At 71.6% G+C, this 54,945-nt stretch carries 53 protein-coding genes (2 of these 53 only partly in view); 20 read left to right on the forward strand and 33 right to left on the reverse strand.

Annotated elements, in window-relative coordinates; all coding sequences use genetic code 11:
• Both ACZ6C6_RS22030 and ACZ6C6_RS22035 read right to left on the reverse strand, forming a co-directional pair.
• A protein-coding gene (locus tag ACZ6C6_RS22030) for an AMP-dependent synthetase/ligase (protein WP_469204966.1) crosses the window boundary here: on the reverse strand, positions 1 to 1,076 show its 5' portion. It extends 832 nt beyond the left edge of the window; the window shows 1,076 of its 1,908 coding nt (coding positions 1–1,076); its start codon is at positions 1,074 to 1,076; its stop codon lies off the left edge, out of view.
• A gap of 283 nt (positions 1,077 to 1,359) precedes the next feature.
• Positions 1,360 to 2,658, reverse strand: a complete 1,299-nt coding sequence (locus ACZ6C6_RS22035) for an acetyl-CoA C-acetyltransferase (RefSeq protein ID WP_469204967.1) — start codon at positions 2,656 to 2,658, stop codon at positions 1,360 to 1,362.
• A 76-nt stretch (positions 2,659 to 2,734) separates the two neighbouring features.
• On the opposite strand from ACZ6C6_RS22035, the gene ACZ6C6_RS22040 reads away from it, so the two are divergent.
• A complete protein-coding gene (locus tag ACZ6C6_RS22040) occupies positions 2,735 to 4,054 on the forward strand; it encodes a 3-oxoacyl-ACP reductase (protein WP_469204968.1) in 1,320 nt (439 codons plus the stop codon).
• Positions 4,055 to 4,058: 4 nt separating this feature from the next.
• Complete coding sequence (locus ACZ6C6_RS22045; RefSeq protein ID WP_469204969.1) at positions 4,059 to 4,871, forward strand: MaoC/PaaZ C-terminal domain-containing protein; 813 nt, start codon at positions 4,059 to 4,061, stop codon at positions 4,869 to 4,871.
• On the opposite strand, the gene ACZ6C6_RS22050 is transcribed toward ACZ6C6_RS22045, so the two are convergent.
• The 6 genes from ACZ6C6_RS22050 to ACZ6C6_RS22075 form a co-directional block, all read right to left on the reverse strand.
• Positions 4,861 to 5,481, reverse strand: a complete 621-nt coding sequence (locus tag ACZ6C6_RS22050) for a TetR/AcrR family transcriptional regulator (RefSeq protein ID WP_469205032.1) — start codon at positions 5,479 to 5,481, stop codon at positions 4,861 to 4,863. The genes ACZ6C6_RS22045 and ACZ6C6_RS22050 overlap by 11 nt on opposite strands.
• A gap of 156 nt (positions 5,482 to 5,637) precedes the next feature.
• Complete coding sequence (locus tag ACZ6C6_RS22055; RefSeq protein ID WP_469204970.1) at positions 5,638 to 6,981, reverse strand: dicarboxylate/amino acid:cation symporter; 1,344 nt, start codon at positions 6,979 to 6,981, stop codon at positions 5,638 to 5,640.
• Positions 6,982 to 7,389: 408 nt separating this feature from the next.
• Positions 7,390 to 7,644 (reverse strand): DUF4229 domain-containing protein, encoded by a 255-nt coding sequence (locus ACZ6C6_RS22060; RefSeq protein WP_469205033.1) that lies wholly within the window; start codon positions 7,642 to 7,644, stop codon positions 7,390 to 7,392.
• A gap of 132 nt (positions 7,645 to 7,776) precedes the next feature.
• Complete coding sequence (locus ACZ6C6_RS22065) at positions 7,777 to 8,301, reverse strand: GNAT family N-acetyltransferase (RefSeq protein ID WP_469204971.1); 525 nt, start codon at positions 8,299 to 8,301, stop codon at positions 7,777 to 7,779.
• 123 nt (positions 8,302 to 8,424) lie between these two features.
• Positions 8,425 to 9,588 (reverse strand): aminofutalosine synthase MqnE, encoded by a 1,164-nt coding sequence (mqnE, locus tag ACZ6C6_RS22070; RefSeq protein ID WP_018104321.1) that lies wholly within the window; start codon positions 9,586 to 9,588, stop codon positions 8,425 to 8,427.
• A 242-nt stretch (positions 9,589 to 9,830) separates the two neighbouring features.
• Positions 9,831 to 10,286 carry an Lrp/AsnC family transcriptional regulator gene (locus tag ACZ6C6_RS22075; protein ID WP_361033830.1) on the reverse strand — a complete coding sequence of 152 codons (456 nt, stop codon included), beginning with the start codon at positions 10,284 to 10,286 and terminating at the stop codon, positions 9,831 to 9,833.
• 132 nt (positions 10,287 to 10,418) lie between these two features.
• Here ACZ6C6_RS22075 and ACZ6C6_RS22080 point away from each other — a divergent pair, with 132 nt between their 5' ends.
• Complete coding sequence (locus ACZ6C6_RS22080; RefSeq protein WP_469204972.1) at positions 10,419 to 10,556, forward strand: hypothetical protein; 138 nt, start codon at positions 10,419 to 10,421, stop codon at positions 10,554 to 10,556.
• A gap of 25 nt (positions 10,557 to 10,581) precedes the next feature.
• Here ACZ6C6_RS22080 and ACZ6C6_RS22085 read toward each other — a convergent pair whose 3' ends face one another.
• Genes ACZ6C6_RS22085 through ACZ6C6_RS22095 form a run of 3 tightly spaced genes read right to left on the reverse strand, consistent with a single transcriptional unit; the run spans position 10,582 to position 13,661 of the window.
• On the reverse strand, positions 10,582 to 11,247 hold the full coding sequence (locus ACZ6C6_RS22085) for a UbiX family flavin prenyltransferase (RefSeq protein WP_265543643.1): 666 nt from the start codon (positions 11,245 to 11,247) through the stop codon (positions 10,582 to 10,584).
• A 42-nt stretch (positions 11,248 to 11,289) separates the two neighbouring features.
• Complete coding sequence (gene mqnP, locus ACZ6C6_RS22090; RefSeq protein WP_469204973.1) at positions 11,290 to 12,207, reverse strand: menaquinone biosynthesis prenyltransferase MqnP; 918 nt, start codon at positions 12,205 to 12,207, stop codon at positions 11,290 to 11,292.
• Positions 12,204 to 13,661, reverse strand: a complete 1,458-nt coding sequence (locus ACZ6C6_RS22095) for a menaquinone biosynthesis decarboxylase (RefSeq protein WP_469204974.1) — start codon at positions 13,659 to 13,661, stop codon at positions 12,204 to 12,206. The genes mqnP and ACZ6C6_RS22095 overlap by 4 nt, the downstream gene beginning before the upstream one ends.
• A gap of 90 nt (positions 13,662 to 13,751) precedes the next feature.
• Between ACZ6C6_RS22095 and ACZ6C6_RS22100 the strand changes: the two genes are divergently transcribed.
• Entirely contained in the window at positions 13,752 to 14,138 is a 387-nt protein-coding gene (locus ACZ6C6_RS22100; protein WP_265543636.1) for a PLD nuclease N-terminal domain-containing protein, read from the forward strand.
• On the opposite strand, the gene ACZ6C6_RS22105 is transcribed toward ACZ6C6_RS22100, so the two are convergent.
• The 8 genes from ACZ6C6_RS22105 to hemL all read right to left on the reverse strand — a co-directional run bounded on the left by ACZ6C6_RS22105 (position 14,135) and on the right by hemL (position 22,864).
• The gene (locus tag ACZ6C6_RS22105; RefSeq protein WP_469204975.1) at positions 14,135 to 15,037 is read right to left on the reverse strand and encodes an aminoglycoside phosphotransferase family protein; all 903 of its coding nucleotides are present in this window, start codon (positions 15,035 to 15,037) and stop codon (positions 14,135 to 14,137) included. The genes ACZ6C6_RS22100 and ACZ6C6_RS22105 overlap by 4 nt on opposite strands.
• Before the next feature lie 77 nt (positions 15,038 to 15,114).
• A complete protein-coding gene (ccsB, locus tag ACZ6C6_RS22110; RefSeq protein WP_469204976.1) occupies positions 15,115 to 16,203 on the reverse strand; it encodes a c-type cytochrome biogenesis protein CcsB in 1,089 nt (362 codons plus the stop codon).
• Positions 16,200 to 17,921, reverse strand: coding sequence for a cytochrome c biogenesis protein ResB (gene resB, locus ACZ6C6_RS22115; protein ID WP_469204977.1), 1,722 nt, complete (start codon positions 17,919 to 17,921; stop codon positions 16,200 to 16,202). The genes ccsB and resB overlap by 4 nt, the downstream gene beginning before the upstream one ends.
• A gap of 6 nt (positions 17,922 to 17,927) precedes the next feature.
• Entirely contained in the window at positions 17,928 to 18,668 is a 741-nt protein-coding gene (locus ACZ6C6_RS22120; RefSeq protein WP_469205034.1) for a cytochrome c biogenesis CcdA family protein, read from the reverse strand.
• Between the two features lie 25 nt (positions 18,669 to 18,693).
• The gene (locus ACZ6C6_RS22125) at positions 18,694 to 19,302 is read right to left on the reverse strand and encodes a TlpA family protein disulfide reductase (RefSeq protein ID WP_469204978.1); all 609 of its coding nucleotides are present in this window, start codon (positions 19,300 to 19,302) and stop codon (positions 18,694 to 18,696) included.
• A 67-nt stretch (positions 19,303 to 19,369) separates the two neighbouring features.
• Complete coding sequence (locus tag ACZ6C6_RS22130) at positions 19,370 to 20,641, reverse strand: polysaccharide deacetylase family protein (protein WP_469204979.1); 1,272 nt, start codon at positions 20,639 to 20,641, stop codon at positions 19,370 to 19,372.
• A 220-nt stretch (positions 20,642 to 20,861) separates the two neighbouring features.
• Positions 20,862 to 21,551 (reverse strand): histidine phosphatase family protein, encoded by a 690-nt coding sequence (locus ACZ6C6_RS22135; RefSeq protein WP_161211123.1) that lies wholly within the window; start codon positions 21,549 to 21,551, stop codon positions 20,862 to 20,864.
• Positions 21,548 to 22,864: a glutamate-1-semialdehyde 2,1-aminomutase gene (gene hemL, locus ACZ6C6_RS22140; protein ID WP_469205035.1), complete on the reverse strand. Its 1,317-nt coding sequence runs from the start codon at positions 22,862 to 22,864 to the stop codon at positions 21,548 to 21,550. The genes ACZ6C6_RS22135 and hemL overlap by 4 nt, the downstream gene beginning before the upstream one ends.
• Positions 22,865 to 22,994: 130 nt before the next feature.
• Between hemL and ACZ6C6_RS22145 the strand changes: the two genes are divergently transcribed.
• Together ACZ6C6_RS22145 and ACZ6C6_RS22150 are read left to right on the forward strand one after the other, a co-directional pair.
• On the forward strand, positions 22,995 to 23,591 hold the full coding sequence (locus tag ACZ6C6_RS22145; protein WP_405937373.1) for a hypothetical protein: 597 nt from the start codon (positions 22,995 to 22,997) through the stop codon (positions 23,589 to 23,591).
• An 81-nt stretch (positions 23,592 to 23,672) separates the two neighbouring features.
• Positions 23,673 to 24,620 carry a helix-turn-helix domain-containing protein gene (locus ACZ6C6_RS22150; protein ID WP_469204980.1) on the forward strand — a complete coding sequence of 316 codons (948 nt, stop codon included), beginning with the start codon at positions 23,673 to 23,675 and terminating at the stop codon, positions 24,618 to 24,620.
• Between the two features lie 57 nt (positions 24,621 to 24,677).
• On the opposite strand, the gene ACZ6C6_RS22155 is transcribed toward ACZ6C6_RS22150, so the two are convergent.
• Entirely contained in the window at positions 24,678 to 28,352 is a 3,675-nt protein-coding gene (locus ACZ6C6_RS22155; RefSeq protein ID WP_469204981.1) for a S8 family peptidase, read from the reverse strand.
• 249 nt (positions 28,353 to 28,601) lie between these two features.
• Here ACZ6C6_RS22155 and ACZ6C6_RS22160 point away from each other — a divergent pair, with 249 nt between their 5' ends.
• The 5 genes from ACZ6C6_RS22160 to ACZ6C6_RS22180 all read left to right on the forward strand — a co-directional run bounded on the left by ACZ6C6_RS22160 (position 28,602) and on the right by ACZ6C6_RS22180 (position 31,889).
• Positions 28,602 to 28,760, forward strand: coding sequence for a hypothetical protein (locus ACZ6C6_RS22160; protein WP_469204982.1), 159 nt, complete (start codon positions 28,602 to 28,604; stop codon positions 28,758 to 28,760).
• Positions 28,761 to 28,771: 11 nt separating this feature from the next.
• A complete protein-coding gene (locus ACZ6C6_RS22165; RefSeq protein WP_469204983.1) occupies positions 28,772 to 29,602 on the forward strand; it encodes an AraC family transcriptional regulator in 831 nt (276 codons plus the stop codon).
• 29 nt (positions 29,603 to 29,631) lie between these two features.
• Positions 29,632 to 30,171: a GNAT family N-acetyltransferase gene (locus tag ACZ6C6_RS22170; RefSeq protein WP_469204984.1), complete on the forward strand. Its 540-nt coding sequence runs from the start codon at positions 29,632 to 29,634 to the stop codon at positions 30,169 to 30,171.
• 100 nt (positions 30,172 to 30,271) lie between these two features.
• Positions 30,272 to 31,111, forward strand: coding sequence for an NAD(P)H-binding protein (locus ACZ6C6_RS22175; RefSeq protein ID WP_469204985.1), 840 nt, complete (start codon positions 30,272 to 30,274; stop codon positions 31,109 to 31,111).
• Between the two features lie 43 nt (positions 31,112 to 31,154).
• On the forward strand, positions 31,155 to 31,889 hold the full coding sequence (locus tag ACZ6C6_RS22180) for a Mut7-C RNAse domain-containing protein (RefSeq protein ID WP_469204986.1): 735 nt from the start codon (positions 31,155 to 31,157) through the stop codon (positions 31,887 to 31,889).
• 10 nt (positions 31,890 to 31,899) lie between these two features.
• Here ACZ6C6_RS22180 and ACZ6C6_RS22185 read toward each other — a convergent pair whose 3' ends face one another.
• Positions 31,900 to 32,382, reverse strand: a complete 483-nt coding sequence (locus ACZ6C6_RS22185; RefSeq protein WP_469204987.1) for a MarR family winged helix-turn-helix transcriptional regulator — start codon at positions 32,380 to 32,382, stop codon at positions 31,900 to 31,902.
• A 63-nt stretch (positions 32,383 to 32,445) separates the two neighbouring features.
• Between ACZ6C6_RS22185 and ACZ6C6_RS22190 the strand changes: the two genes are divergently transcribed.
• Positions 32,446 to 32,781, forward strand: coding sequence for a YnfA family protein (locus ACZ6C6_RS22190; protein WP_365682059.1), 336 nt, complete (start codon positions 32,446 to 32,448; stop codon positions 32,779 to 32,781).
• A 69-nt stretch (positions 32,782 to 32,850) separates the two neighbouring features.
• Positions 32,851 to 33,609 (forward strand): SDR family NAD(P)-dependent oxidoreductase, encoded by a 759-nt coding sequence (locus ACZ6C6_RS22195; RefSeq protein ID WP_469204988.1) that lies wholly within the window; start codon positions 32,851 to 32,853, stop codon positions 33,607 to 33,609.
• Positions 33,610 to 33,642: 33 nt separating this feature from the next.
• Here ACZ6C6_RS22195 and ACZ6C6_RS22200 read toward each other — a convergent pair whose 3' ends face one another.
• Entirely contained in the window at positions 33,643 to 34,836 is a 1,194-nt protein-coding gene (locus ACZ6C6_RS22200) for an RtcB family protein (RefSeq protein ID WP_469204989.1), read from the reverse strand.
• A gap of 171 nt (positions 34,837 to 35,007) precedes the next feature.
• On the opposite strand from ACZ6C6_RS22200, the gene ACZ6C6_RS22205 reads away from it, so the two are divergent.
• The 3 genes from ACZ6C6_RS22205 to ACZ6C6_RS22215 all read left to right on the forward strand — a co-directional run bounded on the left by ACZ6C6_RS22205 (position 35,008) and on the right by ACZ6C6_RS22215 (position 38,280).
• The gene (locus ACZ6C6_RS22205) at positions 35,008 to 35,838 is read left to right on the forward strand and encodes a DUF3558 domain-containing protein (RefSeq protein WP_469204990.1); all 831 of its coding nucleotides are present in this window, start codon (positions 35,008 to 35,010) and stop codon (positions 35,836 to 35,838) included.
• 191 nt (positions 35,839 to 36,029) lie between these two features.
• Positions 36,030 to 36,845, forward strand: a complete 816-nt coding sequence (locus tag ACZ6C6_RS22210) for a DUF3558 domain-containing protein (RefSeq protein ID WP_469204991.1) — start codon at positions 36,030 to 36,032, stop codon at positions 36,843 to 36,845.
• Positions 36,846 to 36,972: 127 nt separating this feature from the next.
• Positions 36,973 to 38,280, forward strand: a complete 1,308-nt coding sequence (locus ACZ6C6_RS22215) for a DUF2637 domain-containing protein (RefSeq protein WP_469205036.1) — start codon at positions 36,973 to 36,975, stop codon at positions 38,278 to 38,280.
• A gap of 60 nt (positions 38,281 to 38,340) precedes the next feature.
• Here the strand turns inward: ACZ6C6_RS22215 and lysS are convergent, their stop codons facing one another.
• Positions 38,341 to 40,101 carry a lysine--tRNA ligase gene (lysS, locus tag ACZ6C6_RS22220; protein ID WP_469204992.1) on the reverse strand — a complete coding sequence of 587 codons (1,761 nt, stop codon included), beginning with the start codon at positions 40,099 to 40,101 and terminating at the stop codon, positions 38,341 to 38,343.
• Between the two features lie 133 nt (positions 40,102 to 40,234).
• Between lysS and argS the strand changes: the two genes are divergently transcribed.
• The gene (argS, locus tag ACZ6C6_RS22225; protein WP_469204993.1) at positions 40,235 to 42,004 is read left to right on the forward strand and encodes an arginine--tRNA ligase; all 1,770 of its coding nucleotides are present in this window, start codon (positions 40,235 to 40,237) and stop codon (positions 42,002 to 42,004) included.
• 40 nt (positions 42,005 to 42,044) lie between these two features.
• Here the strand turns inward: argS and ACZ6C6_RS22230 are convergent, their stop codons facing one another.
• Entirely contained in the window at positions 42,045 to 42,470 is a 426-nt protein-coding gene (locus ACZ6C6_RS22230; RefSeq protein WP_469204994.1) for a hypothetical protein, read from the reverse strand.
• Positions 42,471 to 42,699: 229 nt separating this feature from the next.
• On the opposite strand from ACZ6C6_RS22230, the gene ACZ6C6_RS22235 reads away from it, so the two are divergent.
• On the forward strand, positions 42,700 to 43,071 hold the full coding sequence (locus ACZ6C6_RS22235) for an ATP-binding protein (RefSeq protein ID WP_469205037.1): 372 nt from the start codon (positions 42,700 to 42,702) through the stop codon (positions 43,069 to 43,071).
• Between the two features lies 1 nt (position 43,072).
• On the opposite strand, the gene ACZ6C6_RS22240 is transcribed toward ACZ6C6_RS22235, so the two are convergent.
• Positions 43,073 to 44,293: a phospholipase D-like domain-containing protein gene (locus ACZ6C6_RS22240; RefSeq protein ID WP_469204995.1), complete on the reverse strand. Its 1,221-nt coding sequence runs from the start codon at positions 44,291 to 44,293 to the stop codon at positions 43,073 to 43,075.
• Positions 44,294 to 44,548: 255 nt separating this feature from the next.
• Here ACZ6C6_RS22240 and ACZ6C6_RS22245 point away from each other — a divergent pair, with 255 nt between their 5' ends.
• Positions 44,549 to 45,805 (forward strand): choice-of-anchor A family protein, encoded by a 1,257-nt coding sequence (locus ACZ6C6_RS22245; RefSeq protein ID WP_469204996.1) that lies wholly within the window; start codon positions 44,549 to 44,551, stop codon positions 45,803 to 45,805.
• Between the two features lie 42 nt (positions 45,806 to 45,847).
• Here the strand turns inward: ACZ6C6_RS22245 and ACZ6C6_RS22250 are convergent, their stop codons facing one another.
• The gene (locus ACZ6C6_RS22250; protein ID WP_469204997.1) at positions 45,848 to 47,263 is read right to left on the reverse strand and encodes a helix-turn-helix domain-containing protein; all 1,416 of its coding nucleotides are present in this window, start codon (positions 47,261 to 47,263) and stop codon (positions 45,848 to 45,850) included.
• A 329-nt stretch (positions 47,264 to 47,592) separates the two neighbouring features.
• On the opposite strand from ACZ6C6_RS22250, the gene ACZ6C6_RS22255 reads away from it, so the two are divergent.
• The gene (locus tag ACZ6C6_RS22255; RefSeq protein WP_469204998.1) at positions 47,593 to 48,306 is read left to right on the forward strand and encodes a DUF4232 domain-containing protein; all 714 of its coding nucleotides are present in this window, start codon (positions 47,593 to 47,595) and stop codon (positions 48,304 to 48,306) included.
• On the opposite strand, the gene ACZ6C6_RS22260 is transcribed toward ACZ6C6_RS22255, so the two are convergent.
• The 7 genes from ACZ6C6_RS22260 to ACZ6C6_RS22290 form a co-directional block, all read right to left on the reverse strand.
• Complete coding sequence (locus ACZ6C6_RS22260) at positions 48,300 to 48,713, reverse strand: DUF3224 domain-containing protein (RefSeq protein WP_469204999.1); 414 nt, start codon at positions 48,711 to 48,713, stop codon at positions 48,300 to 48,302. The two genes, ACZ6C6_RS22255 and ACZ6C6_RS22260, sit on opposite strands and share 7 nt — an antisense overlap.
• A 44-nt stretch (positions 48,714 to 48,757) precedes the next feature.
• On the reverse strand, positions 48,758 to 49,753 hold the full coding sequence (hemB, locus tag ACZ6C6_RS22265) for a porphobilinogen synthase (RefSeq protein WP_469205000.1): 996 nt from the start codon (positions 49,751 to 49,753) through the stop codon (positions 48,758 to 48,760).
• Positions 49,754 to 49,876: 123 nt separating this feature from the next.
• Positions 49,877 to 51,544 (reverse strand): bifunctional uroporphyrinogen-III C-methyltransferase/uroporphyrinogen-III synthase, encoded by a 1,668-nt coding sequence (locus ACZ6C6_RS22270; RefSeq protein WP_469205001.1) that lies wholly within the window; start codon positions 51,542 to 51,544, stop codon positions 49,877 to 49,879.
• Positions 51,541 to 52,503, reverse strand: coding sequence for a hydroxymethylbilane synthase (hemC, locus tag ACZ6C6_RS22275; RefSeq protein WP_469205002.1), 963 nt, complete (start codon positions 52,501 to 52,503; stop codon positions 51,541 to 51,543). The genes ACZ6C6_RS22270 and hemC overlap by 4 nt, the downstream gene beginning before the upstream one ends.
• A complete protein-coding gene (locus tag ACZ6C6_RS22280; RefSeq protein ID WP_469205003.1) occupies positions 52,500 to 53,894 on the reverse strand; it encodes a glutamyl-tRNA reductase in 1,395 nt (464 codons plus the stop codon). The genes hemC and ACZ6C6_RS22280 overlap by 4 nt, the downstream gene beginning before the upstream one ends.
• On the reverse strand, positions 53,891 to 54,658 hold the full coding sequence (locus ACZ6C6_RS22285; RefSeq protein WP_073968765.1) for a redox-sensing transcriptional repressor Rex: 768 nt from the start codon (positions 54,656 to 54,658) through the stop codon (positions 53,891 to 53,893). Before ACZ6C6_RS22285 ends, ACZ6C6_RS22280 begins: the two co-directional genes overlap by 4 nt.
• Positions 54,659 to 54,930: 272 nt before the next feature.
• Positions 54,931 to 54,945 carry the end of a glutaredoxin family protein gene (locus tag ACZ6C6_RS22290; protein ID WP_469205004.1) on the reverse strand. The gene runs 261 nt beyond the window's last position, so only the last 15 of its 276 coding nucleotides appear in the window; its start codon lies beyond the right edge, outside the window; the stop codon is at positions 54,931 to 54,933.

The following is a 54,945-nucleotide window of genomic DNA, read 5'->3' on the forward strand; positions in this document are numbered from 1 at the left end:
AGCCCGAGGCCCGGGCCGGGGCCCGTGCCGTGTTCGGCGGCCTCGACGGCCTGGCCGTAGCGCTCGGCGATCCGGGCGGCCCGGTCGAAGGAGGAGGCGCGGCCCATCTTCTCGGCCGTGGCCCGGCCCGTGTTGTAGACCTTCTCCAGGACGTACGGGATCGCCAGCAGGAACGACGGCTTGAAACCGGCCAGGTCCGCGAGCAGGTCCTCCGTCCTGATCGACGGCGCGTGCCCGAGGCGGACCCGGGCGCGCAGGCAGCCGATCGCGACCATCCGGCCGAAGACGTGCGACAGCGGCAGGAACAGCAGCGTCGAAGCGGGGTACTTGCTCACCGACTTGAAGACCGGGTGCAGCAGCTCGATGGCGTTGTCGACCTCGGCGAAGAAGTTGCCGTGGGTCAGCACGCACCCCTTCGGGCGGCCCGTGGTCCCCGAGGTGTAGATCAGGGTCGCCGGAGTCTCCGGCTCCAGGGTCGCGCGGCGCTCGGCGACGGCGTCGTCCGGGAGGTGCCGCCCGAGCTTCTTCAGCCGCCCGAGGGCGCCCGTGTCGAACTGCCAGAGGTGCGCGAGCCCGTGCAGCTGCTTGCGTTCCTGGCTGATGACGCGGCCCTGCTCGGCGGTCTCGACCGCGCAGGCCACGGCCCCGGAGTCCTGGAGGATCCAGCGGGCCTGGAAGGCGGACGAGGTCGGGTAGACGGGCACGGTGACCAGGCCCGCCGCCCAGGCCGCGAAGTCGAGCAGCGTCCACTCGTACGTCGTACGCGCCATGATCGCGATCCGGTCGCCGCCGCGCAGCCCCTCCGCGATCAGGCCCTTGGCGACGGCCAGCACCTCGGCGGCGAAGTCGGCGGCGGACACGTCCTGCCAGCTGCCGTCCGGCTGCTTGCGGCTGAGGACGGCGTCGGCGGGGGCCTCGCGGGCGTTGTCGAACGGGATCTCGGCGAGCGACCCGCGCCGGACGGGCGGCGCGAACGCCGGTACGGAGACCTGCCGGACGGCGCCGTCGGCATCCCGCTCAAGCGTCGGCTCGACCAGGGCGGGGACGGCGGGGGAAGGGGCGGGTGGCGTGGACACGTGCGGCTCCTCGGCAAGGGGGACGGGCGGTTCACTGGGGGGGACGACCGGTCGTGCGAGGCGGGGGGGGGCGGCGCCCCCCCCCGCCCCCCCCGGGGGGGGGGGGGGGGGGGCCGGGGGGGGGCCCCGGGGCGGGGTGGGGGGGGGGGGGGGGGAGGGCCCCCGCCGGGGGCCCCCACGCCCCCGCGGGCGGCCGGGGGGGGGGGGGGGGGGGGGGGGGGGGGGGGGCCCCCCCGGTTCCGGGATGGGGCAGGGAGGGGAGAAGGCCCCGCGCAGTGGCCCCCTACGCCCCGTCGGACGACGAGGCGCCGCGTTCGAGGATCGCCGTGACGCCCTGGCCGCCCGCCGCGCAGATCGAGATCAGCCCGCGGCCCGGGGCGTCCCGCTCCGCGAGGAGCTTCGCGAGGGTGGCGACGATGCGGGCGCCCGTCGCGGCGAAGGGGTGGCCGGTGGCGAGCGACGAACCCGCGACGTTCAGCCGGTCCCGGTCGACGGGCGCGAGCCCCTGCTTCTCCCAGGCGGCCAGCGTGGCCAGCACCTGGGAGGCGAACGCCTCGTGGATCTCGAAGAGGTCGAAGTCCTCGGTCCCGAGCCCGGCCCGTTCCAGCAGCCGGGGCACGGCGTACGCGGGCGCCATCAGCAGCCCGTCCTCACCGTTCACGTAGTCCACCGCGGCGGTCTCGTACAGCGAGAGGTACGCCTGCGGTTCGAGTCCGTGCGCCTCGGCCCACTCCTCGCTCGCCAGGAGCACCGTCGCGGCGCCGTCCGTGAGCGGCGTCGAATTGCCCGCGGTCATCGTGGCGCCGGGGTGGTCCGTGCCGAACACGGGCTTCAGCGTGGCGAGTTTCTCCACCGTGGAGCCCGGGCGCAGGTTCTGGTCGCGCTCCAGGCCCTGGTACGGGACGACGAGGTCGTCCAGGAAGCCCCGTTCGTACGCGGCGGCGAGCCGCTGGTGGCTGGTGGCGGCGAGGCGGTCCTGCTCGGCGCGGCCGATGTCCCACTGCCGGGCGGTGAGCGCCGCGTGGTCACCCATCGAGAGCCCGGTGCGGGGTTCGGCGTTGCGCGGGATGTCCGGGACGAGGTGCCGGGGGCGTACGCCCGTGAGGGCCTTCGCGCGGGCGCCCGCCGACTTCGCGCGCCGGACGGAGAGCAGCAGCCGGCGCAGTTCGTCGTTGACGCCGAGCGGGGCGTCGCTGGTGGTGTCCGTGCCGCCCGCGATGGCCGAGTCGATCGCCCCGAGCATGATCTTGTTCGCGGCGCCGATCACCGCCTGGAGCCCCGTGCCGCACGCCTGCTGGACGTCGTACGCGGGGGTGCGCGGGTCGAGCCGCGAGCCGAGCACCGTCTCGCGGGCCAGGTTGAAGTCGCGGCTGTGCTTGAGGACCGCGCCCGCCGCGAACTCGCCGACGCGCTCCCCCTGGAGCCCGAACCGCTCGACCAGGCCGTCGAGCGCGGCGGTCAGCATCTGCTGGTTGGAGACCTGGGCGTAGGGCCCGTCGGAGCGGGCGAACGGGATGCGGCTGCCGCCGATGACCGCGACGCGGCGGGGCTGCGGGAGTGCGAGGGGAATCAACTCGACCAACTCATCTCGACCAGCTCCTGACTCTTGAGTAACCTTACTCCAGAGTAAATCTACGACCGAGCAGGGAGTCTGGACAATGGCCGACCGCTATCTGCACCTGACCGGCACGGCACCCGGCAAGTTCCTCACCCGGAAACTCGGTCTCCCGCAGCCCGCCCGGCTGCGCCGCTGGACCCTGGAGACGCCGACGCTCACCGGCCCCGTCCTCCACCTCACCGCGGGCGGGTCCGCGATCACCGAGGAGGTGGCCGCGCTCCTCACCGCCACCGGCCTTGAGGTCGTCGCCCGCGCCGACCGGCCCGCCGCGCTCGTCCTCGACGCGACGGCCGTGGACACCGCCGCCGGGCTGGGCGCGGTGCACGCCGCCCTGCACCCGGTCGTCCGCTCACTGGCCCCGGGCGGCCGGGTCGTCGTCCTCGGGGTGCGGCCCTCACCGGAGGACCACCACCAGGCCGCCGCCCAGCAGGCCCTGGAAGGCTTCACGCGCTCGCTCGGCAAGGAGATCGGCAGGGGCGCCACCGTGCAGCTGGTCCGGATCGCCCCGTCCGCCGTCGCCTCCGCCGAGTCCACCCTGCGCTTCCTGCTCTCGCCCCGGTCCGCGTACGTCAGCGGCCAGGTCATCGAGGTCACCGACGCCACCCCCGGCCAGGTCCGCGACTGGGCCGCCCCCCTCACCGGGAGGACCGCCCTGGTCACCGGCGCCGCCCGGGGCATCGGGGCCTCCGTCGCCTCGGTCCTGGCCCGCGACGGCGCCCAGGTGGTCTGCCTGGACGTGCCCTCCGCCCAGGAGGACCTGGTGCGCACCGCCGACCGCCTCGGCGCCACCGCGCTCCCCCTCGACATCACGGCCGAGGACGCCGCCGAACGCATCGCCGCCGCCGCGCCGGACGGGCTCGACGTCCTCGTCCACAACGCCGGCATCACCCGCGACCGGCGGCTCGCCAACATGGCCGCCGACCGCTGGGCCCAGGTCGTCGACGTCAACCTCGACAGCGTCCTGCGCACCACCGACGCGCTGCTGAAGGCGGGCGCGGTCAACCGGGGCGGCCGGATCGTCGCCACCGCCTCCATCGCGGGCATCGCCGGCAACAACGGCCAGACCAACTACGCGGCCAGCAAGGCCGGCGTCATCGGCCTGGTCCGCTCCCTGGCCCCGCGCGCCGCCGCCGACCACGACGTCACGGTCAACGCGGTCGCCCCCGGCTTCATCGAGACGAAGATGACCGCGGCCGTCCCGCTCTTCATCCGCGAGGCGGGCCGCCGGATGAACTCCCTCGCACAGGGCGGCCTCCCGGTCGACGTCGCCGAGACCATCGCCTGGTTCGCCCAGCCCGCGTCCGCCGCCGTCAACGGCCAGGTCGTCAGGGTCTGCGGCCAGAGCCTGCTGGGGGCGTGACCCGATGAGCCTGACCCTCTCACTGGCGCGGGGCGCCCTCACCTCGCCCTTCAAGCGCGCCGGACGCCCCGGCGCCACCCTCCCCGCCGACCGCCTCCGGCTGCCAGCCGCGCCCCTCGCACCCGGACGCCTGGCCGCGTACCGCGCGATCTGCGGCTTCCCGGCGACCGGGCCGCTGCCGGTGACGTACCCGCACGTGATGGCGTTCCCGCAGGCCATGCGGCTGATGACCCGCCGCGACTTCCCGCTCCCGGTCACCGGCCTCGTCCACACCTGGATCGAGATCGCCGCCCACCGCACCCTCCAGCCGGAGGACCAGCTGGAACTCACCGTGTACGCACAGGAGTTGAGCCCGCACCGGCGCGGTACCGAGGTCACCGTGGTGACCGAGGCGCGGCTCGCGGGCGCGCTGGTGTGGGAGTCCCGCAGCGGCTACCTGTCCCGGCACGCGACGCGTACGGAAGCGGCCCCGAAGGGCGAACCCTCCACACCGCTCCCCGAGGTCGCCGAATGGCGGCTCCCCGGCAACCTCGGACGGCGGTACGCGGCGGCCTCCGGCGACCGCAACCCGATCCACCTCCACCCGCTGACCGCCCGGCTCTTCGGCTTCCCCCGGGCCATCGCCCACGGCATGTGGACCGTCGCCCGCTGCCTGGCCGAGATCCCGGACCCGGCCACCCTCCGCACCGTACGGGCCGACTTCCGCGCCCCGGTCCTGCTGCCCGGCACCGTCACGTACGCCACCGACGGCACGGCGTTCGAGCTGCGCGGCGGCGAGGACGGGGCGCGGGTGCACCTCACGGGGACTACGGGCTAGGCGCCTGCCACGGGCGGCCGTTCATCAGGTTCTCCAGGCCCGCCCAGGAGAAGTTCATCATCGTCGCCGCCGCCTCCCGGGCCGAGACGCCCGGGGTCTCGTTGGCCCACCCGGCCAGCGCCTCCGCGGCGCCCACCAGGGCCTGCGCGAGGCCCGCCACGTCCCGGTCCGGGAGCGCCGGGTCGTGGTGCGCCTCGCGGGCGGCGGCGCCGATCAGACCGGTCACGAACGCGACGATCTCCTCGCGCATCACGTTGACCTCGGTGGCGAACGGCTCCCCGTGCGTCCGCGCCTGCCGGTAGAGCACCGCCCAGCCGTCCGGGTTCTCCGCGGTGTGCGTGAAGAACGCCCGCAGCCCCTCCCAGAGTTGCCGGTCGGCCGGAAGTCCGGGCTCGACACCCCCCTGCACGGCGGCCAGCAGCGCCTGCGCCTCGCGCCGGATGCACGCGGTGAACAGCTCGTCCTTTGAATTCAGATACAGGTAGACCAGGGGCTTCGACACCCCGGCCAGCTCGGCGATCTCGTCCATCGAGGCGGCCCGGTATCCCCGCTGCCCGAACGTCTGCACCGCGGCGTCCATCATCTGCCGCTCGCGCACCGCCCGCGGCATCCGCTTGTTCCGCACAGCACCCACGCCGACTCCTCCCGCCCCCGCAGCACTACTCCCCGGTAAGGGTACGGGGCCCGCGCGGACCCCGTCGTACGCCGCCATGCCGAGGGCCCCTCCTCCGCACGGGAGAAGGGGCCCTCAGGTGACGCGAGGCGGTCAGGCGGCGACCGGGACGCGCTCCGGCTCGGTGTCGCGGACCTCGTCCTCGTCCACCGGGGAGGCGGAGGCCGAGTTGTAGGCGTCGTGGTCCAGGATCTTCTCGCGCGCCGAGACGATCACCGGGACGAGCGCCTGGCCGGCCACGTTGGTGGCGGTGCGCATCATGTCCAGGATCGGGTCGATGGCCATCAGCAGGCCGACGCCCTCCAGCGGCAGGCCCAGGGTCGACAGGGTCAGCGTCAGCATGACCGTGGCGCCGGTCAGACCGGCGGTGGCCGCCGAACCGATGACCGAGACGAACGCGATCAGGATGTAGTCACCGACACCCAGCTGCACGTCGAAGATCTGCGCGATGAAGATCGCGGCGAGCGCCGGGTAGATCGCGGCGCAGCCGTCCATCTTGGTGGTGGCGCCGAACGGGACGGAGAAGGAGGCGTACTCCTTCGGAACGCCCAGGCGCTCGGTGACCTTCTGGGTGACCGGCATGGTGCCGACCGAGGAGCGCGAGACGAACGCCAGCTGGATCGCGGGCCAGGCGCCCTTGAAGAACTGGAGCGGGCTCAGCTTGGCGACGGTGGCGAGCAGCAGCGGGTAGACGCCGAACAGCACCAGGGCGCAGCCGATGTAGACGTCGGCGGTGAACGTCGCGTACTTGCCGATGAGGTCCCAGCCGTAGTCGGCGATCGCGTAGCCGATGAGGCCGACGGTGCCGATCGGGGCGAGGCGGATGACCCACCACAGGGCCTTCTGGAGGAGTTCCAGGACGGCTTCGCTGAGGGTGAGGATCGGCTGCGCCTTCTCACCGAGCTTCAGGGCGGCGATGCCGGCGACGGCGGCCATGAAGACGATCTGCAGGACGTTCAGCTCGGCGAACGGCGTGATGACGTTGTCCGGGATGATGCCGGTCAGGAAGTCGAGCCAGGAGCCGGCGTGCTCGGGGAGCTTGCCGTCCTTCGGGGTGAGGCCGGTGCCGGAGCCCGGGTTGGTGATCAGGCCGATCGTGAGGCCGATGGCCACGGCGATCAGCGAGGTGATCATGAACCAGAGCAGGGTGCGGGTCGCCAGCCGGGCGGCGTTGTTGACCTTGCGCAGGTTGGTGATCGACACCAGGATCGCGAAGAAGACGAGGGGCGCGACGGCCAGCTTCAGCAGCTGGACGAAGATGTGGCCGACCTTGTCGAGCGTGGTGTACAGCCAGTCGATGTCCTGGCTGCGGGCGAGCCAGCCGAGCAGGACACCGAGGACCAGACCGGCGACGATCTGGGCCCAGAACGGGACCTTGGGTATGCGGAAGCCGGAGCCCGCGGGCTTCTCGGCGGTGGACGCGGGGTTCGCGGACACGGACACACTCCAGATGTGACGCATCGGGACGCACGGGGACGGTGTGCGGGGGACGGGGGTGCGGCGCCCGCGTCAGGGGCGGCGCCGCTGCATGGTGCCGGTATCAGACGTTGCGGCAACAGACCGCGGACATACAGCGGCAGAGATCGACATGAAGGCGCTCCACGAGCGGGACGCTCGTGGCAGATCGGAGGCGCACATCAGTCTTCATGCCGAACACGTTAACACTTGAACTTTGAGAACCTCAAAGGTCTTCTTTGATACGAGAGAGCGCTCCGCACCGGCCCCCGGCCGCCCGGAATCCCCAACTCCGCCTGGATGCACGAAAAACCCCAGTACAGGAGCGACTGCTCCCGTGCCGGGGTTCGACGGAAAAAGGTGGGGCGTGTGAGGAAGCTTACGTTCCCTTTACTGCGTGACACCGTCCTCGCGCGTGCGGTTGGCCTCCAGGCGGGCCTTGGCGCGGTCGACGGAGGAGACGATCTGCTCGGACATCTCGTCGCGCTGCTTGCGCAGCAGGACGTAGCTCAGCGGCGCGGACAGCACCAGGGCGAGCAGGATGACCCAGACGACGTTGGACCCGCCGACCCCGGACGGGATCACCCCGAAGTGGACGGCGATGGCGGCGACGACGAAGCAGCCGACGAAGATGCTGAGACGCATCGCGGTGTACCGGATCGTTGCGCTCGGCTTGGCAGCGGACACAGCTGGCCTTCTCTCTACGTACGACAGTCCTGCCCGACCAGTGAAGCATGCCCCGCAATCGATCGATTCGCTGGGCCGTGCCCCGAACGCTCAGCCCAGCGGCAGGAGCATGAAGACGTCGTCCCGGTCGTCGCCCTCGGCCACCCGGATCGCCCCGGGGACGCGCCCGACCTCCTTGTAGCCGCAGGCGGCGTAGAAGCGGTCGGCGCCGGTGCCGCCCCGGCAGGTCAGCCGGATCGCCTCGATGCCCTCGGTCGCGCGCGCCGCCTCCGCGACCGCCTCCATCAGATCGCGGCCGTACCCCTGGCCCTGGTGGCGGGGGTGGACCATGACGGTGTACGCCCACAGCCAGTGCCGCATCAGCCGGTGCGTGTTGAGCGTGAGGAACGCGGTGGCGGCGACGCGCCCCTCCTCGTCGCGGCCGACGACCAGCCGGGTCAGCCCCTCGGTCAGGGCGACCTGGTGCTTGAGCAGCTCCGGCCGGATGTCCGCCTCCGACACCGGCGGCACAAAGCCCACCGCTCCGCCCGCGTTGGAGACATCGGTCCAGAGCGTGACGATGCCTTCCCGCAAGGGCCGGTCGTAGGTCGGGTCCACCTCAAATGTAAGAGCCATAGGCGCAGATTAACTATTACAGGCCGCAGGTTCAACCGGGCCCGGAACGCGAGAAAGCTCCGGCCGGGGACGGTGGCCGGAGCTTTCGTACGTGCAGCGTCGCGCGCGCGGCGCGCGCCGGGGTCAGACCCGCATCGGCTGCGGCGACTCGCGCCGCTCCGCGTCCGGGCCCGGGTACTCGCGGATGATCTCGTACCGCGTGTTGCGCTCGACGGGCCGGAAGCCCGCGTCCCGGATCAGGTCGAGCAGGTCCTCGCGGGTCAGCTTGTTCGGCGTGCCGTAGTTGTCCGCGTCGTGCGTGATCTTGTACTCGACGACCGAGCCGTCCATGTCGTCCGCGCCGTGCTGGAGCGCGAGCTGCGCGGTCTGCACGCCGTGCATCACCCAGAACACCTTGACGTGCGGCACGTTGTCGAACAGCAGCCGGGAGACGGCGAAGGTCTTCAGCGCCTCGGCGCCGGTCGCCATCGTGGTCCGCGCCTGGAGCTTGTTGCGGACCTTGCCGTCCTTCATGTCCACGAAGTCGTGCTGGTAGCGCAGCGGGATGAAGACCTGGAAGCCGCCGGTCTCGTCCTGGAGCTCACGCAGCCGCAGCACGTGGTCGACGCGGTGCCGGGGCTCCTCGATGTGCCCGTACAGCATGGTCGCCGGCGTCTTCAGCCCCTTCTCGTGGGCGAGCCGGTGGATGCGCGACCAGTCCTCCCAGTGGGTGTTGTGGTCCACGATGTGCTGGCGGACCTCCCAGTCGAAGATCTCCGCGCCGCCGCCGGTCAGCGATTCGAGACCGGCCTCGATCAGCTCGTCCAGGATCTCCGACGCGGAGAGCTTGGAGATGGTCTCGAAGTGGTGGATCTCGGTGGCGGTGAACGCCTTCAGGGAGACCTGCGGCAGCGCCTCCTTGAGCGCGCTGAGCGAGCGCGGGTAGTACCGCCACGGCAGGGAGGGGTGCAGCCCGTTGACGATGTGCAGCTCGGTGAGGTTCTCGCCCTCCATCGCCTTGGCGAGCTTCACCGCCTCCTCGATGCGCATCGTGTAGGCGTCCTTCTCCCCCGGCTTGCGCTGGAAGGAGCAGTACGCGCACGAGGCGGTGCACACGTTGGTCATGTTGAGGTGACGGTTGACGTTGAAGTGGACGACGTCACCGTTCTTGCGCGTGCGCACCTGGTGGGCCAGCCCGCCGAGCCAGGCCAGGTCGTCGGACTCGTAGAGCGCGATCCCGTCCTCGCGACTCAGCCGTTCACCGGCTTCGACCTTCTGCTCCAGTTCGCGCTTGAGTCCCGCGTCCACCAGTGCTCCTCAATTCCTCGCCGTACCGAACCCAGCCACCGTACGCCTAGCGTTCCGACCGGCAACGTTTGCCCCGCAAGGAGCGTCGTCCAGTGCGTGCGATCGCAAGGCGGCCAAAAGCCCTTGGATGGGGTCTCCCCTGCTCGTCAAGAGCTTGGGGAAGGAGCTACCAGGGCTTTTGGCCAACGCGGCGAGCGTGCGTGCTGGGCGGCGCGACGGGGCAAAGCTTGCCGGGAGGGGCGCTAGCGTTCCTCGGGGAGGTCTCCGACCCGGTTCTCCCACTTGGTGGAGAGCACGATGGTGGTACGGGTGCGCGAGACGCCCTTCGTGGAGCTGAGGCGGCTGATCGTCTTCTCCAGGCCGTCCACGTCGCCCACCCGGACCTTGAGCATGTACGAGTCGTCGCCCGCGATGAACCAGGCGTCCTCGATCTCCGCGAGGTCCTTCAGCCGGTGCGCCACGTCCTCGTGGTCGGCGGCGTCGGAGAGCGAGATGCCGATGAGGGCCGTGACGCCGAGGCCGAGCGAGGCCGCGTCGACGGTGGCGCGGTAGCCCGTGATGACACCGGCGGATTCCAGCCGGTTGATGCGGTCGGTGACGCTGGGCCCGGAGAGCCCGACGAGCCGCCCGAGCTCGGCGTACGACGCCCTGCCGTTCTCCCGGAGGGCCTGGATGAGCTGCCTGTCCACCGCGTCCATGTGACTGAAACCTTCCATTGTTCAGCAGTACCGCAAGTCTACGTGTAGAATCTAAGGCGCGCAGGCGTTGAAGCCTGCAAATCTTCTCGCACAACCAAAAATCGCTTACGAATCTTCAGGAGTGACGACACCGTGTACACGATCGAGATGGCCTACGCCCGGATGCGCGAGCTTCAGGACCTGGCCAACCGCTCGCGTGCCCACCACCCGGCCGCCGCCCTCCGGGTCGACCGCATCCGCGGCCCCCGGCGCGCGCCCAAGAAGCGCTGACCTCCGGAAAGCCCGGACCACCCGGTCAGCCCGGGGAGCCGCCACCCAGCTCCCCCTCCCAGCGGCGGTACAGCCGGTGCGGCACACCCGCCGCGTCCAGCACCCGCCCCGCGACGAAGTCCACCAGATCCTGGATGTGCGTCGCCCCCGCGTAGAAGCCCGGCGAGGCGGGCAGCACGACCGCGCCCGCCTCGTCCAGGGCCACCAGCTGCTTCAGCGTCTGCCCGCTCAACGGCGTCTCCCGGACCGCGACCACCAGCTTCCGCCGCTCCTTGAGCGTCACGCTCGCCGCCCGCTGCAACAGGTCCTTCGACAGCCCGAGCGCCACCCCCGCCACGCACGCCGTCGAGGCCGGGACGATCAGCATCCCCTTGGCCGGATACGACCCCGAGGACGGCCCCGCGGCCAGATCACCGGCCGCCCAGTGGCGCACCCCCGACAGGTCCACGTCGAAGGTCTCCGGCTTGCCGTCCGCACCCCGCGCCAGCCAGGCCGCCAGGTCCTCGCGCCAGTGCGCGTCGCGGTAGGAGATCCCGGTCTCGTCCAGGATCGTCAGCCGCGAGGCCCGGCTCACGACCAGATCCACGCTCTCCCCCGCAGCCAGCAGGCCGCGCAGCACCGCGGCGGCGAATGGCGTGCCCGAAGCGCCGGAAACCCCGACAATCCAAGGCATTCGCTGCTGCTGACTCACTGAAGACCGGGAATCCACACCCCCGAGCCTATCCGGCACCGCTCACACCGTGAGTCCGCGCACCACCAGATCCAGCAGCGCGCAGACGAACAGCGCGATCCCGATGAAGCCGTTGACCGAGAAGAACGCCCGGTTCAGCCGCGACAGGTCGTGCGGGCGCACCACCCGGTGCTCGTACACGAAGGCGACCGAGACGATCACCATGCCGATCCAGTAGAAGACCTCCGCGTCCGTGGCGAGGCCGAACCAGACCAGCAGGCCCGTCGTCACCACGTGGCACACCCGCGCGCCCCACAGCGCGGCCGGGATGCCGAAGCGCGCCGGGAAGGACAGCACCCCGTGCGCCCGGTCGGCCTGCACGTCCTGGCAGGCGAAGATCAGGTCGAAGCCGCCGATCCAGATGCCGACGGCGAGCCCCAGGATCACCGCGTCCCCCGACCAGCTGCCGGTCACCGCGAGCCAGGCCCCGACCGGGCCCATGGCCTGGGCGAGCCCCAGGATCGCGTGCGGGAAGTTCGTGAACCGCTTGCCGTACGGGTAGACGACCATCGGGACCACCGCGACCGGCGCCAGCACCAGGCAGAGCGGGTTCAGCAGGGCGGCGGCCCCGAGGAACACGACGACGGCGACGAGCGCCCCGGTCCACGCCGACTTCACCGACACCGCGCCGGTCACCAGCTCACGGCCCGCGGTGCGCGGATTGCGGGCGTCGATCTCGCGGTCGATGATCCGGTTCGCGGCCATCGCGAACGTCCGCAGCCCGACCATCGCGATCGTGACGAGCAGCAGCGTGCCCCACTGGACCGACCCGCCGTCCTGGAACATCGCGGTCAGGGCTGCGATGTACGCGAAGGGCAGCGCGAAGACGGAGTGCTCGATCATCACGAGCCGCAGGAACGCCTTCACCCTGCTGTTCGGTTGCGCGGGCCCCGATCCCAGGGTCGCTTCGGCTGCGCTCACAGTCCGTATTCCTTCCACCGGCGGTCCACCAGGGCCGCCGTCTCCGGGTCCGACTCGACCATGTCCGGCCAGCCCCCGTCCCGCGTGTACCCCTCCTCGGGCCACTTCTTCGTCGCGTCGATGCCCGCCTTGCCGCCCCAGAACTGCTGGTACGAGGCGTGGTCGAGGTGGTCGACGGGACCCTCGCTGACCACCAGGTCACGGGCGTAGTCCGTGTTGCCGAGGGCCCGCCAGGCCACCTCGTGCAGGTCGTGGACGTCGCAGTCGGAGTCCACGACGACGATCAGCTTCGTCAGCGACATCATGTGCGCGCCCCAGATCGCGCTCATCACCTTCTGCGCGTGCTTCGGGTACTTCTTGTCGATCGAGACGATCGCGCAGTTGTGGAAGCCGCCGGCCTCCGGCAGGTGGTAATCCACGATGTCCGGGACGATGATCTTGAGGAGCGGCAGGAAGAACCGCTCGGTGGCCCGTCCCAGCGGCCCGTCCTCGGTCGGCGGCCGGCCGACCACGATCGACTGGAGCAGCGGCCGCTTCCGCATGGTCACGCAGTCGATGGTCAGTGCGGGGAACGGTTCCTGCGGGGTGTAGAACCCGGTGTGGTCGCCGAACGGCCCCTCGGGCAGCGTCTTGCCCGGCTCCAGCCAGCCTTCGATGACGACCTCGGCGTTGGCCGGGACCTGGAGCGGCACGGTCCTGCAGTCGACCATCTCGATCCGCTTGCCCTGGAGGAACCCGGCGAACATGTACTCGTCGATGTCCTCGGGCAGCGGCGCGGTGGAGGCGTACGTGACGGCGGGCGGCGCACCGAACGCGATGGCGACGGGCAGCCGCTCCCCGCGCCGGGCGGCGACCTGGTAGTGGTTGCGGCTGTCCTTGTGGATCTGCCAGTGCATCCCGATGGTGCGCCGGTCGTGGCGCTGGAGCCGGTACAGCCCGAGGTTGCGGATGCCGGTCTCGGGGTGCTTGGTGTGGGTGAGCCCCAGGTTGAAGAAGGAGCCGCCGTCCTTGGGCCAGGTGAACAGCGCGGGCAGCAGGTCCAGGTCCACGTCGTCGCCGGTGAGGACGACCTCCTGGACGGGCGCGTTCTCGCCCTTCACCTTCTTCGGCGGCACGTGCACCATCGACCCGAGCTTCCCGAAGACCTCCCGCACCCCGACGAAGCCGTGCGGCAGCTCGGGCCGGAGCAGCCCGCCGATCTTGTCGCTGATCTCGCCGTAGGACTTCAGCCCGAGCGCCTTGAGCAGCCGCTTGTCGGTGCCGAAGACGTTCATGGCCAGGGGCATCGAGGACCCCTTGACGTTCTCGAAGAGCAGCGCGGGCCCGCCGGCCTTGTTCACCCGGTCGACGATCTCACCGACCTCCAGATACGGGTCGACCTCGGCCTTGATGCGCTTGAGCTCGCCCTCGCGCTCCAGAGCCCGGAGGAGGGATCGAAGATCGTCGTAAGCCATACGGACAAGTATCGGCCACCCGCTACCCTGGGCCCGTCACCGGGGCGGGGCAAAAGCCCCGCCAACTCTCCTCGGGGGGACCTTTCCACCATGCTCCGGGCTCTGATCTACCTTCTGCCGCTGGCGCTGACGATCTTCGCGTTCATCGACTGCCTGAACACCCCGGAGGACGAGGCCAAGCACCTGCCGAAGATCGCCTGGGTCTTCATCATCCTGCTGTTCTGGATCGTCGGCCCGATCGTCTGGCTGGCCGCCGGCAAGGTCCGCCAGGCGCCCGCCGGAGGCCGTACGCCCTCCGAGTGGCACCGCAACCACCGTCAGCAGTGGGTCGCTCCGGACGACAACCCGGACTTCCTGAAGTCGCTGAAGGAGGAGAACAAGAAGGACGAGGCACTGCTCAAGGACTGGGAGGCGGACCTGCGCCGCCGCGAGGAGGAGCTGAAGCGCCGCGAGAACGGCACGGAGGAAGCCTCCTAGACGGCAACCGCCGGGTCCAGGAGGCGGGCGAGCGTGCGACGGCCCAGGGCGCTCATCGGCGGGTTGCTCTCCGCGTAATACCAGACCAGGCCCATCGCCTGCTCGAACGCCCACGCCCTGCCGCGCTCCCAGTCGAGGTCGTCGCAGCCCAGCGCCCGCCGGAACACCTCGCGCGGGCCCGGGCCCAGCAGGTGCCAGGCGCCCACCAGGTCCAGCGCCGGGTCGGCCGGGCCGAAGCCGCCGGTGTCGAGGACGCCGCCGAGCCGGCCGCCCAGGACCAGGACGTTGCCCGGGATCAGGTCGCCGTGGCTCATCACGTCGGGGCTCGTCCGCGGCAGCTCCCGGAAGCCGTTCCACAGCGCGCGCAGCGGGGCCACGTCGAGCAGGCCCTCGCTCCCCTCGAAGCACGTGGCCATCCAGCCGTCGTGGTCGGCGATCACCCCGCCGCGCCCCTGTCCGCCGAAGGACCGGCCCCGCGTGTCGGCGTCCCGGAGGCCGGCGACGAAGTCCGCGAGGTCCTGGGCGAAGGCGTCGGAGCCGCCCGGGTCGGCGTCGAAGCCGTTGGCTCCGGGCAGCCAGGTCTGGACGGCCCAGGGCATGGGGTAACCGGCGCCGGGCGCGCCGAGGGCGACCGGTTCCGGGGCGGGGAAGCGGGAGACGCGCGCCAGCTCCGCGGCCGCCCGGGCCTCCCGTTCCAGGGCGGCCAGCGCCTCGGCGGGGGCGGCCCGGTGCAGCGGGAAGCGGGCGGAGAGGCCGTCGCCGATGCGGAAGATGGTGTTCATCGTGCCGGTGGAGGCCAGGGGGCGGACGGCCTCGCCGGCCCACTGCGGGAACTGGTCGCGGATCAGGGCCGCGACGGTCCCTGCGGTCACGTCCACCTGGTCGTCGTGCATGGTCATGCGCTGCCCCTCCCCCGGGGAAAGACCGCTGCCCGCCCCGGCGGACCGGAGGCGGGCAGCTGTCGTCGTGCGGTGCGTCAGACGCCGGCGTACGAGTGCTTGCCGGTGACGAAGATGTTGACGCCGTAGTAGTTGAACAGCCAGCAGCCGAAGGCGACCAGGGCCAGGTAGGCGGCCTTGCGGCCCTTCCAGCCGGCGGTGGCGCGGGCGTGCAGGTAGGCGGCGTACGCGACCCAGGTGATGAAGGACCAGACCTCCTTGGGGTCCCAGCCCCAGTAGCGGCCCCAGGCGTCGCCCGCCCAGATCGCGCCCGCGATGATCGTGAAGGTCCACAGCGGGAAGACGGCGGCGTTGACCCGGTACGAGAACTTGTCGAGGGTCGACGCGGAGGGCAGCCGGGAGAGCACCGACTGCGCGAAGGCGCCGGGCTCCTGGCCGTTCGCGAGCTTGTTCTCGTAGCTGTCGCGGAAGAGGTAGAGCAGGGTGCCGACCGCGCCGATGTAGAAGACGGCGCCGCAGATGATGGCGGTGGAGACGTGGATCCACAGCCAGTACGAGTGCAGCGCGGGCACCAGCTGGTCGCTGGAGGTGTAGAGCACCGTGGTCGCGATGCCGAGGTCCAGCAGGACGGTGGTGACGAGCAGGAGCCCCATCCAGCGGACGTTCTTCTTCAGCGCGAGCAGGACCAGGTACGCGCCGACCGCCACCGTGGAGAAGGTGATGGAGAACTCGTACATGTTGCCCCAGGGCGCGCGCTGCACGGACAGCGCGCGGGCGACGACGCCGCCGGCCTCGACCAGGAACGCGAGGACGGTCAGCGAGACCGCCATCCGCCCGTAGAGGTCGCCCTTGAAGGTGCCGCCGGCGGCGCCGGGCCCGTCAGGCACGTCCCGCGAGCCGGTGGCGGACCGGGTGATGACCTTGGGCTTCTCCAGGACGGCGGTGCCCCCGCCCTGGGTGGCGACCTGGACCTTCACCGTCCCGGCCGCCGCGGCGGCCTCCTCGGTGGTGAGCGCGGCGGCGGTGCGGCCGACCTTGCTGCGGCTGCCGAACACCCACTCCGCGATGTGCGCGAAGAAGGCCAGGGTGTAGACGGCCATCGACGAATAGATCAGCACATTGCTGGTGTGTGCCAGATTCTCGTTGGTTGCGGCGGCGAGATTCACTTCTCTGCCCCTTCGGCGGGTTCTACGGAGGACGCCTCGGCGACGTCGCTGTCGGTGCCGGGCGCGGTGGGCGCCTCGGCGTTGAGCGTGACCGCGAGGTCGGCCAGCTCCTCGGGAAGCTTCGCGGACTCGCTGCGGCCGAGCCCGGCCATCTCGACCACGGTGATGCCGTCGGCGCCGCGTACGGCCCGGATCCAGACGCGTCGGCGCTGGATGAACAGGGAGCCGGCGAGTCCGGCGATGGCGGCGATGGCGCCGGTGAGCGCCCAGCCGCTGGCGGGCTGTTCGGAGATCTGGAAGCTCGCCCACTCCTGAAGGCCCTCGAAGGTGATGGAACCGGCCCCGTCGGGCAGCTTCATCGTCTCGCCGACGAGGAGGCGCTGCTTGAGCTGCTTGCCGTCGGCGGTCTTGAACTCCTTCATCTTGCTCGTGTCCAGCTGGTACACGTTCTGCGCGATGCCGGAGTCGACGCCGACGGAGCCGTGGTAGCCGTTGAGCGCGAGGACGGGGAAGTCGGCGGCCGGGAACTGGGACCACATGGTGCCCTTGCCCTTGCCCGCGAAGGTCGGCACGAAGAACGCCTGGAAGCCCAGCTGCTCCGACTTGCCGTTCTTGTCGCGGTAGCCGTCGAGCACCTTGATGGCGCCGCTCGACGTGACGTTGTTGTCGAGGGGCAGCAGCGGGACGGCGGACTTGAAGATCTCCTTGCCCCGGCCGTCCTTGACGGAGATGACGGGGGCGTAGCCGTGGGCGTTGAGGTAGACCTTGGTGCCGTGGACGACGAGGGGTTCGTTGACCTTGATGACCTTCTTCTGCGGCTTGCCGTACGCGCCGTCGGAGAAGGTCACGCGCGCCTCGTACGTACGCGGGGTGCCGATCTGCGGCCCCTTGCGCTCGTACGTGCCGATGAAGTCGTCCAGGGTGAAACTGAACGGGGTCAGCTCGTCCTCGTCGTAGAGCGAACCGGACTTGAAGTTGTCGTACTGGGTGGTCGTGTTGGAGAAGCCGTCGCCCTCGACGACCAGCTTGGCACCCTCGTACTTGAAGAGCTGGCCCCAGGCGAAGGCGACGAGCATCACGATGAGCGCGATGTGGAAGATCAGGTTCCCGGCCTCGCGCAGGTAGCCCTTCTCGGCGGCGACGGCGTCACCGGTGAGGTGGGCCCGGTAGCGGCGTCTGCGGACGATCGCGAGCGCGGCCTCGTGGACCTTCTCCGGCTCGGCCTCGGTGCGCCAGGTGGTGTACGCGGGCAGCCGGGTGAGGCGCTTGGGGGCGCCCGGCGGGCGGCTGCGGAGCTGGCCGACGAAGGTGGCGGTGCGCGGGACGATGCAGCCGATGAGCGAGACGAACAGCAGGATGTAGATCGCGGAGAACCACACCGAGCTGTAGACGTCGAAGAACTGGAGCTTCTCGTAGATCGGCGTGACGACGGTGTGCGCGTCCTTGAACGTCTGCACCTTCAGCTCGTCCACGCTGTTCTGCGGGATCAGCGAGCCGGGGATGGCGCCGAGGGAGAGCAGGAAGAGCAGGATCAGCGCGACCCGCATGGAGGTGAGCTGGCGCCAGAACCAGCGGATCCAGCCGATGACGCCCATGGCGGGGAGGTTCGCCAGGGACTCCTCGCGGGGGGCGGTGGAGAGCTGGGAGCCGGCGGCGCCGAGCTCAGCTGCGTTCTCCTGGTCCCGCTCCTCGGAGCGGTTGGAGGTGGTGTTGCTCATTGGTACTCAGATCCCCACCTGGAAGCCGTCCGACCAGCCCTGTAGTTCCTGCATCATGCTGCCCCACGCGCCTGTGAGCAGGAGCAGCCCGGTCACGATCATCATTCCGCCGCCGATGCGCATCACCCAGGCGTAGTGGCGCTTGACCCAGCCGAACGCGCCGAGCGCCTTGCGGAAGGCGACGGCGGCGAGCACGAAGGGGATGCCCAGGCCCAGGCAGTAGGCCACGGTCAGTATGGCGCCGCGCCCGGCGGTGCCCTGGTTCATCGCGAGGATGGACACCGAGCTGAGCGTGGGCCCGAGGCACGGGGTCCAGCCGATGCCGAAGAGGGCGCCGAGCAGCGGGGCGCCGACCAGGCCGGTCACCGGTTTCCGGTGGATACGGAATTCGCGCTGCGTCATCCACGGCATGAGGCCCATGAAGAAGACGCCCATGAGGATCATCAGCACGCCGAGCACCTTGGTGAGGGGCCCGCTGTTGGCCTGGAGGGTGTCGCCGAAGTAGCCGAAGAGGGCGCCGCCGGAGACGAACACGGCGGTGAAGCCGGCGACGAAGAGCGAGGCGCCCGCGACCATCCGGCCGCGCCGGGCCTCGGCCAGGTCGGCGCCGCTGACCCCGGTGACGTAGCTGAGGTAGCCGGGGACGAGCGGCAGGACGCAGGGCGAGAAGAAGGAGACGAGCCCGCCGAGCAGGGCGATGGGCAGGGCGACCAGCAGGGCACCGTTCAGGACGGTGTTGTTCTGCATGGCGGCGGCGAGGGTGCTCACCTGATCACTTCTCCGCGATCAGCGGGTCGAGCATCTTGTGCAGATCGGTGTCGTCCATCGGGCCCACGAAGCGGGCGGCGAGCTTGCCGTCCCGGTCTATCACCACGGTCGACGGGATGGACTGGAGCCTGAAGGTGCCCTTGGGGAAGCGGAGCAGGAGCTTCCCGGTCCGGTCGTAGAAGCTGGGGTAGGGGGTCTCGTGGCTCTTCTCGAACTCGGCGGCGTTGCTCTTGGAGTTGTCGCGGGTGTTGATGCCCACGAACTGCACGCCCTTGTCCTTGGTGGCCTCGGCGACCTGCTTGAAGTACTTCGCTTCGAGCCGGCAGGGGGCGCACCAGGAGCCCCAGGCGTTGAGGACGATGATCTTGCCCTTGTAGTCGGCGAGATCGAGCTGCTTGCCGTCCACGGTCTCGCCGTCGAGCTCCGGCGCGTCGGCGCGCTCGCCCTTGGGCGCGGTGGCGATTCCGCCGGTGCCCGTGACGAAGTTGGTGTCGCCGCCGCCGGTGGTCTTGTTGCCGGAGTCGCACGCGGTCAGCGTCAGTGCGAGGGCGGCGGCCGCCAGGGGGGCGGCGAGCAGCGTGAAGCGGCGTCGGGGTGCGCGGCCATGGCTCATGTGAAAAGTTTCGCATGGCCGTTCCGGGGATCTTGGGCACCCCCCTCGGTGCCCGTAAAGCCCGTTGTCAGGCTCGTTTAAAGAAGGTGTTCCAGCCGCCCGCGGGCGCTTCACCGACCTGGAGTGTACGGAGCTTGTCGAGGACCGCCGGGTCCTGGACGTCGAGCCAGTCCACGAACTGCCGGAAGGAGACGAGGCGCACATCCGGTTTCCCGGCGATCTGCTTGAGCGTCTCCTCGACGGCGTCCATATAGATGCCGCCGTTCCACTCCTCGAAGTGGTTTCCGATGTAGAAGGGCGCACGGTTCGTCTCGTAGGCGCGCTTGAATCCGCTGAGGTAGGACTGCGTGGCCTGTTCGCGCCAGCCGGGATAGCGGGAGGGCATTCCCCTGGTCGAGTTCTGCGACTGGTTGGCGAGGATGTTGTAGTCCATGGAGAGGACTTCGAAGGTGTGCCCGGGGAAGGGGATGCCCTGGAGCGGCAGGTCCCAGACCCCCTGGCGCTTGACCGGCCAGACCTGGGTGCCGCCGGGCGAGCTGGCGTCGTAGCGCCAGCCGAGCTTCTTGGCGGTGGGCAGCAGGTTGTCCTGGCCGAGGAGGCAGGGAGTGCGGCCGCCGACGAGTTCCTTGCGGTAATCGAAGGGGAGCGATTCCTCGCCGTTCCAGCCGGTGTTGGTGCGCCATTGGGTGACGAAGGAGATCGCCTGGTCGATTTCGCTCTGCCACTGGGCCGGCGTCCAGTTGGCGACCGATCCGGAGCCGGCGCAGAAATGCCCGTTGAAGTGGGTGCCGATCTCGTGGCCGTCGAGCCACGCCTGCCGGACGTTCTTCAGGGTCTCCTTGAGGTGGCCGTCGGTGAGATAGCCGATGTCGGAGGCGCCGACGGGGTTGTTCGGCGGGCGGTAGAGCGTTTTCTTCGATTCCGGCAGGAGATAGAGGCCGGAGAGGAAGAAGGTCATCGACGCGTCGTGTTCCCGGGCGAGTTCCAGAAAGCGCGGGAAGAGCCCGTTGCCGACCTCGCCGGCACCGTCCCAGGAAAAGATCACGAACTGCGGCGGCTTCTGCCCCGGCTCCAGCGGCACGGGGGCCTGCGGCTGCTTCGGCTGCTTCCCGGTGTAGGCGGTGGAACCGTCGCCGATCGCGCGGACGTCCTTCTTGTTTCCGGTGCCCTTGGAGGTTCCGCCGGCCGCCTTCTGTCCGGCTGCGCCCTTGTCCGGGTCCGGGCTTCCGTCTCCGGCGCCGGGGCCGGAGGAGCCGGTGGTGCCGCACCCCGCCATTCCGGCGGCGGCCGCGGCACCGAGACCGGCTCCGAGCAATCCCCTTCGGCTGATCTCACGCATGCGGCTTCCCATCTGCGGTCGTTTTGCCTTAAGTCCATACAAACTGGCAATCGCTTAGATGGGAGGAGCCACACGGAGGTTCCCCCAGATAGCACAAAATTCTTTACGAAACCAGACCCGACGTTGACCGAACAGAAGTACTAACTCCAGCCCGTCCGGCGATCGAGGACAAAACGCCGGCCGAGGTCGGCCCGGGCGGGGACTCAGGCCCGCAGGGCCGCTACGCGCCGAACCCCTTCGACGCCCCCTTCACCGGCTTCGCACCGGCCCGCAGATGCGCGGGGACGAGATCGCGGGCCGGCTCCGAATACCCGACGGAGACGATCTTGTCGCCCCGGTACGTGAAGCTGGTCAGCGAGGCGAGGGTGCACTGCCGCTTGCGCGGGTCGTGCCAGAGCCGCCGCCGCTCCACGAAGCTGCGGACGATCCAGATCGGCAGCTGGTGGCTGACGCAGACCGCCTCGTGCCCCCGGGCCGCGTCCCGGGCCGCGTCGAGCGCGCCCATCATGCGGACGACCTGCTCGATGTACGGCTCGCCCCAGGACGGGCGGAACGGGTTCGTCAGGTGCTTCCAGTTGTCCGGCTTGCGCAGCGCGCCGTCGCCGACGCCGAAGGTCTTGCCCTCGAAGACGTTGGCGGCCTCGATGAGCCGTTCGTCCGTGGCGAGGTCCAGGCCGTGCGCCTTGGCGATCGGGGTCGCGGTCTCCTGGGCGCGCTCCAGCGGGGAAGCGACGGCGTACGTGATGTCGCGCTTCTCCAGGTGCTCGGCGACCCGGTCGGCCATCTGCCGGCCCAGCTCGGAGAGGTGGTACCCGGGCCGGCGGCCGTAGAGCACGCCCTCCGGGTTGTGCACCTCGCCGTGGCGCATCAGGTGGACCACGGTGATGTCGTCGGGGTTCTTCTCGCTCATGCGGTGGCCTCCGAGGCGGCGCGGGCGGCGGCGGGCAGGGCGGCGGCGATGCGCTCGACGGCCTGCGTGTCGTGGGCGGTGGACACGAACCACGACTCGAACGCGGACGGCGGGAGGTAGACGCCCTGCGCCAGCATCGAGTGGAAGAACGGGGTGAAGCGGAAGGCGTCCTGCCGCTTGGCGTCCTCGTAGTCACGGACGGGCCCGTCCGTGAAGAACACGGAGAACATGTTGCTCGCCGCCTGGACGGTGTGCGCGACGCCCTCCTTGTCCAGGGCGGCGCTCACCAGACCCCGGATCTCGGCGGAGACCGCGTTCACCTTCGCGTACGCGGCGTCGTCGAGGAGCCGCAGCTGCGCGAGCCCGGCGGCGGTGGCGACCGGGTTCCCGGACAGCGTGCCCGCCTGGTAGACCGGGCCGGCCGGGGCCAGGTGCGCCATGACGTCGGCGCGCCCGCCGAACGCCGCGGCCGGGAAGCCGCCGCCCATGACCTTGCCGAAGGTCATCAGGTCCGGGCGGACCCCGTCGACGCCGTACCAGCCGGCCTTCGACGTACGGAATCCGGTCATCACCTCGTCGGAGATGTACAGCGCCCCGTTGGCCGCGCAGAGCTCCTTGAGCCCCGCGTTGAACCCGTCCAGCGGCGGGACGACGCCCATGTTGCCGGGCGACGCCTCGGTGATCACGCACGCGATCTCGCCGGGCCGCGCGGCGAACGCGGCGCGCACGGCCTCCAGGTCGTTGTACGGCAGCACGATCGTGTCGCCCGCCTGCGCGCCGGTGACCCCGGGGGTGTCCGGCAGCCCGAAGGTCGCGACGCCGGACCCGGCCGAGGCGAGCAGGGCGTCCACGTGGCCGTGGTAGCAGCCGGCGAACTTCACGACCTTGGCCCGGCCGGTGAACCCGCGGGCGAGGCGGATCGCGGACATGGTCGCCTCGGTCCCCGACGACACCAGCCGCACCTGCTCGACCGGCTCGACGCGCGCGACGATCTCCTCGGCGAGCGCGACCTCGCCCTCGCCGGGCGTACCGAACGAGGTACCGCGGGCGACGGCCTCCTGGACTGCGGCGATCACCTCGGGGTGGGAGTGGCCGAGGATCATCGGCCCCCACGAGCACACGAGGTCGACGTACTCCCGCCCGTCGGCGTCGGTCAGATACGGACCGGTACCGGACACCATGAACCGGGGCGTACCGCCCACGGCACGGAAGGCACGGACAGGAGAGTTCACGCCGCCGGGCGTCACGAGGGACGCGCGGTCGAAAAGCGTCTGCGAAACTGGGGCGTCATAGGGAAAGCTCACACATGCCATGGTGTCAGAGCCACGGACGGTCTTTGCGGACAGGTGTTTCACCGCACGCCCGTGGGGGAGGTCACTGACACGATGATCGGGTTGCACGGCGGGGGCTGTGCCTCCCAGTGAGTAGTCGGGTGGATGAGATATGCATCGCGGTGGCGGAGTGGGCGAAGGGACGGACGGCCCGGGGCCCGAGCCTGCCCGGCGCGGCCGGCACCGGCGGCGCGAGACCGAGCACACGCAGGGCATACAGGCCGGTGAGGCGCGGACAGGCGGCGGAGCCGGGAGCGGGAGTGGTGGCCGGGTGGGGGTGACCTACAAATATTTCGGTGCTCCCGACGGAGCCACCGCGGCACGCGTGCCCATCTCCATGCGCCCCGAGGAACTCGGCGGCGACGAGCTCGGCATGGGCGGCATGTTCACCAAGATCAAGCCGGAGACGGTGGCCGCGATGGTCCTCACGGGCATACAGGGCATACCTCTGCACAAGGTCCCCCCGCTGGAACTGGTCGTCCTGCACCCCGACTACGCGGTGGTCAAGCTCCCCATGACCGTGGTCGACCCGCTGCGCGGCGTCGGCGAGGAGTCGGTGGGCGCCGCCGCCTTCATCTGGTCCACGGTCCCGGACCGCGGCGGCCCGAGCGACGCGTTCAACGTCTACCAGCTGCTGCACGAGTGGCAGGACTTCTCGCACCGGCTGCACGACGCGGGGCATCAGGCGTACTGCCTGGTCTGGCCCTGACCGGGCGGCCATCGCACGCATCTGGGATGCTTCGCACGCACGGGTTCGGTGCATGCGCGCAGATCGGAAGCGGGAGCCGCTGTGAGCCTGGAGGATCTTGGACTGACAGCCGACGAGGCCGCTGTCTACCAGGCGCTGATCGCGCTCCCGTCGTCCGGCCCCGGCAAGCTGGCCGAGGTGGCCGGAGTGAGTGCGCGGCGGACGGCCGACGTCCTGAGCGCCCTGGCGGACCGGGGGCTGGTGCTGCGCGTCGCCGAAGGGTCCCGTTACGCGGCCGCACCGCCGGCCGTGTCCCTCGGGGCCGAACTCGCGGCCCGGCGCGAGCGCCTCCAGCGGGCCGAACTGGCCGTGGCCAGGCTCGCGGAGACATACCGGACGGCCACCGCCGACCGCGCCCAGCGGGATCTCGTGGAGATCATCGAGGGGACGGAGGCGATCCGCACGCGTTACCTCCAGCTCCAGCTCTCGGCGCGCGGCACCATCGACATCTTCTCGGCCGGCGCGCCCCAGGCCGTCACCCCGGCCGACAGCGCGGAGGTGACGGCCATCTCCCGCCGGGTGCGGGTGCGCGCCGTCGTCGACCAGGGATTCCTGAGTGAGCCGGGCGCATCGGACGAGGTCGCGCAGTCCCTCGCCGACGGTGTCGAGGTGCGAACGGTCACCGAGGTCCCCTACAAGCTGATTCTCTGCGACGGCGCCGTGGCGATGCTGCCCCTGCACGGGCGCGAGGCCGGAGTGGACCCGGCGGTGGTCCTGCGCGGCGGCCTGGCCCACGTGGCACGGGAGCTGTTCGAGCAGGTGTGGCAGCGGTCCCGCCCCTACCAGGAGCAGCCGCACGCCGACATCGACACGGTCGACGCGCACATTCTGCGGCTCCTGCTCGCCGGTCTCACGGACACGGCGGTGGCCGGGCAGGTACGGCTGTCGGTCCGCACCGTGCAGCGCAGGCTCCAGGCGCTCATGGCCAGGGCCGACGCGACGACGCGCCTCCAGCTCGGCTGGTACGCGCGGGACCGGGGCTGGGTGTGACGGAGCGGGGGCGGACCGTACGCCGGCCCGCCCCCGCCCGTGATCCCGCGACCCGCGTCAGCGCAGCGTGACCGCCCTGATGACGTCCTGCCGAACCGAGAGTCCGCCGGGTGCCGTGGCGGCCGCGCGGAGCGACACCGCCGTGGCGTCATGCGGCGTGCTGAGCCGCGTCGTCCACCGCCCGTCCCCGGTCCGCCGCAGCGGGGCGTCCTGCCAGGTCTCCCCGTCGTCGTACGACACCTGGAGCGTGGCGCTCTTCGCCGTCACCTCACCGGGAAACGTCTCCGCGTGCAGGCCGAGTTCGAGGGGCACGCCCGCTCGCACCGCTCCCCGCAGGTCCGTGTCGACGTCGTAGCCGAGGTTCAGCAGGGGCAGGTCGGCCCGTCCCAGGTCCTCGGGGGCCAACGGCCGGTAGTCGAAGCCCCAGGTGGTCTTCGTACGGGTCGACGTGGTCCAGACGGCGCTGGAGCGTTCGCCGGTCACCGTCAGCTCGTAGGAGCCCTGGGGCAGCTTGGACGCCCGGCCGGACCGGGCGTTGAACGCCGCCACCTGGACGCCGTCACGCGTCAGCGTGGTCCGGGCCGTGCCGCCGAAGCCGCTGTGGCCGTCGTCGCCGCCCGAGAGCACCGGGATGTTCCAGTTCAGCAGGGTGCGGGTGTGGTAGACGGCGTAGTCCCGGCCGAGGCGCGGTGCCTGGACCGGCTTGAACCACGCCCCGTCGTACGGCCGCCCGGCGGAGTAGGACGCGGTGTAGCCGCTCTCGCGGTAGCCTGCCGCGCCTCCCAGGCCCTCGTGCTGCTCCCACCAGCCGCCGAGGGCGTCCGTCCCGGGGGTGATGTACTCGGTGACGGACCGTCCGTAGCTCTCGTAGACGTCACCGCCGAGCGCGGGACCCCAGGCGGGCACGAAGTAGCGGCCTCCGAAGCCGGGTGTCCCGCTCGGGGCGTAGAAGCTGTTGTCCACGCGGGCGAGGTCGCCGTTGCGCGGGCGGTAGTCCAGCGCCTCCGCCTCGATGCCGTCCTGGAACTTCTGCACCAGGTCGTAGGTGTAGTCCGGGTACTGCCGCTGGGTCGTCCGCAGCTCGCCGCTGCCCGAGCGGGCCTCGGCGATCAGCCGGCTGCCCGCCGCGCGTCCGACCGAGGCGACTGTGACGTCCCCGCCGCCGGTGTAGCTCTGGTACAGCCTGGCGGGCCCGTCGTTGACGACGAGCAGCATCGCGGCGCCCGCGTCGGCGGCGGCCTTCGCCCGCGCGCTCGCGGTCACCGCGTCGCTTCGATCGATCACGACCGCCTTGCCCCGCGCGTCGAGACCCTGGTAGTCGGTGGCCGCGCCCCGGCCCGCGTACACCGTGCGGAGCGTGCGGGTTCCGTCGTGGTAGGCGGTGTCCGGCTGGGCGAGGAGGGGGACGTCGAACCCGCTGCCCGTGCGTGCCTCAAGGGCCTTCTGCCGCATCCGCCAGTGCAGGAACGCCTTCATCGATCCCTCGGCCGGCTTCTGGGCGGGCGTCAGGTACACGGAGTCGTACATGGCGGGCAGGAGCATGGAGCTGGACCAGTCGTGGTCCGCGGCACCGGCGTAGTCGCGCGCGATGCCGAAGATCCCGGTGGTCGCCTCGCTCTCCCGCTCCGTCCTCGCGTCCGCCTTGCGCGCCCGGCTCGCGTCGAGAGAGACGGTCGCCTGCGGGTGGTCCGGGCCGAGCGTCACCTCGGGGGCGAGCAGGAATGCCTTGCCGACCGAGTCCGCGTCGTCCCCGGGGACGTCCATGTACGACGAGGTGGTGTAGCGGCCCGGAGGCAGCCGCAGCGTCCTCTCGCCGTCGACGTCGAGGTACGTGGGCGCCGTGGCGGTGGGGTCGTAGAGGACGACCGAGTCCGTGGTGGGCTTCCCGTCGCGGTCCCGCACCTTGATCGTGTAGTCGTACATCTCCCGCTCCTTGAACAGAGCGAAGCCGGTGTGCGCGGCCACGGCGCCGGTCGCCACGTCGGTGGCGGTGACCTGGCCGGAGTAGGTGGTGCCCGCGGCGACCTTCGACGGGTCGAGTGTCAGCGTGACGGCGGCGGTGCCACCGGCCGGGAGCGCCACGCGTGACGCCGACAGCGTGTAGGCGTCCGCGTCGGTGCCCGTGGAGAGGTCGAGGGTGACGTCCCGGTCGGCGTCGTTGCGGTAGGTGATCGTACGGGCCGTCGGCCTGGCATCGGCGTTCGGCCAGTTGTAGGCGGCGGCCTCGACCGAGCCCGTCGCCTCGATCCCGGCGTCCACCGCCGCGCCCACGTCGATCCGGCCGGTGCCCACCTCGTAGGGCGTCTGCGCGGTCCGGGCGGCGGTCGTCATCAGCGTGTTCTTGATGCGCTCGCCGCTCCAGTCGGGGTGGCGCTGCTTGAGGATCGCGGCCGCGCCCGAGACGAGCGGTGTGGCCATCGACGTGCCGCTCATCGTCCGGTAGAGCCCGCCGGGCCAGCCGGGCACGGACTGCGAGGCGGCGGCGGTGACGTCCACGCCGGGCGCCGAGACATCCGGCTTCAGCCCGTGGCTGCCGTCCAGCGGCCCCTGGCTGGAGAACGGGGCCCGCTCGTCGTTCCCGTCGACCGCGCCGACCGTCAGCGCGGCGGCCGCGGCGCCCGGCGAGCCGATGCTGCCCGGGTCGTACGCGTTGCCCGCGGCGATGACGTAGAGCGGGCCGCCACCGGCCGAAAGGGCGTCCACAGCCTGCGACATGGGGTCGTCGCCGTCGGACGGCAGGGGAGATCCCAGGCTCATGGAGACGATGTCGGCGCCCTGTTCCTTCGCCCACTCCATACCCGCGATCGAGTTGGAGTCGGCACCGGAGCCCGAGTTGCCGAGCACCTTGCCCACCAGCAGCCGGGCGCCCGGCGCGGCGCCCTTCTCCGTGCCGCCGGAAGCGGCGCCGGTGCCCGCGATGGTGGACGCGACGTGCGTGCCGTGGCCGTTCCCGTCGTCCACGGTCTCGCCCGCGACGAAGCTCTTGGACTCCTCGACCTGGCCGACGAGATCCGGGTGGTCCAGGTCGGCGCCGGTGTCGAGGACCGCGACCCTGACGCCCTTGCCGTCGTACCCCTTCTTCCAGGCGGTGTCCGCTCCGATCTGCGCGGTGTCGTCGGCGAGCGAGGCCGTGACCCGTCCGTCGAGCCAGAGCTTGCCGATGCCGCCGGCCAGGGCGCGCGGGGCAGCCCCCGGGGCGACGTTCTTCCAGAAGCCCCGTGCGCCCCCCTTGCCCACGCTCAGGACGGTCGCGTCGATCGAGCCGAGCGTGCGTACCTTCGCCGCGCCTCCGGGAACTGCCGGGGGCCGGGCCGACCGGCCTCGGCCGGAGGGTGTCGCGATCAGCGGCACGACGCCGTGGTGGGCGTCGTCGTATCCCATCCGCGCCAACTCGGTGACGTCGAACAGGCGCACGTCAAGCTTGTCGGCGGCCAGCAACGACTTGGCCCGTTCCGGGACCACGTACGTGTGGCCGCCCTGGGTCTGTACCTGTACGCCCCGGCCGTCGTCCGCGGGATCGACCGTCACGACGTCCTGGGCACCGGGGAGGTCGGTGTAGTGCACGACGTCACCGGTGATCAGAGTGATGTCGTACGGCGTGCCGGGCGCCCCGCTCGGCTGCGGTGTCCCGGACGTGTCCGCCACCGCGGTGGGTACGGCCGCCCATCCGGTGAGCGCCATGGTCAGCGCGGTGGCAGCCGGCAGGAACCGGCGCCTGGTTATGGATCTCATGGGATCGGTTTAGTCAGCGGATCAAATTTTGCACAGCCATGCGGGCTGTCGGATCGCCGACATGGCGGAAACAGGACTCCTCCCGGGAGAGCCACCGACCCCGTCAACCCCGCCCCCGCCTGCGCTCACATGCTCGAAGGACACCTGTAGGCCACCCATATCCAGCCACTCAATGGCCGAAGAATGATCTTCAGTCGCCCCGCCCGCCCTGCCGATGCAGGAGGCACCGCCCTCCCGAAGGAGGCTGCCATGGGCGACACACTCCTGACCCTGTCCATCCCCGCGCTGCTCCTCGCCAGCGGCCTCTACACGGTGGCGAGCACCTGGTGGCGGCGCAGGCACCCCGCGCCGCCGTCCCCCTACACCCAGCAGGCCGCCGGTCTGGCCGAGGACCGGGAGCACTCGTAGGATCTGCCGTCGTGGCCGGTCACCACGGCCCCCGGCGCGACACCCGGGGCATCGTCGACGCGCCCGAGCTGTTCGCGCACGTACAGTTCCGGCGCCGCGAGCCCGCGCCCGGGCTGCGGCGCCATCTGGAGCACTACTGGCTGATCGACTGGGACCTCGCCCAGCCGTACGCCTCGCACCTCGTCCCGCACCCGAGCGTCAACCTCGTCTTCGCGCGCCACGCGGGCTGCGGCGACGAGGACGCGGGACACGCCGAGGTCGCGGGCATCGGCCTGGAGCTGTTCACGCAGAAGCTGGAGGGGCGCGGGCGGGTCTGCGGGGTGCAGTTCCGGCCGGGCGGATTCCGGCCGTTCGCGCCCGGGGCGCCCGTCTCGCGGTGGACGGGCCGACGGCTCCCCGCGGCCGACGTGTTCGGGCCACCGGGGCCGCCCGCCCCGCCCGCCGCCGTGCTCGACCCGGCGGACGAGGACGACCGGGTCGCCGCGCTCGACGCGTATCTGCTGGCGCTCGCCCCCGAGCCCGACCCCCGCGCCGACCTCGCCATGGCCCTGGTGGACCTCGTGCGCACCGACCGCACGATCCTGCGCGTCGGCGGACTCGCCCGCGCCGAGGGTGTGTCGGCGCGCTCGCTGCAACGGCTGTTCGCCGCGTACGTGGGGGTCGGCCCCAAGTGGGTCATCCTGCGCTACCGCATCCACGAGGCGCTGGAGCGCGCCGCGACGGACCCGGACGTGGACTGGGCGGCCCTCGCCGCCGACCTCGGTTACAGCGACCAGGCGCACCTGGTACGGGACTTCACGGCGACGCTCGGCGTACCGCCCACGGCGCTGGGCACCCGCTGACTGTCGGTGCCGCGGCCTACAGTGCGCCCATGACCTCTGTGCAGCGCGCCGCGGCCTCGTCCGTACGCATCGAGCCCTGGTCCGACGACGACCTGGACCTGCTCCGCCGGGCCAACGCACCGGAGCTGATGGCCCATCTGGGCGGGCCCGAGACGGAGCAGCAGCTCATGGCCCGCCATGCCCGTTACGTCGCGCTCAGCGCCGACCGGACGGGCCGGGGCCGGATGTTCCGCGTCGCCCTGGCCGAGGGGGCGGAGGCCGTGGGCACCATCGGCTTCTGGGAGCGGACCTGGCGGGACCAGGAGGTGTACGAGACGGGCTGGACGGTCCTGCCGGAGTTCCAGGGCCGGGGCATCGCCTCGGCCGCGACCCGCGCGGTGGCCGACGCGGCGCGCGCCGAGCGCAAGCACCGCTATCTGCACGCCTATCCGTCCGTGGAGAACGGCCCGTCGAACGGCGTCTGCCGCAAGGTGGGCTTCACGCTGCTCGGCGAGTGTGAGATCGAGTACCCGCCGGGCCATCCGCTCCTGACCAACGACTGGCGGCTGGACCTGCGCCCGGACGCCTGACGCCGGGGCCGGTCTTATGCGTTTGACGGGTGCCGCCGCCTCCTGGATATTTACCTGCGTCGCGCAACCTATGCGCGGCGCACCTACCCTGAGGAGATCCATGCTCACGCTCGTCACCGGATGCCGAGGCCGCGTCGGCGCCGCGCTCACCACCCTGCTCCACCAGGGCGGCCACCCCGTCCGCGCCGCCTCGCGCAACGCAGCCGAACTCTCGCTGCCGCCCGGGATCCCCGCCGTGACCTGCGACCTCGGCGACCCCGGCACGTTCCCGGCCGCCCTGGAGGGCGTCGACTCCGTCTTCCTGTACGCGGAGCCCGCGCACATCGACGCCTTCGTCACCGCCGCCAGGGCCGCCGGAGTACGCCACATCGTGGTGCTGTCCTCCAGCTCGGTCCTGGTTCCCGACCCGTCGGCCAACCCGATCGCCGCCGCGCACCACGCGGTGGAGCAGGCGCTCCTCGCCTCACCGCTCACCACGACCCTGCTGCGCCCCGGCGCCTTCGCCACCAACGCCTACGGGTGGGCGGCGGCGTTCCGCTCCGGGCACCCCGTCGACCTGCCCTTCCCCCGCAGCGAGGGCAGCCCGGTCCACGAGGCGGACCTCGCCGAAGCCGCCCTCGCCGCGCTCACCGACCCCGCCCTCCAGGGCGCCGCGTACCACCTCACCGGACCGGAATCCCTCAGCGCCGCCGAGCAGGTCCGCGTCCTGGCCGACGCCACCGGCACCCCGGCCGCCGTCAACGAGGTGACCCCGGCCGCCTGGAAGGAAGCCATGGCGCCCTTCATGCCGGCCGAGGTCGCCGAAGGGCTGCTCGCCTACTGGGCGGCCACCGACGGCATCCCCGCCGAGGTGGCCGACGGGGTCGAGAAGCTGACCGGCCGCCCGGCCCGCACCTTCGCCGCCTGGGCCGCCGAGCACGCCGCCGCCTTCCGGCCCTGAAATCCGCAGGCGGCGCGCCCGCCCCCGATGGCATCCTGACCGGGTGAACGGACCGGAGATCCACCTCGAAGTCGCCCCCGAGCTCAGGCTCTTCGTGGCCCACGGCCGCCGGCAGGGGCGGACGACGGTGACCACCGACGGCTCGTCCACGCTCGGCCATGTCGTCGAGTCCCTGGGCATCCCGCTCACCGAGGCCGGCGAACTCCTCGTCGACGGCCGCCCCGCCCCCGCCTCGCACATCCCGGCCGCCGGGGAACTGGTCGAGGTCCGCCCCGTGTCCCGCCCGCAGCAGGTGCCCGGGGCGCCCCTGCGCTTCCTGCTCGACGTCCACCTCGGCACCCTCGCCCGGCGGCTGCGGCTGCTCGGCGTCGACGCCGCGTACGAAAGCGAGGACATCGGCGACCCGGCCCTGGCCGCGCTCTCCGCGAAGGAGCGGCGCGTCCTGCTCTCCCGGGACCGGGGGCTGCTGCACCGCCGGGAGATCTGGGCCGGGGCGTACGTCTACAGCGACCGGCCCGACGAGCAGCTGCGGGACGTCCTGGAGCGGTTCGCCCCGGCGCTCGCCCCGTGGACCCGGTGCACCGCCTGCAACGGCCCGCTGACGGAGGCCGACAAGGACACGGTCGGCCCGCACCTGGAACACGGGACGCGCCGTACGTACGACGTGTTCGCGCAGTGCGTGGAGTGCGGGCGGGTCTACTGGCGGGGCGCGCACCACGCCCGCCTGGAGGAGATCGTCGCGGAAGCGGTCCGCGACTTCGGCCCGGTGGCGGGCTGAGGCCCGGGACTCAGGCGTCGCCCTCCCGCAGCCGCGCGATCTGCGCCGTGCTCAGCTCCACCGTCCGCCGCATGTGGCCGAGCAGCAGGGCCACCTCGTCGTCGTCGTACGCCTCGAACAGCGCGTCCCAGCCGCCGTGCAGCCGCTGCCACACCGCGCCGAACTCCGCCATGCGCTCGGGCACGGTCGCCACGAGCACCCGCCGCCGGTCCGCGGTGTCCCGCGCCCGGGTCACGTAACCCGCCCGCACGAGGCGGTCCACCAGCCGGGTCGCCGAGCCGGTGGTGAGCCCGGTCAGCTCGGCGACGCGCCCCGTGGTGACGGGCCCCGCCTCCAGGCTGAGCAGGTTCAGGCACTGGAGGTCGGTCGGGTGCAGCCCCAGCCGGTCGGCGACGGCCTGGTTGAACAGCGCGTACGCGGCCATGTAGCGCCGCGACACGACGGACAGCTCGGCCAGCAGGGTGCTGCGGCGGGGGGACGGCTTCGGCGGCATGCGGAGAGTGTACGAAGCCCCAGGTCACCGCACGGGCTCGCCGGCTCGTGACACCCTGCTCCCATGTCCGTGCTCCGCTCCGTCGCCCTGTTCGTCCTCGCCGCGCTCTTCGAGATCGGCGGCGCCTGGCTCGTCTGGCAAGGCGTGCGCGAGCACCGCGGGTGGGCCTGGATCGGCGCGGGGATCATCGCGCTGGGCACATACGGCTTCGTGGCGACGCTCCAGCCGGACGGCGAGTTCGGGCGGGTGCTCGCGGCGTACGGCGGGGTCTTCGTGGCGGGCTCCATCGCCTGGGGCATGGCCGCCGACGGCTACCGGCCGGACCGCTGGGACGTGACCGGCGCGCTGGTCTGCCTGGCCGGGATGGCCCTGATCATGTACGCCCCCCGCAACCACTGATCCCGGCCCGGCCTGCCTATCCTGGCCCCGTTCGACCGTACCGTTCAGCCGTCCGAGGAGAGCCCGACCATGGCCGCAACCCCCATCGCCGTCGTCACCGGAGCGAGCAGCGGCATCGGCGCCGCGACCGCCCGGCAGCTGGCGGCCTCCGGCTACCGCGTCGTGCTCACCGCCCGCCGCAAGGACCGCATCGAGGCCCTGGCCGCCGAGATCACGGAGGCCGGCCACCAGGCGACGGCCTACGCGCTGGACGTCACCGACCGCGCGGCGGTGGACGAGTTCGCCACCGCGTTCCGCAGCCTGGCCGTCCTGGTCAACAACGCGGGCGGCGCGCTCGGGGCCGACCCGGTCGCCACGGGCGACCCGCAGGACTGGCGCCAGATGTACGAGACGAACGTCATCGGCACGCTCAACGTGACCCAGGCCCTGCTCCCCGCGCTCACCGCGAGCGGCGACGGCACGGTCGTCATCCTCTCCTCGACGGCCGGCCTCTCCACCTACGAGGGCGGCGGCGGTTACGTGGCCGCCAAGCACGGCGAACACGTCCTGGCCGAGACCCTGCGCCTGGAGATCGTCGGCACCCCCGTCCGCGTCATCGAGATCGCCCCGGGCATGGTCAAGACCGAGGAGTTCGCCACCACCCGCTTCCGCGGCGACACGGACAAGGCCGCCAAGGTCTACGCGGGCGTGGACGCCCCCCTCACCGCCGACGACGTGGCCGACACGATCAACTGGGCGGTCACCCGCCCCAGCCACGTCAACATCGACCTCCTGGTGGTCCGCCCCCGCGCCCAGGCGTCCAACTCGAAGGTGCACCGCACGGCGTGAGGACAGCGGGGCCGGGGCGTCCCGGCCCCGGCCTCAGCCCTTCACGCAGATGACCTGCTTCAGCTTGGCGACGACCTCGACCAGATCGCGCTGCTGGTCGATGACCTTCTCGATCGGCTTGTAGGCGCCCGGGATCTCGTCCACGACCCCGGAGTCCTTGCGGCACTCGACGCCCCGCGTCTGGTCCTCCAGGTCCTTGGTGGAGAACCGCTTCTTCGCGGCGTTCCGGCTCATCTTGCGGCCGGCGCCGTGCGAGGCCGAGTTGAAGGACTTCTCGTTGCCGAGACCCTTCACGATGTACGAGCCGGTGCCCATGGAGCCCGGGATGATCCCGTAGTCACCGGAGCCGGCCCGGATCGCGCCCTTGCGGGTGACGAGCAGGTCCATACCGTCGTACCGCTCCTCCGCCACGTAGTTGTGGTGGCAGGAGATGACCGGTTCGAAGGTGACCTTGGCCTTCTTGAACTCCTTGCGGACGACGTTCTGGAACAGCGCCATCATGACCGCGCGGTTGTGCTTCGCGTACTCCTGCGCCCAGAACAGGTCGTTGCGGTACTCCCGCATCGGCGGGGTGTCCGCGAGGAAGACCGCGAGGTCACGGTCGACGAGGCCCTGGTTGTGCGGCAGCCCCTGCGCCCGGCCGATGTGGAAGTCGGCCAGTTCCTTGCCGATGTTCCGCGAGCCGGAGTGCAGCATCAGCCAGACGGAACCCGACTCATCAAGACAGAACTCGATGAAATGGTTTCCCGACCCGAGCGTTCCCATCTGCTTCGTGGCGCGTTCCTGACGGAATTTGACCGCTTCGGCCACTCCGTCGAACCGCGCCCAGAAGTCGTCCCAGCCCCCGGCCGCCAGGCCGTACAGGCCGGACGGGTCGACCGGGTCGTCGTGCATTCCGCGGCCGACCGGGATGGCCTGCTCGATCTTCGAGCGGAGGCGGGACAGGTCGCCGGGGAGGTCGTTCGCGGTCAGCGACGTCTTCACCGCGGACATCCCGCAGCCGATGTCCACGCCGACCGCCGCCGGGCAGACCGCGCCGTGCATCGCGATCACCGAGCCGACCGTGGCGCCCTTGCCGAAGTGGACGTCGGGCATGACGGCCAGGCCCTTGATCCAGGGCAGCGTGGCGACGTTGCGCAGCTGCTGCATCGCCACGTCCTCGACCGACGCGGGGTCGGTCCACATCCGGATGGGAACCTTCGCACCCGGTACCTCTACATACGACATAGCTCCTCGATTCCCCCGAAAAAGTCTGAAAGCGCAAAACCGGCGCCAAGATCGGCAAATGAGTCGGCCGACCGGCGTTCACAGCGGCGCGTGCGATACACATTGTGTCCATCGGCCGCCATCGGGCGGCAACCGTTTTTCGCACGAAGGGAGCCCAGGACCGTGCGACGAATGGCGTACGCGACCGGCGCCGTGCTCATCGCAGCGCTCGCCGCCGGCTGCACCGGCGGTTCCGGAAGCGAAGATTCCCCGCCCGACGGCAAGCCGAGCACCCCGGTCGAATCCTCCGCTCCCCCGGGTAAGTACCGCACCCTCCCCGACGCCTGCCGCGCCATCCCGCGCGCCACCCTCAAGGACCTGCTGCCCGGCACCGCCGACATGCCGGAGGCCCAGCAGGACAAGGTGTTCCAGGGCGCCGCCACGGTCACGTACGACACCGACCGGCGGATCGGCTGCCGCTGGAAGTCCGACGCCCCCGAGGGCACCCGCAGCATCCACCTGGACTTCGAGCGCGTCGTCTCCTACGACACCGCCGTGAGCGACGACGACCGCGCCCGCGAGGTGTACGCGAAGAAGGAGACCGCCGCCGACCTGCCCGACGCGGGCCTGCCGCCGGAGTCCCCCGACGCCTCCCCGTCCGGCTCCGGCTCCCCGGACGCGGGCACGGAGGACCCGGACGGCCCGGAGAGCACGGACGGCGCGGAGGACAAGGGCGCGACCGGCGACACCGACGGCACCACCTCCGGCAGCCCCGCCGACACCCTCCAGCCCCGGCTGCTCGACAAACTGGGCGACAGCGCGTTCCTGGACGACGCGCTCAGCCGGGCCGGCGCCCCCGCCCGCCACCGCACCGTGAGCGTGGTGTTCCGCACATCCAACGTCATCGTGACCGTCGAGTACACCGCGCAGCCGGCCATGCCCAGCGAGGTCCCCGACAGCCAGGAACTCCAGGAGAAGGCCCAGGCACTGGCCCGTCAGCTGACCGATTCGTTCAACGGCTGACACCGCCTGCCGGCCCGCCCGGACCGCCCGCGCACCGCTCCCCGCGCCCACCGGCGGAGGCGGCATCCGGTCGCCGTCCGTCGTACCGTGGCCCTCCGGAGCCCCCGGCGGCCGAGCGCCGCCGCCTGTCTCCGCACGGCTACCGCCGCACCACCGTCCCCCGACCGCCGCGCCATCCGAGTGAAGGAACCATGCACCGATCAGCCCCGCGACTCTCCCGCATACTCGCCTGCGCCGCCGTCCCGGTGATGCTCGTCGTCGCCGGCTGCTCGTCGGACTCCGGCGACAAGAAGGAGGCGGACTCCACCGCCTCCGCCGCACCGGACGCGACGAAGTCGGAACCGGCCGTCGAGCCGGCGAAGTTCGCCGAGCTGCCCGACCCCTGCAAGGCGGTCGAGGCGAAGACCGTCAAGTCCCTGGTCCCCTCGGCCAAGAGCAAGAACGGCACGCTCAGCAAGTCCAGCGACACGTCCGTCCGCGGCGGCTGCTCCTGGAACGGGCTGGCCGACAAGGGGGTCAAGGGCTCCCAGTACCGCTGGCTGGACGTCGGCTTCACCCGCTTCGCCTCGGACCAGACCCTGGGCAGCGGGGCCGCCCGCGCGGGCGAGGAGTTCGACAAGCAGGTCAAGAAGACCGAGGCGGCCGACGGCGCGAAGAACGTCAAAACCGGGTCCGTCAGCGGCATCGGCGACCAGGCCACGAAGATCGCGTACGACCAGTCCAAGACGGACGAGGACTTCCGGTTCACCACGATCGTCGCCCGCACGGGGAACGTCGTCGTGGTCGTCAACTACAACGGAGCGGGTTACGCCGGTTCGAAGACGCCTGACGCGGAGACCATCCTGAAGGGCGCCACGATGGCGGCCAAGGACGCGGTCGCCGCCGTCGCCGACGCGAACGCCGGTGGCGCCGAAAGCCCCGAGGCGACTGACAAGGCGTCCGACGACTCGTCCAAGAAGCCTTCCAAGAAGCCCAGTTCGTCGGCCAAGTCGAAGTCTTCGGACTGACACCGGAGGCCGCCCCGGCCCCTCCCCCCGCGACACCCCTCGCACACATGTGCCAGGCTGTGCCCGCCGGAAACAAGCCACCGGCGACGAGGACAAGGGAAAAGGGAGGGGATGGGGGGTGGCTGCGATGCAGCTGACGCGCACGCACCGGGTGCTGATCGGTCTGGTCGTGGCCGGTGCGGTGCTGATCGCCGCGATCGGCTTCGCCGGTTCGTACGCCGCGGTGCGCGAGCTGGCCCTGAGCAAGGGGTTCGGGGACTTCTCGCTGGTCTTCCCGATCGGCATCGACGCGGGCATCTGCGTCCTGCTGGCCCTGGACCTGCTGCTCACCTGGCTGCGCATCCCGTTCCCGCTGCTGCGCCAGACCGCCTGGCTGCTGACGGCCGCGACGATCGCGTTCAACGGCGCCGCCGCCTGGCCCGACCCGCTCGGCGTCGGCATGCACGCGGTCATCCCCGTCCTCTTCGTCGTCGCCGTCGAGGCCGCCCGCCACGCGGTGGGCCGGATCGCGGACATCACGGCCGACAAGCACATGGAGGGCGTCCGCCTCACCCGGTGGCTGCTCTCGCCCATCCCCACCTTCCGGCTCTGGCGCCGCATGAAGCTGTGGGAGCTCCGCAGCTACGAGCAGGTCATCAAGCTGGAGCAGGACCGGCTCATCTACCAGGCCCGCCTCCAGGCCCGCTACGGCCGCTCCTGGCGGCGCCGGGCCCCCGTCGAGTCCCTGATGCCGCTGCGCCTCGCGAAGTACGGCGTCCCGCTCGCCGAGACCGGCCCCGCGGGCCTGGCCGCCGCGGGCATCGAACCGGCCCTCCTCCCTCCGGCCCCGGACCCGGCGCCGCTGCCGGAGCCCGTGCCGGAGCCGCTGCCCCGGGCCGCCCCCGCCGTGGAGACGGCCCAGCAGCACCCGGAGCTGCCGCAGACGGCGGCCCCGGAGGAATGGCAGCAGGCCCCCGCGCAGCCCGCCACCGACGAGAACGACAACCCCTGGTTCCCGGCGCAGGCGACCGCCAAGGTGTACGAGGGCACGTACGACCCGGACTTCGAGGTCGACGTCCCGGTCCCGCACCAGGTCCCCACGGGCCCCGGCGGCCGCACCCGCCCGCTGGGCAACGTGGGCACGGTCGGCAGCACCGTCCCCGGCGGGCAGCCCGGGCAGATCCCCGTACCGGAGGCCGTGCCCGTACCGGAGCCCGTCCAGGAGTCCGCGCAGCAGTGGACGCAGGAGGACGAGGAGTTCGCCGAGATCGCGTACGAGGTGTTCTCCGCGTTCATCGCCGAGAACAACGACTACCCGAGCGTCGCGGTGCTCGACATACACCTGACGGACGGGCACAACGTCCGCCACCCGCGCAGCGAGGCGCTGATCCGGCAGCTGATGCCGGCGTTCAAGCAGCGCTACCACGCGGAGCTGGAGGCCGACCACATCGCGTGAGCGCGCCACGCACGAGGGGCCGCCTCCCCTGCGGGAGACGGCCCCTCGGCGTATCCGTGGTTACGCGCCCAGCAGCCGGCGCACCCGGTCCGCCCCCACCGCGAGCAGCAGCGTGGGCAGCCGCGGCCCCGTCTCGCGGCTGACGAGCAGCCGGTAGAGCAGGGCGAAGAAGGACCGCTGGGCGGTCTTCAGCTCGGGCGTCGGCTTGGCGTCGGGCTCAAGCCCCGCGAGGACCTTCGGCACGCCGTAGACCAGCGTCGTCAGGCCGTCGAGGGACCAGTGCGTGTCCAGGCCCTCCAGGAGCAGCCGCAGCGACTCGCGCCCCTCGTCGTCCAGCGAGCCGAGCAGCTCCTTGTCCGGCTCGTCGCGCACGATGGTGCGGGCCTCGGCCGGGACCTGCGTGGTGATCCAGCTCTCCGCGCGGTCGAGGCGCGGGCGGGCCTCGTCCAGCGAGGTGAGCGGGTTCGCCGGGTCCAGCTCGCTGAGGATGCGCAGCGTCTGGTCCTCGGCGCCCGCGGTGATGTCGGCGACCGAGGCGAGCGTGCGGTACGGCAGCGGGCGCGGCGTGCTCGGCAGCTCGCCGGCGGCCGTGCCGACCGCGCGGGCGTACGCGGCGGCGTCGGCCGGGAGGACCGTGCCGTCGGCGACCTTGCGGGCCAGCGAGTCCCACTCGTCGTAGAGCCGCTGGATCTCCTGGTCGAAGGCGATCTTGAAGGACTGGTTGGGCCTGCGGCGGGCGTAGAGCCAGCGCAGCAGCGGGGCCTCCATGATCTTCAGGGCGTCGGCCGGGGTGGGCACGCCGCCCTTCGAGGAGGACATCTTGGCCATGCCGGAGATCCCGACGAAGGCGTACATCGGCCCGATCGGCTGGACGCCGTCGAAGACCTCGCGGACGATCTGGCCGCCGACGACGAACGAGGAGCCGGGCGAGGAGTGGTCGACGCCGCTGGGCTCGAAGATCACGCCCTCGTACGCCCAGCGCATGGGCCAGTCGACCTTCCAGACCAGCTTGCCGCGGTTGAACTCGCTGAGCCGGACCGTCTCGGCGAAGCCGCAGGCGGTGCAGGTGTAGTTCAGCTCGGTGGTGTCGTCGTCGTACGAGGTGACGGTGGTGAGGTCCTTCTCGCAGTTGCCGCAGTAGGGCTTGTACGGGAAGTAGCCGCCGGAGCCGCCGCTGCCGTCGTCCTCGCCGGCCGCGCCGGAGCCGGCCTCGGCCTCCAGCTCGGCCTCGTCCACCTTCTTCTGCTGCGGCTTCTTGCCGCCCTTGCCGGCCGCCGCCGGGTCCTTCTTGGTGCGGTAGCGGTCGAGGATGGCGTCGATGTCCGCGCGGTGGCGCATGGCGTGCAGGATCTGCTCGCGGTACGTGCCCGCGAGGTACTGCTCCGTCTGGCTGATCGGGTCGTACTCGACGCCCAGCTCGGCCAGCGACTCGGTCATGGCGGCCTTGAAGTGCTCGGCCCAGTTCGGGTACGCGGACCCGGCCGGGGCGGGCACCGAGGTCAGCGGCTTGCCGATGTGCTCGGCCCAGGACGTGTCGACGCCGGGGACGCCGTTCGGCACCTTGCGGTAGCGGTCGTAGTCGTCCCAGGAGATCAGGTGGCGCACGGTGTGACCGCGGCGGCGGATCTCGTCGGCGACCAGGTGCGGGGTCATGACCTCGCGGAGGTTGCCCAGGTGGATCGGGCCCGACGGGGAGAGGCCGGAGGCGACGACGACCGGTTTGCCAGGCGCACGACGCTCCGATTCGGCGATGACCTCGTCCGCGAAGCGGGAGACCCAGTCGGTCTCGGTGCTGCTCTGACTCTGAGCCACGGTCGGCACGTCCTTCTCTCGTGTAGGACTCGTAGGGGCACCGCCCATTCTCCCAGGTGCGGGCCGCAGCACGAAAACGGCTTTACGCCCCGTGGGATACTGGACCGATCCTCAGTCCTCTACGGAAACGGCAGCCAGACTCATGGCCTCGGTCACTTCCCTCGCTTCCACGCTCCAGCAGCAGCTGGCGGACGCCCTGACGGCAGCACTGCCGGATGCGGGCACCGCCGATCCGCTGCTGCGCCGAAGCGACCGGGCCGATTTCCAGGCCAACGGCATCCTGGCGCTCGCCAAGAAGCTCAAGGGCAATCCGCGCGAGCTGGCCGCCCAGGTCACCGACGCGCTCCCGGCCTCGGACCTGATCAAGGACATCGAGGTCTCGGGCCCCGGCTTCCTGAACGTCACGCTGACGGACCGGGCGATCACTCAGACGCTGGCCGCGCGCGCCGCCGACGGCGACCGGCTCGGCGTCCCGGCGGACGAGGCGGCGGGCACCACCGTCGTCGACTACGCCCAGCCCAACGTGGCCAAGGAGATGCACGTCGGCCACCTGCGGTCCGCGGTGATCGGTGACGCGATGGTGCGGATCCTGGAGTTCACCGGCGAGTCCGTGGTCCGGCGCCACCACATCGGCGACTGGGGCACGCAGTTCGGCATGCTCATCCAGTACCTCGTGGAGCACCCGCACGAGCTGGACCACGAGGGCGGCAAGGACGACGGCGAGGCCGCGATGTCCTCGCTGAACCGGCTCTACAAGGCCTCCCGGGCCCTGTTCGACTCGGACGAGGAGTTCAAGGCGCGCTCCCGGGACCGGGTCGTCGCGCTCCAGGCGGGCGACGCGGAGACGCTGGCCATGTGGCAGCGGTTCGTGGACGAGTCGAAGATCTACTTCTACTCGGTCTTCGACAAGCTCGACATGGAGATCTCCGACCCCGACATCGTCGGCGAGTCCGGCTACAACGACATGCTGGAGGAGACCTGCCGCATCCTGGAGGAGACGGGCGTCGCCGTCCGCTCCGAGGGTGCGCTGTGCGTCTTCTTCGACGACGTGCTGGGCCCCGACGGCAACAAGGTCCCGCTGATCGTCAAGAAGACGAACGGCGGCTACGGCTACGCGGCGACCGACCTCTCCGCGATCCGGGACCGGGTGCAGAACCTCAAGGCGGACACCCTGCTGTACGTGGTGGACGCGCGGCAGTCGCTGCACTTCAAGATGGTCTTCGAGACGGCCCGCCGGGCGGGCTGGCTGAACGACGGCGTGAAGGCGCACCAGCTCGCGTTCGGCACGGTGCTCGGCAAGGACGGCAAGCCGTTCAAGACCCGTGAGGGCGTCACGGTCCGGCTGGAGGACCTGCTGGACGAGGCCGTCGAGCGGGCGACCGCCGTGGTCCGGGAGAAGGCCGGGAAGGTGGGCCTGTCCGAGCAGGAGATCGTGGAGAACGGCCGGTACGTCGGCGTGGGCGCCGTGAAGTACGCGGACCTGTCGACCTCCGCCGTGCGGGACTACAAGTTCGACCTGGACCAGATGGTGTCGCTGAACGGCGACACCTCGGTGTACCTCCAGTACGCGTACGCGCGCATCCAGTCGATCCTGCGCAAGGCGGGCGACGCGAAGCCGGTCGCGCACCCGGAGCTGGAGCTGGCCCCGGCCGAGCGGACGCTGGGCCTGCACCTGGACCAGTTCGGCGAGGTGCTGGCCGAGGTGGCCGCCGGTTACGAGCCGCACAAGCTGGCCGCGTACCTCTACCAGCTCGCGTCGCTCTACACGACGTTCTACGACCAGTGCCACGTGCTGAGCGAGGACAACCCGGCCGAGGTCGTCGAGAACCGGCTGTTCCTCTGCGACCTCACCGCCCGCACCCTGCACCGGGGCATGGCGCTGCTCGGCATCCGGACGCCCGAGCGGCTCTGAGACGGCGGGGGCGGGGCCTGCGCGGCCCCGCCCCTCTCCTCTACTCCGGCCGCCCCAGCGCCCACCCCGATACGTCGGAGAGCCGGCCGCGCCACAGGGGCAGTCGCAGCGGGGCCGTGCCACCGCAGACGAGTGCCGCGTCCCGCAGGTGGATCCACCGGGGCAGGAAGCCGATGTCCTCGTCCGCCTGCGCCTCCTTGATCCCCTGGTCCACCGTCTCGGGAAATTCCGCGAGGAGGTTCGCTCCCTCGCCCTCCACCTGACGCAGGCTGAGCGCCCATTCCGCCTTCCACGCGTCGTGGCCGATCACCTCGCCGTGGAGCACCCCGGAGGGGACGGTCAGCGTCAGCGGCAGACCGGACCGGGGCTCACGGTCGAGCAGTTGGATCAGCAGCTGGAGCTGGAGATCGGGGACCGGCTGGGTGACCAGGAGTGCGTTTCGGACGGGGTCGGCGGGGTCGGTCATCTGCTGTTCCCTTCGGCCGCGGCCACTCCGGCGCCCTGGTGGGCCGGAATTTCCTTGCCCCGTATGCCCCGGGCGAGCGTGCTCAACCGCCTGCCCCCCGTACGGGAAAAAGGCCGGATACGCCCGGGACCCGAGGGAAGAAGAAGAACTCAGACCGTTCGCCGATCATTCTCCGGGGGAGCACATGACTGACCTCGATTCCGCGGCGGTGTCTCCCTCGCCGCACGCGATGACAGCGACCGAGCCCCCGCCGTCCAGGGCCGCCGAGGCCCGGGCGGCGGCCAAGGCGTTCGTGGCGACACTGGACCCGCGGCCGGCTGCGACGACCATCCAGGATCTGCTGCTCCTGGTGTCCGAGCTGGTGACGAACGCGATCCGGCACGCGGGCGCGGTGACCGCGCTGGCCTTCGGGGCGGACGCGGACACGCTGTACGTACGGGTCGCCGACCCCAGTTTCGACCGGCCGCAGCAGCGGACCCCGGATCTTCGCGGGGGCACGGGGGGCTTCGGCTGGCCCCTGGTGCTGAGGCTGTCCAAGAGGACCGAGATACGCGATCATCCGCAGCAGGGCAAGGTCATCCTCGTCGCGATGGCGCGCTGACTCACAGGAAGCGGCGCAGCGGCCGTACCGACGTCTCGCGGAGCCGCTGCGCGAGGGACCTGCGCCGCCACCTCCGGCCCTCGATCCGCTCGCTCACTTCCAGGTCCTCCGCGAAGTGGCCGTCGAGCGTCGCGGTGAGTTCCCGGTCCAGGACCGCGAGCATGACCTCCTCGTCGTGGTCCAGGGAGCGGCGGTTGATGTTCGTGGAGCCGATGAGCGCGGCGACCCGGTCGACGGTGACGATCTTGGCGTGCATCATCGTCGGCCGGTACTGGTAGATCTTCACGCCGCACGCCGTCAGCCGCTCGTAGTACAGCTGCCCGGCGAGCTGGCAGACCCGTTTGTCGGTGTGCGGGCCCGGCAGCAGGATCTCGACCTCGACCCCGCGCCGCGCCGCCGCGCACATCAGCTCCACGAAGAAGGCGTCCGGGGCGAAGTAGGCCGTGGCGATCCTGACGCGTTCCTCGGCGGTCTCCAGGACGACCCGGAGCAGGGTCTGCATGTCCTGCCAGCCCATGCTGGCCGAGCCCCGCACGACCTGCACCACGGCGTCGCCCTGCGGCGGGATGTGCCGGAACCGGTCGCGTGCGTCGAAGAGTTCGTCGTGGCACTCGGCCCAGTTCTGCGCGAAGGCCGCGGCGAGTCCGTCGACGGCCGGGCCCCGTACGCGGACGTGCGTGTCCCGCCACTCGTTCTCGTTCCGCGCGTCGCCGCACCACTCCTCGGCGATCCCGACGCCGCCGGTGAACGCGGTCTCCTCGTCCACCACGAGGACCTTGCGGTGGCAGCGGTGGTTCTGCTTCAGGGGTGAGAGGTAGAGCGGCTTGCGGAACCACGCGACCTGGACGCCCGCGTCCTCCATGGCCCGCAGCTGGTCCTTCTCTATGAGCCTGCTGCCGAATCCGTCGAGCAGCAGCCGCACCCGCACCCCGGCGCGGGCCCGCTCGGCCAGGGTGGCGGCGAACTCCCGCGCGATGTCGCCGCGCCAGTAGACGAACGTCATCATGTCCACGGTGTGCTCGGCGCGGCGGATGCCGTCCAGCATCGCGGCGAAGATCGCGTCCCCGTTCCGCAGCGGGACCAGTTCGTTCCCCTCGGTGGCGGCGATCCCGATGAGCCGTTCCAGCCGCCGTCTGAGGCGCTGCGCGCGCTCCACGAGGGCGGTATCGGCAACGGGGTCCGCTGTCCGCAGTTCCGGTCTGTCGTCGGTGCCGCTGGTCATGCCGTCGCTCCTCGAAGGGGGTGGGTGGCTCGGGGCAGTGACCGTCTTCCCCGAGACGGGGGCGATATGACCGCACCCACCGCCGTACGCCACTCCGAGAACCGGGCGGCGTTCACCGGGCACCTGGGACGCTGAACTCCGTAACCAATGGGGGCCGATGCCCTCATTGGTCTTGACCAATTTCCCCAAGTATGAGAATCATGGCCGGAGTCGCCACAGAACCTTCATAACTGCTCCGCAGGAGACCCACGCACCATGCGCATACCGACCTCCGCCGCCCTCGCGGCGCTCGGCGGTGCCCTCGTTCTCGGGCTCACCGTCGCTCCGGCCGCTCAGGCCGCTCCCGCCTCGGCGGACTGCACGACCGACGCCTTCGGAATCGCCGGGAAGTACGGCGAGTTCGTCCTCGGGGACGACGTCCACTCCCCCGACGCGGAAGGCGCCGTGGCGGTCGGTGGGAACGCCGACTTCAAGGGCGGGTTCAGCGTCGGCAACGAGCTGACGGCCGCCCAGGTAGACGCGCTGCCCGGCCGGGCGTCGCTCGTCGTACGCGGCGACCTGGTCAACGGCGGTTCCGCCACCGTCGTCATGAAGGGCAACGCCGTCGTCGGCGGCGAGGTCAAGGACCGCGCGGTCGAGATGCACAACGGCACCTTCAGCAAGAAGGCCGATCTGATCGACTTCGACGGCGAGTTCGCGAAGCTCCGGTCGTACTCGGACGCGCTGGCCGAGGAGTCGGCGACCTCCGGCGCCACGGTGGACCTCGACGGCAACCGGCTGACGCTGACCGGCACGGACACCGGCCAGAACGTGTTCCCGGTCGAGGCGTCGCAGCTGGAGAAGGCGAAGGAGGTCTTCGTCAAGGTCCCGGCCGGGGCGACGACGATCGTCAACGTCACCGGCCAGACGTACGACATGGCGACCGCCGGTACGACGGGCTTCTTCCTGTCGGGCGGTCAGGACTTCGTCCTGGACGACAAGCTCCAGAGCGCGCAGGACGGCGCGGTCCGCGCCAAGCTGCTGTGGAACTTCCCGAACGCCACGAAGATCGTCAAGAACAGCCAGGCCGCCTGGCCGGGCAGCGTCCTCGCCCCGTACGCGCACCTGGAGCTCGGCAACGCCGCCCCGGTCAACGGCTCGGTGTGGGTGGCCTCGCTGCACGGCTCGGGCGGCGCGGAGACGCACCACTTCCCGTTCACCGGCTGCCTGCCCGAGGTGCCCGGCACCCCGAAGCCCAGCACGACGCCGAGCGGCACGCCCTCCACGACGCCCCCGGCGACCACCACCCCGTCAGCCTCGGTCCCGCCGGCCGGCAGCGCGACGCCGTCCGGCACCCCGTCGGGCACGACGACGCCGGGCGCCCCGGTCCCGTCCGCCAGTCCGTCTCAGCCCGAGGGCGACCTGGCGACGACCGGTAGCGGCAACATGGTCCCCATCACCGTCGGAGGCGCCGTGGTCGTCGCCGCCGGTGCGGGCCTCGTGGTCGTGGCCCGCCGCCGCAAGCGCGCCTGACCCGGCTGAGCGGCACGCGCCCCGGGAAGGGCCGCGTGCCGCTCAGCGCTTCTCCCAGACCGAGGTGTCGTAGCGGTAGTAGTACTCCGGGCGCCCGGCGATGCTGCTCGTACGGAACGGCTTGCCGCCGTCGTCCACGCGCAGCGTGCCCGTACGGCCGCCGCTGGACCAGTCCAGCTCCAGGTACCAGCTGACGTCGTGCCCCTCCACGTGCGCGTCGAGGTCGAAGACCTCCACATCGCTGGAGGACACCCGGAACGGGAAGTCCTTGGCGGGGACGGTCTCGTCGCCCTGCTGCCCGGCGACCGGCTTGAGCGCCGGGCGGCTGTCGTCCAGGTCGATGTCGAAGGACTGGGGCTCGATGCCGCTGCCGCAGCCCTCGCCCATCGAGAACGCCGGCTGCTGCACGGGCGCCCGCCGGCTCAGCGCCTTCACCCGGAGCCCGGTCAGGACGACGGCCTGCTCGGAGGTGCCCTGCACGGTCAGCTCCAGCTTCATGGAGCCCCCGTCCACCCCGCCGAGCGCCCGCGCCCAGCCCCGGGTGCTGTTGGGCGACGGCGGGGGCGGCACGGTCGCCGGGTCCTGGCCCAGCAGGTAGAACTGCCCGCAGGGCTCCTCCCAGTTGTACGAGCTGATGGTCACCGTGGGCGGCCGTCCCGGCCCGCCTCTGGGCGCGCCGGTGGTGCGCGAGGCGGACGGCGACGTCCGTGCGGTGGGACTGGCCGAACCCGTGGTCGCGGAGGCGCTGGGCCGCTTCGACGCGCTGACCGAGGGCGAGGGGCTGTACGGGGACGGGGAGACGGCGCCGGCGTCCTTGCCCGCCGTCGTGCCGCTCGCACCCGGGGCGCCCGCGGCCGCTTCCGAACCGGTCTGCTTGAGCCGGCCGATGACGACGGCGGTGGGCACGGTGAGCGCGACGACGGCCGCGGCGGCGAGGAGGACGCGCGTACGGGCGGAGGCCCGGCGCCAGCGGGAGGGCGCGGGCCCTTCGCGTACGGGCCCGCGGTCCACGGGCCCGGACTTCACGGCCTCCGGCGCCACGGGCTCGGGCTCGGCGGGCGCGGCCCGCACCGGCTCCGGCTTCGCGGGCTCCGGCTCCGACGCCACCGGCTCCGGCCTCGCGGGCTCCGGCCCGGGCGCCACCGGCTCGGGCGCCACCCCCTCCGGCTTCGCGGGCTCCGCCGGAGCAGACGCTTCCGCTCTCCCCCGCCCCCGCGCCGCGTCCGCCAGGATCCACCGGCGGTGGACCTCCACCAACTCGTCGGCCGTCGCCCCGCACAGGCGCGCGAACCGCTCCACGGGCGCGAACTCACCCGGCACCGCGTCCCCGTTGCAGTACCGGTGGAGCGTCGACGTACTGACGTGCAAGCGGCCCGCGAGCACCCCGTAGCTGCGTCCCGAACGATCCTTCAGTTTCTTCAGCAGGCCCGCTAGTTCCTCGGCCTCCGGCGTCGCCACTGCGGCGTTCCCCCTCCTGGTCCGTCCCGGATCACCGTTCCAGGGACGTGGAATCTGCCCAGGTCACAGTACGCGCAGGCATTCCAGCATCCCCAATGGTGCGGCGGGCGTTGCGGCCGGAATCCGTCGTGCCACAAGCTCGGACCACACCACAGCGACAACGGGGGCCGACCAGTGCGAACCCTCTTCCGCATCGAGCTGGCCGATGCGCTGGCGATCGGAGTGCTGATCGTGACGACCGCGATCGTCCTGCTCCTGATCTGCCGGAACTGACCATGCCGGCACGACCGAACACCCTTCACGACCGAACACATACGGGGAGTACCACCATGCGCAGCAACCGCAGCATCCGCACCACCGTCCTCGCGGCGACCGCCGTGCTCGCCGCCCTCTCGCTCACGGCGTGCGGCGGGGACGACGGCACCGACGCGAAGAAGCCCGCGGCGTCCGTCCAGGCCACCGACGGCACGTCGTCGGCCGCGCCGGACAAGGACTCGACGGCCGCCACGGACACCGAACCGGCCGCCGACACCACGAAGCCCGCCGAGAAGCCTGCCGAGAAGACCGCGGAGCCCGCCGGAAAGCCGGTGTCCAAGCCCCAGCCGAAGCCGCAGCCCAAGTCCGCGGTCACCTGCACCGGCGCGAACACGAGGGTCACCGTCACCGAGGTGAGCCGCCCGGTCAACCACCTGCTGCTCACGGTCACCAACACGGGCGACCGCCCCTGCTACGCGTACCACGCGCCGATGCTCCGCTTCGACGGCGCGCAGGCGGTCTTCCGGGTGCTCCGGGACAGCAAGCCGCAGGCCGTGGTGACGCTGGCCCCGGGCCGGTCCGCATACGCCGGGATCGGCCTGACGGGCGAGCCGAACGGCGGGAAGCCGTACCCGAGCAAGCACCTCGGCGTCACCTTCGCCGACCGCGCCGACGCCCCGCTCAACGGCTCCCCGGTCGAGCTGACCCTGCCCGCCGGGACCTACTGGGACGACAACGGCTTCGTCACCTACTGGCAGAGCGAGATGGCCGACGCGCTCGTCTACTGACCGCCCAGCTCGAAGTCGAACCAGATCCGGTGCGTGCCGTCCTCCTCGACGGCGATCCCGCCGCCCCCGCTGATCCCGGCGAGGGCGGCGGTCCCGCTCCCGGGCGCGATCAAGAAGAACTCATGGGTGCGGTCGCCGCCGCTGGTGGCGGCCACGTGCACGAAGTTGAACGTCCCCTCGTGCCCGGCGAGCGCGCCCTCGAAGGACTCCATGGCGACGTACGTACCGACCCCCGACTCCTGGTCGAACGCGGAGGTGAACAACGTCGTGGACCGCCCCGCCACCTCCCCCTCGAAGGTCTTCACGATGGTCGCCACCCCGACGGGCAGCGCGGTGACCACCTCGGGCTCGGGCTTCAGCTCGGAGGGGATGAACGAGTTGACGGTGAAGGTTCCGGAAGCTCTCATGCGCCCGATCGTAGGGGCGGGGTACGACAGTTGACGGCCGCCGCTCAGCCCCGCAGCCGCTGCGCGACCTCCGTGGCCCAGTACGTCAGGATCAGCTGGGCGCCCGCGCGGCGGATGCCCGTCAGGCTCTCCATGATCGCCGCGTCCCGGTCGATCCAGCCCTTCTCGGCGGCGGCCTCGATCATGGAGTACTCGCCGCTGATCTGGTACGCGGCCACCGGCACGTCCGACGCCTCCGCGACCTTGGCCACGATGTCCAGGTAGGGACCGGCGGGCTTGACCATGACCATGTCCGCGCCCTCTTCGAGGTCGAGCGCCAGCTCGCGCAGCGACTCGCGGATGTTGGCCGGGTCCTGCTGGTACGTCTTGCGGTCGCCCCTGAGCGAGGAGCCGACGGCCTCGCGGAACGGGCCGTAGAAGGCGGAGGAGTACTTCGCGGTGTACGCGAGGATCGAGACGTCCTCGTGCCCCGTCTGGTCGAGCGCGTCGCGGATGACACCGACCTGCCCGTCCATCATCCCGCTGGGGCCGACCACATGGGCGCCCGCGTCGGCCTGGACCTGGGCCATCTCCGCGTACCGCTCCAGGGTGGCGTCGTTGTCGACGCGGCCGTCCCCGGTCAGCACACCGCAGTGGCCGTGGTCGGTGAACTCGTCCAGGCACAGGTCCGACATGACGATGAGGTCGTCGCCGACCTCCTCGCGCACCGCGCGCAGCGCGACCTGGAGGATGCCGTCCGGGTCGGTGCCCGCCGTGCCCCGGCCGTCCTTCTTCTCGTCCAGCGGGACGCCGAAGAGCATGATCCCCGAGACCCCGGCCGAGACCGCCTCTACGGCCGCCTTCCGCAGGGTGTCCAGGGTGTGCTGCTGCACGCCGGGCATGGCCGAGATCGCGACCGGGGCGTCGATGCCCTCGCGGACGAACGCGGGCAGGATCAGGTCGGCCGGATCGAGCCGTGTCTCGGCGACCATCCGCCGCATCGCGGGGGTCGTCCGCAGCCGACGGGGCCGCGAGCCGGGGAAGTTTCCGTACACAGTCATCCTTCGAGCGTAGACCCGCGCGCCCCCCGCTCTTACCGACACCGGTACCGGAAAAGCGCCCGGAAAGCGGCGGGGCCCGCCCGCCTCACGAAGAGACGGACGGGCCCCGGGCACCGCTCGGGATCAGGTCGTCGTACGCCGTCTGCGCGCACCCGGACGCCGCTCGCTCGGCCGGGTCACCGGGTCACCGGCCTCCCGCGCCGCGTCCCGGCGCCGCGCGCCGAACTCCGCCAGCGCCTCGGCCAGCTTGTGCACCGAAGGCTCCGGCGACAGGACGTCCACGCGCAGCCCGTGCTCCTCGGCGGTCTTCGCCGTGGCGGGGCCGATGCAGGCGATGACCGTCACGTTGTGCGGCTTGCCCGCGATGCCGACCAGGTTGCGCACGGTCGAGGACGAGGTGAAGAGCACCGCGTCGAAACCGCCGCCCTTGATCGCCTCGCGGGTCTCGGCCGGCGGCGGCGAGGCGCGGACCGTGCGGTACGCGGTGACGTCGTCGACCTCCCAGCCGAGCTCGATCAGCCCGGCCACCAGGGTCTCGGTGGCGATGTCGGCGCGCGGCAGGAAGACGCGGTCGATCGGGTCGAAGACCGGGTCGTACGGCGGCCAGTCCTCAAGGAGACCGGCGGCGGACTGCTCGCCCGACGGCACCAGGTCCGGCTTCACGCCGAAGTCGATCAGCGCGGCGGCGGTCTGCTCGCCGACCGCGGCGACCTTGATCCCCGCGAAGGCCCGCGCGTCGAGCCCGTACTCCTCGAACTTCTCCCGGACGGCCTTCACGGCGTTGACGCTGGTGAAGGCGATCCACTCGTACCGGCCGGTGACCAGGCCCTTGACCGCCCGCTCCATCTGCTGGGGCGTACGCGGCGGCTCGACGGCGATCGTCGGCACCTCGTGCGGCACGGCGCCGTAGGACCGCAGCTGGTCGGAGAGCGAGGCCGCCTGCTCCTTCGTACGCGGCACGAGGACCTTCCAGCCGAACATCGGCTTGGACTCGAACCACGCGAGCTGGTCGCGCTGGGCGGCGGAGCTGCGCTCCCCGACCACGGCTATGACCGGCTGGTGCCCCTCCGGAGAGGGGAGCACCTTGCCCTGCTTGAAGACCTGGGCGATCGTCCCGAGGGTCGCCGTCCAGGTGCGCTGGCGCGTCGTCGTGCCGCCGGCCGTCACGGTCAGCGGGGTGTCGGGCTTGCGGCCCGACGCGACCAGCTCACCGGCGGCCGCGGCCACCGCGTCGAGCGACGTCGAGATGACGCACGTGGCGTCGCTCGCGCCGACCTCGCTCCAGCAGCGTTCGGTGGCCGTACGGGCGTCGACGAACCGTACGTCCGCGCCCTGCGCGTCCCGCAGCGGCACCCCGGCGTACGCGGGCACCCCGACGGCGTTCGCGACGCCCGGGACGACCTCGAAGGGGATGCCGGCGGAGGCGCAGGCCAGCATCTCGGCGGCGGCGTTCCCGTCCAGGCCGGGGTCGCCGGCCACGGCACGGACGACCCGCCTGCCGCCCTTCGCGGCCTCCATGACAAGATTGGCCGCATCCCTGAGAACGGGCACTCCGGCGGCTGTTGACTGCGCGTCAACAACCGCCAGCTCAGGGGTGCTTACCCCTGCCCGCGCATGGCAGCGGACGACGCCGAGAACATCCGGTTCGGCGACAAGGACGTCCGCGCTCGCAAGCGCCTCGACGGCGCGCAGGGTCAGCAGTCCGGGGTCGCCGGGACCGGCGCCGAGGAAGGTGACGTGCCCTGCGGAGTGGACCGGGAAATCGGATGCGGCGGGGCCGGTGGGGCTCAAAGTGCTCGCTCCCCCATAAGACCGGCCGCACCCTTGGCAAGCATCTCGGCCGCGAGTTCGCGACCGATCGCCGCCGCGTCGTCGTGCGACGTGGGAACGGGACCGGTGGTGGACATCTGCACCAGCGAGGCACCGTCGGTGGAACCGACGACACCGCGCAGGCGCAGTTCGTTGACAGCCTGACCGTCGGCGAGGAGGTCGGCCAGCGCACCCACGGGTGCGGAGCAGCCGGCCTCCAGGGCGGCGAGCAGGGCACGCTCGGCGGTCACGGCGGCCCGGGTGTACGGGTCGTCGAGCTCGGCGAGCGCGGCGGCGAGGTCGGCGCTGCCGGCAGCGCACTCGATCGCCAGTGCTCCCTGGCCGGGAGCGGGCAGCACGGTGTCGACCGGCAGGAAGTCGGTCACCTCACCGCTGCGGCCCAGACGGCTGAGCCCGGCCGCGGCGAGAACCACGGCGTCCAGCTCACCGCTGCGTACGAACCCGATCCGGGTGTCGACGTTGCCGCGGATCGGAACGGTCTCGATGCCGAGGCCGTGGCTTCGGGCGTACGCGTTGAGCTGGGCCATGCGCCGCGGCGAGCCGGTGCCGACGCGGGCGCCGGACGGCAGCTCCGCGAAGGTCAGCCCGTCCCGGGCGATCAGCACGTCGCGCGGGTCCTCGCGCACCGGCACGGCGGCCAGCACCAGGCCCTCGGGCTGCGCGGTCGGCAGGTCCTTGAGCGAGTGGACGGCGAAGTCCACCTCGCCGCGCAGCAGCGCCTCGCGCAGCGCGGCGACGAACACGCCGGTCCCGCCGATCTGCGCCAGGTGCTCCCGGGAGGTGTCCCCGTACGTGGTGATCTCCACGAGTTCGACGGCGCGCCCGGTCACCTCGCTGACCGCATCGGCGACGTGGCCGGACTGGGCCATCGCGAGCTTGCTGCGCCTGGTCCCCAGTCGCAGGGGTGAGTTGTCGGTCATGACCGCCCTCGATTCGGGTCGTTCAGGTCTGCCCGGGAGACGGCGGCGACCGTCTGCGGGTCGAGGTCGAAGAGTTCGCGCAGCGCGTCCGCGTACCCGGCGCCGCCGGGCTCGCTGGCGAGCTGTTTGACCCGCACGGTGGGCGCGTGCAGGAGCTTGTCGACCACGCGGCGCACGGTCTGCGTGATCTCGGCGCGCTGCTTCTCGTCCAGGTCGGGGAGGCGCCCGTCCAGCCGGGCGATCTCGTCCGCCACCACACCGGCGGCCATCGTGCGCAGGGCGACGACGGTCGGGGTGATGTGGGCGGCGCGCTGGGCGGCCCCGAAGGCGGCGACCTCGTCGGCGACGATGGTGCGCACCTGGTCCACATCGGCGGCCATCGGGGCGTCGGCCGACGCCTCCGCGAGCGACTCGATGTCGACGAGGCGCACACCGTCGAGGCGGCCGGCCGCCACGTCGATGTCGCGCGGCATGGCGAGGTCCAGCAGCGCCAGGCGCTCGGGTCCGGTGGACTGCGCCGGGATCAGGCCGCTCGCCGGATCGGGCACGTGGTCCACGCCGACCGCCCCGGCGACGGTCTCGGCGGTGAGCACGAGTCCGGTGGCGCCGGTGCAGGAGACGGCGATGTCGGCACGTGTCAGTTCGCCGGTGACCTCGGCCATCTCCACGGCCCGGGCGCGCACCCCCGTACCGCCGGGCTGGTTCAGGATCTCGACCAGGCGGTCGGCGCGGGCCCGGGTGCGGTTGGCGACGGCGATCTCGGCGACGCCGGAGCGGGCCAGCGTCGCGGCGGCCAGCGAGGACATGGAGCCGGCGCCGATGACGAGGGCGCGCTTGCCCTTGGCCCAGGCGGCGGTGTCGGGGCCGCCGGCGAGCTGTTCCAGGCCGAAGGTGACGAGCGACTGCCCGGCCCGGTCGATCCCGGTCTCGCTGTGGGCGCGCTTGCCGACGCGCAGGGCCTGCTGGAAGAGGTCGTTGAGCAGCCGCCCCGCGGTGTGCAGCTCCTGGCCGAGGGCGAGCGCGTCCTTGATCTGGCCGAGGATCTGGCCCTCGCCGACGACCATCGAGTCGAGCCCGCAGGCCACCGAGAACAGGTGGTGGACGGCCCGGTCCTCGTAGTGCACGTAGAGATACGGAGTCAGCTCGTCGAGACCGACGCCGCTGTGCTGGGCGAGGAGCGTGGACAGCTCGGCGACGCCCGCGTGGAACTTGTCCACGTCGGCGTACAGCTCGATGCGGTTGCAGGTGGCGAGGACGGTGGCCTCGGCGGCGGGCTCGGCGGCCAGGGTGTCCTGGAGCAGCTTGGCCTGGGTGTCGGCGGCCAGCGAGGCGCGCTCCAGTACGGAGACGGGGGCGCTGCGGTGGCTCAGACCCACGAGGAGCAGGCTCATGCCGGCATCACGGCGGGCATGTCCCCGTCGGGTCCCTTCCGGCCGGTGGTGGTGGCGCGCACGGGCGGCGCGGCCGGGTCGGGCGCGGTGTCGACGCCCTCCTCACCGGCCTTGCGCTGCTCGTGGAAGGCGAGGATCTGGAGCTCGATGGAGAGGTCCACCTTGCGCACGTCGACGCCCTCGGGCACGGAGAGGACGGTCGGCGCGAAGTTGAGGATCGAGGTGACACCGGCGGCGACGAGCCGGTCGCACACCTGCTGGGCGGCGCCGGGCGGGGTGGTGATCACACCGATGGAGACGCCGTTCTCGCTGATGATGCGGTCGAGGTCGTCGGCGTGCTGCACGGGGATGCCCGCGACGGGCGTACCGGCCATGGCCGGGTCGGCGTCGATGAGCGCGGCGACGCGGAAGCCGCGCGAGGCGAAGCCGCCGTAGTTGGCGAGGGCCGCGCCGAGGTTCCCGATGCCGACGATGGCGACCGGCCAGTCCTGGGTGAGGCCGAGCTCACGCGAGATCTGGTAGACGAGATACTCGACGTCGTAGCCGACGCCGCGCGTCCCGTACGAGCCGAGATAGCTGAAGTCCTTGCGCAGCTTCGCGGAGTTGACCCCCGCCGCCGCGGCGAGCTCCTCGGAGGAGACCGTGGGGACCGAGCGCTCGGAGAGCGCGGTCAGCGCGCGAAGATACAGCGGAAGTCGGGCGACGGTGGCCTCGGGAATTCCTCGGCTACGGGTCGCCGGTCGGTGATTTCGGCCAGTTGCCACGGTGCTCCTGCGGGATGAGCGGGGCTTTAGGCGGCCGTATGTCCCAAGACCGCCCCGTCGAATGCAGGCTATGTCTTTGTGAACGCGTGCACAAAGATAGTGTCCGGTTTGTCCGGTCAAAGTGACCGGGGTCACGCACATCCGTCGCGCGATCCAGGAACCATGGATCGCATCAGCCCGTTGCAGGCCCGAAGGGGGCAAAGCGGTACACACTCCTCACGACTACGCCCCCGAGACCACTCAAAACGCCCACGATGGTAACCGGGTTTCACTCAGGAAAGCAGCGC

The sequence above is a fragment of the Streptomyces sp. NPDC041814 genome (assembly GCF_055590565.1).

What these genes read in the sequence shown, in the direction of transcription:
- ACZ6C6_RS22260 (WP_469204999.1), bottom strand. Translation starts at nt 48,713, where the DNA reads ATGAGAGCTTCCGGAACCTTCACCGTCAACTCGTTCATCCCCTCCGAG.
- hemC (WP_469205002.1), bottom strand. Translation starts at nt 52,503, where the DNA reads ATGACCGACAACTCACCCCTGCGACTGGGGACCAGGCGCAGCAAGCTC.
- ACZ6C6_RS22125 (WP_469204978.1), bottom strand. Translation starts at nt 19,302, where the DNA reads ATGAGCCATGGCCGCGCACCCCGACGCCGCTTCACGCTGCTCGCCGCC.
- ACZ6C6_RS22240 (WP_469204995.1), bottom strand. Translation starts at nt 44,293, where the DNA reads ATGACCAGCGGCACCGACGACAGACCGGAACTGCGGACAGCGGACCCC.
- ACZ6C6_RS22190 (WP_365682059.1), top strand. Translation starts at nt 32,446, where the DNA reads ATGTCCGTGCTCCGCTCCGTCGCCCTGTTCGTCCTCGCCGCGCTCTTC.
- ACZ6C6_RS22105 (WP_469204975.1), bottom strand. Translation starts at nt 15,037, where the DNA reads ATGACCATGCACGACGACCAGGTGGACGTGACCGCAGGGACCGTCGCG.
- argS (WP_469204993.1), top strand. Translation starts at nt 40,235, where the DNA reads ATGGCCTCGGTCACTTCCCTCGCTTCCACGCTCCAGCAGCAGCTGGCG.
- ACZ6C6_RS22200 (WP_469204989.1), bottom strand. Translation starts at nt 34,836, where the DNA reads ATGTCGTATGTAGAGGTACCGGGTGCGAAGGTTCCCATCCGGATGTGG.
- resB (WP_469204977.1), bottom strand. Translation starts at nt 17,921, where the DNA reads ATGAGCAACACCACCTCCAACCGCTCCGAGGAGCGGGACCAGGAGAAC.
- ACZ6C6_RS22235 (WP_469205037.1), top strand. Translation starts at nt 42,700, where the DNA reads ATGACAGCGACCGAGCCCCCGCCGTCCAGGGCCGCCGAGGCCCGGGCG.
- ACZ6C6_RS22065 (WP_469204971.1), bottom strand. Translation starts at nt 8,301, where the DNA reads ATGGCTCTTACATTTGAGGTGGACCCGACCTACGACCGGCCCTTGCGG.
- ACZ6C6_RS22185 (WP_469204987.1), bottom strand. Translation starts at nt 32,382, where the DNA reads ATGCCGCCGAAGCCGTCCCCCCGCCGCAGCACCCTGCTGGCCGAGCTG.
- ACZ6C6_RS22230 (WP_469204994.1), bottom strand. Translation starts at nt 42,470, where the DNA reads ATGACCGACCCCGCCGACCCCGTCCGAAACGCACTCCTGGTCACCCAG.
- ACZ6C6_RS22175 (WP_469204985.1), top strand. Translation starts at nt 30,272, where the DNA reads ATGCTCACGCTCGTCACCGGATGCCGAGGCCGCGTCGGCGCCGCGCTC.
- ACZ6C6_RS22205 (WP_469204990.1), top strand. Translation starts at nt 35,008, where the DNA reads ATGGCGTACGCGACCGGCGCCGTGCTCATCGCAGCGCTCGCCGCCGGC.
- ACZ6C6_RS22100 (WP_265543636.1), top strand. Translation starts at nt 13,752, where the DNA reads ATGCTCCGGGCTCTGATCTACCTTCTGCCGCTGGCGCTGACGATCTTC.
- ACZ6C6_RS22255 (WP_469204998.1), top strand. Translation starts at nt 47,593, where the DNA reads ATGCGCAGCAACCGCAGCATCCGCACCACCGTCCTCGCGGCGACCGCC.
- ACZ6C6_RS22210 (WP_469204991.1), top strand. Translation starts at nt 36,030, where the DNA reads ATGCACCGATCAGCCCCGCGACTCTCCCGCATACTCGCCTGCGCCGCC.
- ACZ6C6_RS22155 (WP_469204981.1), bottom strand. Translation starts at nt 28,352, where the DNA reads ATGAGATCCATAACCAGGCGCCGGTTCCTGCCGGCTGCCACCGCGCTG.
- ACZ6C6_RS22145 (WP_405937373.1), top strand. Translation starts at nt 22,995, where the DNA reads ATGCATCGCGGTGGCGGAGTGGGCGAAGGGACGGACGGCCCGGGGCCC.
- ACZ6C6_RS22245 (WP_469204996.1), top strand. Translation starts at nt 44,549, where the DNA reads ATGCGCATACCGACCTCCGCCGCCCTCGCGGCGCTCGGCGGTGCCCTC.
- ACZ6C6_RS22040 (WP_469204968.1), top strand. Translation starts at nt 2,735, where the DNA reads ATGGCCGACCGCTATCTGCACCTGACCGGCACGGCACCCGGCAAGTTC.
- ACZ6C6_RS22170 (WP_469204984.1), top strand. Translation starts at nt 29,632, where the DNA reads ATGACCTCTGTGCAGCGCGCCGCGGCCTCGTCCGTACGCATCGAGCCC.
- ACZ6C6_RS22045 (WP_469204969.1), top strand. Translation starts at nt 4,059, where the DNA reads ATGAGCCTGACCCTCTCACTGGCGCGGGGCGCCCTCACCTCGCCCTTC.
- ACZ6C6_RS22195 (WP_469204988.1), top strand. Translation starts at nt 32,851, where the DNA reads ATGGCCGCAACCCCCATCGCCGTCGTCACCGGAGCGAGCAGCGGCATC.
- ACZ6C6_RS22120 (WP_469205034.1), bottom strand. Translation starts at nt 18,668, where the DNA reads ATGCAGAACAACACCGTCCTGAACGGTGCCCTGCTGGTCGCCCTGCCC.
- hemL (WP_469205035.1), bottom strand. Translation starts at nt 22,864, where the DNA reads ATGGCATGTGTGAGCTTTCCCTATGACGCCCCAGTTTCGCAGACGCTT.
- ACZ6C6_RS22215 (WP_469205036.1), top strand. Translation starts at nt 36,973, where the DNA reads ATGCAGCTGACGCGCACGCACCGGGTGCTGATCGGTCTGGTCGTGGCC.
- ACZ6C6_RS22160 (WP_469204982.1), top strand. Translation starts at nt 28,602, where the DNA reads ATGGGCGACACACTCCTGACCCTGTCCATCCCCGCGCTGCTCCTCGCC.
- ACZ6C6_RS22050 (WP_469205032.1), bottom strand. Translation starts at nt 5,481, where the DNA reads ATGCCGCGGGCGGTGCGCGAGCGGCAGATGATGGACGCCGCGGTGCAG.
- ACZ6C6_RS22130 (WP_469204979.1), bottom strand. Translation starts at nt 20,641, where the DNA reads ATGCGTGAGATCAGCCGAAGGGGATTGCTCGGAGCCGGTCTCGGTGCC.
- ACZ6C6_RS22280 (WP_469205003.1), bottom strand. Translation starts at nt 53,894, where the DNA reads ATGAGCCTGCTCCTCGTGGGTCTGAGCCACCGCAGCGCCCCCGTCTCC.
- ACZ6C6_RS22135 (WP_161211123.1), bottom strand. Translation starts at nt 21,551, where the DNA reads ATGAGCGAGAAGAACCCCGACGACATCACCGTGGTCCACCTGATGCGC.
- hemB (WP_469205000.1), bottom strand. Translation starts at nt 49,753, where the DNA reads ATGACTGTGTACGGAAACTTCCCCGGCTCGCGGCCCCGTCGGCTGCGG.
- ACZ6C6_RS22060 (WP_469205033.1), bottom strand. Translation starts at nt 7,644, where the DNA reads ATGCGTCTCAGCATCTTCGTCGGCTGCTTCGTCGTCGCCGCCATCGCC.
- ACZ6C6_RS22095 (WP_469204974.1), bottom strand. Translation starts at nt 13,661, where the DNA reads ATGGCTTACGACGATCTTCGATCCCTCCTCCGGGCTCTGGAGCGCGAG.
- ACZ6C6_RS22075 (WP_361033830.1), bottom strand. Translation starts at nt 10,286, where the DNA reads ATGGACGCGGTGGACAGGCAGCTCATCCAGGCCCTCCGGGAGAACGGC.